This is a genomic window from Mucilaginibacter agri (assembly GCF_009928685.1).
In the GTDB taxonomy this organism is placed as follows: domain Bacteria; phylum Bacteroidota; class Bacteroidia; order Sphingobacteriales; family Sphingobacteriaceae; genus Mucilaginibacter; species Mucilaginibacter agri.
This window is the reverse complement of sequence record NZ_WWEO01000031.1, coordinates 1-42627: the sequence shown is the minus strand read 5'-3', so window position 1 is coordinate 42627 and position 42627 is coordinate 1. Positions and strand designations below refer to the sequence as shown.

35 protein-coding genes and 1 tRNA gene are annotated in these 42627 nt (G+C 42.5%); 28 read left to right on the top strand and 8 right to left on the bottom strand.

The window, feature by feature from the left end; genetic code table 11:
• Window positions 1–204: 204 nt before the first annotated feature.
• Entirely contained in the window at window positions 205–1227 is a 1023-nt protein-coding gene (holA, locus tag GSY63_RS01085) for a DNA polymerase III subunit delta (protein WP_166583969.1), read from the bottom strand.
• A gap of 53 nt (window positions 1228–1280) precedes the next feature.
• Between holA and GSY63_RS01080 the strand changes: the two genes are divergently transcribed.
• The gene (locus tag GSY63_RS01080) at window positions 1281–1760 is read left to right on the top strand and encodes a type I restriction enzyme HsdR N-terminal domain-containing protein (protein WP_166583968.1); all 480 of its coding nucleotides are present in this window, start codon (window positions 1281–1283) and stop codon (window positions 1758–1760) included.
• Here the strand turns inward: GSY63_RS01080 and GSY63_RS01075 are convergent.
• Entirely contained in the window at window positions 1743–3566 is a 1824-nt protein-coding gene (locus GSY63_RS01075) for an ATP-binding protein (RefSeq protein ID WP_166583967.1), read from the bottom strand. The genes GSY63_RS01080 and GSY63_RS01075 overlap by 18 nt on opposite strands.
• Window positions 3567–3663: 97 nt before the next feature.
• Window positions 3664–6297, bottom strand: coding sequence for a valine--tRNA ligase (locus GSY63_RS01070; RefSeq protein ID WP_166583966.1), 2634 nt, complete (start codon window positions 6295–6297; stop codon window positions 3664–3666).
• Between the two features lie 213 nt (window positions 6298–6510).
• On the opposite strand from GSY63_RS01070, the gene GSY63_RS01065 reads away from it, so the two are divergent.
• Together GSY63_RS01065 and GSY63_RS01060 are read left to right on the top strand one after the other, a co-directional pair.
• On the top strand, window positions 6511–8568 hold the full coding sequence (locus GSY63_RS01065; RefSeq protein ID WP_166583965.1) for a M13 family metallopeptidase: 2058 nt from the start codon (window positions 6511–6513) through the stop codon (window positions 8566–8568).
• A 237-nt stretch (window positions 8569–8805) separates the two neighbouring features.
• Window positions 8806–10863 carry a M13 family metallopeptidase gene (locus GSY63_RS01060; protein ID WP_166583964.1) on the top strand — a complete coding sequence of 686 codons (2058 nt, stop codon included), beginning with the start codon at window positions 8806–8808 and terminating at the stop codon, window positions 10861–10863.
• A 54-nt stretch (window positions 10864–10917) separates the two neighbouring features.
• On the opposite strand, the gene GSY63_RS01055 is transcribed toward GSY63_RS01060, so the two are convergent.
• Window positions 10918–11649 (bottom strand): neutral zinc metallopeptidase, encoded by a 732-nt coding sequence (locus GSY63_RS01055; protein WP_166583963.1) that lies wholly within the window; start codon window positions 11647–11649, stop codon window positions 10918–10920.
• Between the two features lie 271 nt (window positions 11650–11920).
• Here GSY63_RS01055 and GSY63_RS01050 point away from each other — a divergent pair, with 271 nt between their 5' ends.
• The 7 genes from GSY63_RS01050 to GSY63_RS01020 all read left to right on the top strand — a co-directional run bounded on the left by GSY63_RS01050 (window position 11921) and on the right by GSY63_RS01020 (window position 18636).
• On the top strand, window positions 11921–13264 hold the full coding sequence (locus tag GSY63_RS01050) for a rhodanese-like domain-containing protein (protein WP_166583962.1): 1344 nt from the start codon (window positions 11921–11923) through the stop codon (window positions 13262–13264).
• 73 nt (window positions 13265–13337) lie between these two features.
• Entirely contained in the window at window positions 13338–14030 is a 693-nt protein-coding gene (gene mnmD / locus GSY63_RS01045; protein ID WP_243749119.1) for a tRNA (5-methylaminomethyl-2-thiouridine)(34)-methyltransferase MnmD, read from the top strand.
• 99 nt (window positions 14031–14129) lie between these two features.
• A complete protein-coding gene (mazG, locus tag GSY63_RS01040) occupies window positions 14130–14936 on the top strand; it encodes a nucleoside triphosphate pyrophosphohydrolase (RefSeq protein WP_166583961.1) in 807 nt (268 codons plus the stop codon).
• Between the two features lie 102 nt (window positions 14937–15038).
• Entirely contained in the window at window positions 15039–15440 is a 402-nt protein-coding gene (locus GSY63_RS01035) for a hypothetical protein (RefSeq protein WP_166583960.1), read from the top strand.
• A 212-nt stretch (window positions 15441–15652) separates the two neighbouring features.
• The gene (locus GSY63_RS01030; protein WP_166583959.1) at window positions 15653–16207 is read left to right on the top strand and encodes an RNA polymerase sigma factor; all 555 of its coding nucleotides are present in this window, start codon (window positions 15653–15655) and stop codon (window positions 16205–16207) included.
• A complete protein-coding gene (locus tag GSY63_RS01025) occupies window positions 16200–17804 on the top strand; it encodes an outer membrane beta-barrel protein (protein ID WP_166583958.1) in 1605 nt (534 codons plus the stop codon). Before GSY63_RS01030 ends, GSY63_RS01025 begins: the two co-directional genes overlap by 8 nt.
• 25 nt (window positions 17805–17829) lie before the next feature.
• Window positions 17830–18636: an outer membrane beta-barrel protein gene (locus GSY63_RS01020; RefSeq protein WP_166583957.1), complete on the top strand. Its 807-nt coding sequence runs from the start codon at window positions 17830–17832 to the stop codon at window positions 18634–18636.
• Window positions 18637–18639: 3 nt separating this feature from the next.
• Here the strand turns inward: GSY63_RS01020 and GSY63_RS01015 are convergent, their stop codons facing one another.
• Complete coding sequence (locus GSY63_RS01015; protein ID WP_166583956.1) at window positions 18640–19860, bottom strand: ABC transporter permease; 1221 nt, start codon at window positions 19858–19860, stop codon at window positions 18640–18642.
• Window positions 19861–19946: 86 nt separating this feature from the next.
• Here GSY63_RS01015 and GSY63_RS01010 point away from each other — a divergent pair, with 86 nt between their 5' ends.
• The 3 genes from GSY63_RS01010 (at window position 19947) to GSY63_RS01000 (ending at window position 23220) form a co-directional block, all read left to right on the top strand.
• Entirely contained in the window at window positions 19947–21194 is a 1248-nt protein-coding gene (locus GSY63_RS01010; protein ID WP_166583955.1) for an exo-beta-N-acetylmuramidase NamZ family protein, read from the top strand.
• A 156-nt stretch (window positions 21195–21350) separates the two neighbouring features.
• Complete coding sequence (gene fmt / locus GSY63_RS01005) at window positions 21351–22271, top strand: methionyl-tRNA formyltransferase (RefSeq protein WP_166583954.1); 921 nt, start codon at window positions 21351–21353, stop codon at window positions 22269–22271.
• A gap of 157 nt (window positions 22272–22428) precedes the next feature.
• The gene (locus tag GSY63_RS01000; RefSeq protein WP_166583953.1) at window positions 22429–23220 is read left to right on the top strand and encodes a DUF3050 domain-containing protein; all 792 of its coding nucleotides are present in this window, start codon (window positions 22429–22431) and stop codon (window positions 23218–23220) included.
• Between the two features lie 7 nt (window positions 23221–23227).
• On the opposite strand, the gene GSY63_RS00995 is transcribed toward GSY63_RS01000, so the two are convergent.
• Window positions 23228–24010: a M15 family metallopeptidase gene (locus GSY63_RS00995; RefSeq protein ID WP_166583952.1), complete on the bottom strand. Its 783-nt coding sequence runs from the start codon at window positions 24008–24010 to the stop codon at window positions 23228–23230.
• Between the two features lie 353 nt (window positions 24011–24363).
• Here GSY63_RS00995 and GSY63_RS00990 point away from each other — a divergent pair, with 353 nt between their 5' ends.
• From GSY63_RS00990 to GSY63_RS00975, 4 genes are all read left to right on the top strand, one after another.
• Entirely contained in the window at window positions 24364–24672 is a 309-nt protein-coding gene (locus GSY63_RS00990) for a hypothetical protein (protein WP_166583951.1), read from the top strand.
• A gap of 180 nt (window positions 24673–24852) precedes the next feature.
• The gene (locus GSY63_RS00985; protein ID WP_166583950.1) at window positions 24853–26079 is read left to right on the top strand and encodes a BamA/TamA family outer membrane protein; all 1227 of its coding nucleotides are present in this window, start codon (window positions 24853–24855) and stop codon (window positions 26077–26079) included.
• A 58-nt stretch (window positions 26080–26137) separates the two neighbouring features.
• A complete protein-coding gene (locus tag GSY63_RS00980) occupies window positions 26138–26572 on the top strand; it encodes a PPC domain-containing DNA-binding protein (protein WP_166583949.1) in 435 nt (144 codons plus the stop codon).
• A 220-nt stretch (window positions 26573–26792) separates the two neighbouring features.
• Window positions 26793–27155, top strand: coding sequence for a response regulator (locus GSY63_RS00975; protein WP_166583948.1), 363 nt, complete (start codon window positions 26793–26795; stop codon window positions 27153–27155).
• Between the two features lie 76 nt (window positions 27156–27231).
• On the opposite strand, the gene GSY63_RS00970 is transcribed toward GSY63_RS00975, so the two are convergent.
• A complete protein-coding gene (locus GSY63_RS00970) occupies window positions 27232–28452 on the bottom strand; it encodes a glycoside hydrolase family 5 protein (RefSeq protein ID WP_166583947.1) in 1221 nt (406 codons plus the stop codon).
• A gap of 223 nt (window positions 28453–28675) precedes the next feature.
• On the opposite strand from GSY63_RS00970, the gene GSY63_RS00965 reads away from it, so the two are divergent.
• Window positions 28676–29050, top strand: a complete 375-nt coding sequence (locus GSY63_RS00965; RefSeq protein WP_166583946.1) for a response regulator transcription factor — start codon at window positions 28676–28678, stop codon at window positions 29048–29050.
• Here GSY63_RS00965 and GSY63_RS00960 read toward each other — a convergent pair.
• Window positions 29047–30036 (bottom strand): hypothetical protein, encoded by a 990-nt coding sequence (locus GSY63_RS00960; RefSeq protein WP_166583945.1) that lies wholly within the window; start codon window positions 30034–30036, stop codon window positions 29047–29049. The two genes, GSY63_RS00965 and GSY63_RS00960, sit on opposite strands and share 4 nt — an antisense overlap.
• A 328-nt stretch (window positions 30037–30364) precedes the next feature.
• On the opposite strand from GSY63_RS00960, the gene GSY63_RS00955 reads away from it, so the two are divergent.
• The 10 genes from GSY63_RS00955 to GSY63_RS00910 all read left to right on the top strand — a co-directional run bounded on the left by GSY63_RS00955 (window position 30365) and on the right by GSY63_RS00910 (window position 42626).
• Entirely contained in the window at window positions 30365–33454 is a 3090-nt protein-coding gene (locus GSY63_RS00955; RefSeq protein WP_166583944.1) for a tetratricopeptide repeat protein, read from the top strand.
• 21 nt (window positions 33455–33475) lie between these two features.
• The gene (locus tag GSY63_RS00950) at window positions 33476–35329 is read left to right on the top strand and encodes a TonB-dependent receptor (RefSeq protein WP_166583943.1); all 1854 of its coding nucleotides are present in this window, start codon (window positions 33476–33478) and stop codon (window positions 35327–35329) included.
• Between the two features lie 34 nt (window positions 35330–35363).
• Entirely contained in the window at window positions 35364–36569 is a 1206-nt protein-coding gene (locus GSY63_RS00945) for a hypothetical protein (RefSeq protein ID WP_166583942.1), read from the top strand.
• An 8-nt stretch (window positions 36570–36577) separates the two neighbouring features.
• The gene (locus GSY63_RS00940) at window positions 36578–37288 is read left to right on the top strand and encodes a MotA/TolQ/ExbB proton channel family protein (RefSeq protein ID WP_394367167.1); all 711 of its coding nucleotides are present in this window, start codon (window positions 36578–36580) and stop codon (window positions 37286–37288) included.
• Window positions 37285–37683, top strand: coding sequence for an ExbD/TolR family protein (locus GSY63_RS00935; RefSeq protein ID WP_166583940.1), 399 nt, complete (start codon window positions 37285–37287; stop codon window positions 37681–37683). Before GSY63_RS00940 ends, GSY63_RS00935 begins: the two co-directional genes overlap by 4 nt.
• 7 nt (window positions 37684–37690) lie before the next feature.
• On the top strand, window positions 37691–38506 hold the full coding sequence (locus tag GSY63_RS00930; RefSeq protein ID WP_166583939.1) for an energy transducer TonB family protein: 816 nt from the start codon (window positions 37691–37693) through the stop codon (window positions 38504–38506).
• A gap of 246 nt (window positions 38507–38752) precedes the next feature.
• Complete coding sequence (locus GSY63_RS00925) at window positions 38753–39163, top strand: hypothetical protein (protein WP_166583938.1); 411 nt, start codon at window positions 38753–38755, stop codon at window positions 39161–39163.
• A 49-nt stretch (window positions 39164–39212) separates the two neighbouring features.
• A complete protein-coding gene (locus tag GSY63_RS00920; protein ID WP_166583937.1) occupies window positions 39213–40523 on the top strand; it encodes a bifunctional folylpolyglutamate synthase/dihydrofolate synthase in 1311 nt (436 codons plus the stop codon).
• Window positions 40524–40676: 153 nt separating this feature from the next.
• Window positions 40677–42413, top strand: a complete 1737-nt coding sequence (locus GSY63_RS00915; protein ID WP_166583936.1) for a phospho-sugar mutase — start codon at window positions 40677–40679, stop codon at window positions 42411–42413.
• Between the two features lie 139 nt (window positions 42414–42552).
• Window positions 42553–42626, top strand: a tRNA-Asp gene (locus GSY63_RS00910).
• Window position 42627: the final 1 nt, after the last annotated feature.

Here is a 42627-nt window from a genome sequence, read left to right as displayed (position 1 = left end):
GTTGATTAGGTTGATTAGGTTGATTAGGTTGATTAGGTTGATTAGGTTGATTAGGTTGATTAGGTTGATTAGGTTGATTAGGTTGATTAGGTTGATTAGGTTGATTAGGTTGATTAGGTTGGAACTCACTTCTCCGCGCCTAGTTTCTGTTATTTCTCAACAATTTAACTCAATAAACTATTCACTCAATGAACTACTCACCAATTAATGTAATATCTTAAACAGCATTTCTTTCATCAGCTCACCGTGGGATGCGGCGGAGTCAACACCTTTACTCTTAAGGTCGTACTCGCGTAGCAGGCTTATAATATACATTGTTTTGCTGTAATCGTAGCTGCGCACAGCCATCTCATAATCTTTTACAAAGTATGGGTTTACACCAATTTCTTTAGCTATGCTTTGCTGCGATTTATCTTTTAAATAATGGATCTGCAGTATTTTGCTGAAATAGCTGTACAGATTAGCCATTAACACTACGATAGGATTGGCTTTAGGGTTAGCTTCAAAATAATTGATAATCTGATTGGCCTTTACTACATCCCTTTTTGCCAGTGCGGTTTGCAATTCAAACACATTATACTCTTTGCTGATCCCGATGTTATCGTGAATAGATTTGAGGGTGATCTCCTGTCCTTCGGCAATATTGAGCATTAACTTATCAAGCTCGTTGGCTATTTTGCTCAGATCATTACCCAGGTATTCGGCCAGCATCGCCGACGCCTGCCCGCTTACTTTATAATTTTTGGCCGCTACATAACTCTCTATCCAACCCGGTATCTTGTTATCATATAACGATGCCGATTCAAATATCAACCCGTTTTTTTCAATGGCTTTGTAGGTTTTCTTACGTTTATCAAACTTGCCATATTTGTAGCAAAAAACCAGGATGGTGCTAGGCAACGGACTATCCAGATAGCTTAGCAAGGGATTGATGCTTTTCTTATCGTCGTCATCCTTTCCCCATTTCAAATCCTGCGCTTCCTTAACCATTACAACCTGGTAATCGGCCATCATCGGGTAACGCTTGGCGGCATTAAGCACGGCCATAATATCGGTGTCCTTACCGTATAAAACAGTTTGATTAAAGCCTTTCTCCGCATCGGGCAGTACCTGGCGTTCTATATAGTTACTGACTTCGTCAATAAAGTAAGGTTCCTCGCCATGTAGCAGGTATACGGGTTTAAATTTACGGGCCTTAAGGTCTTTTATAATTTCGGGAGCAGTCATACCAATACGGTGCAAATTACAAATAATGTAGCAGGAATTGGTAATTTAGCACCGTGAGTTTATTGCAGCCGCTTAATTTGCCTCCCTACCCTTTTCGTATTACCGATGATAAGGGGCAACTATTTGTTTTTGACGAGATTCGCAAAAAGCAGATTGTGCTTACACCCGAAGAGTGGGTACGACAGCACTTTGTGCAATACCTTGTTAAACAAAAAGGCTATCCCCGTTCACTAATCAAACTCGAAGGCGGCCTCAAGTTGCACGGTATGCAGAAACGTTCGGATATAGTGGTGCACAATTCGGTGGGAGAAAAAATTATGCTGATTGAATGCAAAGCGCCTTATGTGCCTGTAGATCAAAAAGTATTTGATCAGGCGGCGCGTTACAATATGGTACACAGAGTACCTTTACTGGTGGTAAGCAACGGCTTGGTACACCATTGCAGCAAAATAGATTTCGAAAAAAACAGCTATACTTTTTTGAACGACCTGCCTGACTATAAGCAGCTTAAATCATTAAACGAGGGTAAGTAACCCTTCCATTTTTGCCCGTAGCTCATCTGGTTTAAATGGCTTGGAAACATAATCGTTCATGCCAGAATTAAATACCTGCTCTCTGATATCCGCCAGCGCAGACGCCGTTAAAGCAATTATCGGCAAACTTGCCTTCTTTGTGTCGGGCATTTTCCTGATCTCCATAGAAGCCTCAAAACCGCTCATTATCGGCATCTGTAAATCCATTAAAACAATATCGAAGTTGCCATATTGCACAAGTTCAACCGCACGTGCGCCGTTTTCTGCAAAGGTTGGCGTTATGTCCCACTTGGATAAAAGCTTCTTCATTAACATCACGTTCACCGGGTTGTCTTCAGCAATCAGCACTTTAGTATCACTAAAGTTGGCCGTCACAGGCTGATTAGCACGCACTACCGGGATATTTTCAATTGCTTTTGATTTTACCGTTTCCAATTCATCTGTAGGCACAGGTAGTTCCATATTAAATGAAAACTCCGATCCGGCGCCAAGCTTACTTTCAACATACATATTAACGCCTTGCAGCTCAAGCAAGCGTTTAACAATAGCCAAGCCTAAGCCAGTACCACCATACTCACGAGTAGTTGTGCTCGACTCTTGCGCAAAGGCTTCGAAAATACTTTGCAGATTTTCTTTACGGATGCCTATCCCTGTATCCTTAATGGAGAAGCTAATCGTAACGCGATCGTGGCGATCTTCGATGCACGTAACATTAACCCATATATTACCCTGCTCGGTAAACTTAATTGCGTTGCTAACAAGATTAAAAATAACCTGTGTAATACGCGTTGGATCGCCAATTACGTTGCGGTATTTTAACTGCTCATCTACATGTAAATGAAAATCCAGACCTTTTTCACTGGCCTTAATTTGTTGCCCGCCGCAAATATTGTGCATCAACTCGTCGAGGTTAAAACGGATGTTTTCGAACACAATTTTGCCCGACTCAATCTTATTAAAATCGAGCACATCGTTTACAATGGCTAGCAGATTATTAGCCGAAAATTTAAGGATATCGATATTCTCTTTCTGATCATGACGAGGGTTGCCCATCATTAACAGGTTGGTCATCCCGATAACCGCATTTAAAGGTGTGCGGATCTCGTGCGACATGGTGGAAAGAAACTCAGACTTAGCCTGCGACGATTTTTCTGCGCGTTGTCTGGCAATCTCAAGCTCCTCATTAAGCTTCGTTTGACCTTTTGCAGTTTGCTTTAGCTGCTTAATAGTCTTCAGAAACGCAGTATAAAAGTGGCTATGAATAAATATGATGAGGATGAAATTTGTCAGTACGGTAATAATTCCAACGGAACCATCCAGTCGCTCGGGTTTAAAACTTACCATATAGTTACTATGGTAATCAAGCACCATAAAAGCAATCACCGGTATAATGTTTACCAGCGAATAAAACATCCCGAAGCTTTGTCCGAGCATGTAAAAACTAAGCAACACTATAATAATAATAAGCTGCACAGTTGCCAGGTTCACACTCTGAATTACAACGTAAACGTCGGTGAGATTAATGAGTGTTATGAGGATTAGCAGAACGTGCGAAATACGTCGCCAGTCGGGCTTCCAGGTGAGATACTTAAACAGGCCGATAATACCTATGTTGATAGCTGCCGCTACGTAAATAAACATAGTACTTGCCTGGGCATACACCATTAACATAATAGATGTATAGGCCACAAAAGCCAGGCATAATCCATAGTATAACAAGCGTATACGCGCCTGATCTAGAATGGAGTGCTCCTTATTTATTATCTTATTTAAAGAAAAATTAAAAAAACTAACCGTACCGGGCATAAATTGGATGTACCGTGATATAAATATATCGTTAAAAAAATGTGTTAACGTTTCGTTACCGAAAAATTAACACATCATACATCCGGATACTATGCAATTAACCTGCCAAAGCAGCCAGGCTATCTTGAATTAATTTTAGTTTAGCCTCCGCATCAGCTTTCTTTTTCTGCTCATTTTCAATAATGTCCGGCTTGGCATTCTGCATAAAACGCTCGTTGCTCAATTTGGCGTCTACCGACTTTAAGAAGCCTTTCAGATATTCCATTTCTTTTTGCAAGCGGGCATTTTCAGCCACCGGATCTACGTTTTCAGCCAATGGAATATAGAATTCATCGGTAAGAACCATAAAGCTCGCAGCACCCTGTATTTGCTCGGTTACAAAGCTAATTTTACTAACGTTGCCCAATTTGGTCACCATAGGTAAATAAGCATTGTAATTGATAGTAGAATTAGCTTTAACTGCCAGTTCGAGGCTTTCTTTAGGAGAAATTTGTTTACTGTTACGAATGTTGCGAACCCCAGAGATAATTTGTTTAACAGATTCTATCTCCGAAATTAACTGTGGATTTATTTGCCCAACTGTAGGCATTTTCGCCACAATGCAGCAATCAGACTCTGTTCGTTCCCCAAATATTTCGTCGTGCCATAACTCTTCGGTTATGAATGGCATAAACGGATGAAGCAACTTTAATACGTCTTCAAAAAAGCTGATTGTAGCTTTGTATGTGGCGCTATCAATTGGATGTTGATAGGCTGGTTTGATCATTTCGAGATACCAGGCGCAAAAATCGTCCCATACTAACTTATAAGTAGCCATCAGAGCCTCAGAAAGACGGTATTGATTAAAGTTTTCCTCAATATCTTTCAATGCTTCATTAAATCGGCTGGCAAACCAATCGATCGCTACCTGATTAGTGTTTTCGAGTTTATCATCAACCTCCCAGCCTTTAAGCAAACGGAAGGCGTTTAATACTTTATTGGCAAAATTACGGCCCTGCTCACAATAGCTATCATCAAACATCAGGTCATTACCTGCAGGCGACGAAAGGAGGATACCAACACGCACACCATCAGCACTATATTTCTCGATTAGCTCCAGCGGATCTGGCGAATTACCTAATGATTTAGACATTTTGCGGCCCAACTTATCCCTTACGATACCGGTTAGGTAAACGTTGGTAAACGGCTTTTGCCCACGGAATTCGTGCCCGGCCATAATCATACGCGCTACCCAAAAGAATAAGATTTCAGGGGCGGTTACAAGATCGTTGGTTGGGTAGTAATAGTTAATATCCGCACCGTCGGGATTTTTAAAGCCATCAAAAACAGAAATTGGCCACAACCATGACGAGAACCAGGTATCAACAACGTCTTCTTCCTGACGAAGGTCGGCAGTTGTGAGGTTCGCGTTGTCGGTTGTCAGTAGCTTTGCTTCCTCTAAGGCTTCTTCGGCAGTTTTGGCTACGACAAATTTCCCGTTAGGCAAGTACCAGGCTGGGATGCGTTGGCCCCACCACAATTGGCGGCTAATACACCAGTCCTGAACGTTCTCCATCCAGTGACGGTAAGTATTTACAAATTTCTCAGGAATCAGCTTTACATCGCCGTTCAAAACGTCTTCCAATGCTGGCTTAGCCATCTGATCCATTTTGCAGAACCATTGCATAGAAAGGCGCGGCTCAATCACGGCGTTGGTACGTTCTGAGAAACCAACCTGCGATTTATATTCTTCAACTTTAGCCAGTACACCTGCTTCTTCTAATAGGGTGGCAATCTTTTTACGGGCAGCAAAACGATCTTCACCTACTAATATTTGAGCAAGATCATTTAAAGAACCGTCGTCATTTAAAATATCGATAACCTCAAGATGATGCTTTTGGCCCAGCTCATAGTCATTCAGATCGTGTGCAGGCGTTACTTTTAAGCAACCTGTACCAAAATCCATCGTAACGTACTCATCCGTTTTAATCGGAATTTCGCGGTTAACTAAAGGGATATATACACTCTTGCCATGTAGGTGAGTATAGCGTTCGTCGTTAGGATTAACAAACACCGCAGCATCGGCCATAATGGTCTCAGGACGGGTTGTTGCTATGGTAACCTGCGCATCTTCGCCAACAACCGGATAGTTGATATAGTATAATTTCTGATTAACTTCTTTACGGATAACCTCTTCGTCAGAAACCGCAGTTTTACCTTGCGGATCCCAGTTAACCATGCGTACACCACGGTAGATCCAGCCCTTTTTATATAGATGGATAAAGGTATCGATAACGGCATCGCTCAGGTCGTCTTCCATGGTAAAACGGGTACGATCCCAATCGCACGATGCGCCAAGTTTCTTTAATTGTTCTAAGATGATACCGCCGTATTTCTCTTTCCAAACCCAGGCATGCTTCAAAAACTCGTCGCGGGTAAGATCCTTTTTGTTGATGCCTTGCTCTTTTAATAAGGCAACAACTTTAGCTTCGGTAGCAATACTGGCATGGTCGGTACCGGGTACCCAGCAGGCATTTTTACCTTGCATACGGGCACGGCGGATCAGCACATCCTGTATAGTATTATTAAGCATGTGGCCCATATGCAAAACCCCGGTAACATTGGGTGGTGGTATAACAATGGTGTACGGTTCGCGCTCATCGGGCACCGACCTGAAAAAACCATTTGTTAGCCAGTAATTATACCACTTTGCTTCCGCTTCTTTGGGCTCGTAGGACTTAGAAATACTCATAGTTTGCAAAAATAAGGTTTTTGATTTAAATGAGTAAGTTGTTGTTGAGTTATTAAGCTACTGAGTTATTAGGTGCAGAGCGTAACAACACAAACATCAACTAACCAATAACTTAATAACCCAATAAACTGCCGCTGCCCTCCCCCACTAAATTGTTACTTGGATACATGCAGGTGCAATCGCTAATTTCAAACTTTCATATTAAACTAAACGATGAACTCAAAACTTACCCATTTAATGCTTGCAGGTGCGTTGTGCTTTACTGCCAACGCTTATGCCTCGGGCCCAACCGGCGATGGTGCCAAAGCACCAACTCCGCCTAAGAAATATATTGATCCGGCCAATATGGATCCTTCTGTTAAACCGGGTGATAACTTTTACGAATACGCAAACGGTACCTGGGTTAAAAAAAACGAGATACCCTTGAAAGAAACCCGTTGGGGCAGCTTTAATATTCTGCGTAACGAAAACACTCAAAAAGTATTAACCATTCTTAACGACGCTAACAAAGCCGGCCAGCCTAAAGGCAGCGTTAAACAACGTGTGGGCGACCTGTATGCCAGTGGTATGGATAGCGTAACTATCGAAAAACGCGGCTTCGATCCAATTAAAGCTGATCTTCAACGTATTGCAAAGATAAGCGACTTGGCAGGCGTAATTAACGAAATGGCCTACCAGCGTACAGCCGGCGAAGGCAGCCCATTGTTTGGCTTTGGCGTTTCGCAAGATCCTAAACATGTTAAGCAATACGTAATAAGCCTAAGCCAGGGCGGCACTAGCCTACCCGACCGCGATTATTACTTAAAAAGCGACGCCCGTTCTGTAAAGGTTCAAAATGCTTTTAAACAGTATATCGCGACCTTATTTACCCTAACCGGTACCAGCCAGGATGCAGCGACGAAAAACGCGACCACCATTTTTGATCTCGAAAGCAAATTAGCCAAAGCGCAACTAAGCCGCACGGCTATGCGCGACCCTAACAAAACTTATAACAAGTTTTTAGTGGCTGATTTCAGCAAAACAACTCCTCACTTAAACTGGAGCGATATTTTGACTAAGTTGAAAGCAGGCGGCCAAGACACTATTTTGGTTCGTCAGCCAGATTTCTTTAAAACTGCCGACGAGCTTTTAGCGGCTACACCGGTTGAAGACTGGAAAGTATACCTGAGCTGGGAGATTTTGCGCGGTTCTGCAAACTCGTTAAGCTCACCGTTTGTAAAAGCAAGTTTTGCATACAGCAGTGTATTAAGCGGCCAGCAAGTGCAAACTCCACGTAACGAGCGTATGTCTGCATTAATTGATGGCAGCATCGGCGAGTTATTGGGCCAGCTTTATGTAGAGAAATACTTTACCCCTGCCGCCAAAGCTTACATGGTTGGTTTGGTGAATAACCTTAAAGTTACCTTAGGCGATCGTATTAAACGTTTAGACTGGATGACCGCCGAAACTAAAGCACGTGCACTTAAAAAGCTGGATGCTTTTGGTGTTAAAATCGGCTACCCGGATAAATGGCAGACCTACCCTGGCTTAATTATCGAGCGTAACGACTATGCCGGTAACCTGCGCCGCATTTCTACCTGGAGATATAACGAAATGGTAGGCCACATTGGCAAGCCTGTCGAAAAACGCTTCGGTATGACGCCTCCTACCGTAAACGCTTCTTACAGCCCAACCACTAACGAGATCACTTTCCCGGCTGGTATCTTACAATATCCGTTCTTTGATTTTGGTGCTGATGACGCTGTTAACTACGGTGGTATAGGTGCTGTTATCGGTCACGAAATGACCCACGGTTTTGATGATCAAGGTCGTCAGTACGATGCTGACGGTACCCTGCGCGACTGGTGGCAAAAAGACGATGCAGATAAATTTAAACTGCGTGCCGACATGGTGGTTGATCAATACAACCAGTTTACCGTATTAGATACCATCCATGTAAATGGTCGTTTAACCTTGGGCGAAAACTTAGCCGATTTAGGTGGCCTAAACGTTGCTTACGAAGCCTTCAAGAAAACTAAACAAGGCCAAAGCGGACCAAAAATCGATGGTTTTACGCCAGATCAGCGTTTTTTCCTATCTTGGGCTCAAGTTTGGAGAAGTAACCAAAGGCCAGAGTCGGCATCGTCACGTATTCTGACAGATCCGCACTCGCCAGAGCAATATAGAACCAACGCTCCGATTTCAAATATCGATGCATGGTACAAAGCATTTAACGTACAACCGGGCGACAAAATGTATAAGAAACCCGAAGACCGCATTAAGATCTGGTAAACAGTCTTAATTTTTTAAATCCCAGAGCCCCGGTATGCCGGGGCTTTTTTTGTGACACAAGATTATTACAAAGCGGTATCTCATTCGTTACTAAAACATTACGCCACTTTACTCCAATCGCGAGTCAATATTTCAACAATAAAGTTTTAGTTATCAGTAACACAGGCGCATATTTAGGGTCTATGTGGTTTGAGTATTTAGTTGATAAATAACTAAATTTCGGACCTTAATTAATTTATGAAATCAAAATTTACGCATCTAATGCTTGCAGGGGCACTATGCTTTACTGCTAACACATTTGCCGGCACCGGCGACCACGCCAAAAAAGCCCCGGCTCCAAAGAAATTTATTGATCCGGCCAATATGGATCCGGCTGTTAAACCAGGCGACGACTTTTTTGAATATGCTAATGGCGGCTGGCTAAAAACCAACACCATCCCGGCTAAAGAAACCAGCTGGGGAAGCTTTTTAATGCTTCGCGATGGTAACAAACAAAAGTTGCTTGGCATAATAGAAGAAGCCAGCAAAACTGCTAATCAGCCTAAAGGAAGTATCAAACAACGCGTTGGTGATCTATATGCGAGCGCTATGGATACCGTAACTATCGAAAAACGTGGTTTCGATCCAATCAAAGCAGATCTTCAACGTATCGATGCCATTTCTGATTTGAATGGTGTTATCAACGAGATCGTTTACCAACGTGCCAACGCTATTGGTAGCCCGCTATTTAGCTTTGGTGTTCGTCAGGATTCAAAGAATGTAACTAAATACGTTGTTGGTTTAGGCCAGGGCGGTACCAGCTTACCAGATCGTGATTATTATTTAAAATCAGATCCACGTACTAAACGCATCCAGGATGCCTACAAACAATACATTACAGATCTGTTTACCTTAACAGGTACTTCTGCTGATGGAGCAACAAAAAATGCGGCTACCATTTTCGGAATGGAAAGCAAACTGGCCGAAGCTCAGATGAGCCGCGTTGCCATGCGCGATCCAAACAAAACCTATAACAAGTTAACCGTTGCAGATCTTACCAAAACTACCCCGCACTTAAACTGGGCACAAATACTGCCTAAGTTAAAAGTAGCCGGTCAGGACACTGTGCTAGTTTCTTCGCCTTCATTCCTGGTATCAGCAGATCAATTATTGGCTGCTACCCCGGTTGAAGACTGGAAAACTTATTTAAAATGGAGCATCCTTAAAGGTTCTGCAGGTTCATTAAGCTCTCCGTTTGTTAATGCGCAGTTTAAATACAGCAGCGTATTAAGCGGCCAGAAAGTACAAACCCCGCGTAACGAGCGTATGACCTCGTTAGTTGATGGTTCTTTGGGCGAATTATTAGGTCAGCTTTATGTTGAGAAATACTTTACCCCTGCTGCCAAAGCTTACATGGTAGGCCTGGTTAATAACCTTAAAGTTACTTTGGGTGAGCGTATCCAACGTTTAGACTGGATGACTCCGGAAACTAAAGCGCGCGCACTTAAAAAACTGAACGCCTTTACCGTTAAAATTGGGTACACCGATAAATGGGAAACCTACACCGGTTTAGACATCGAACGTAACGATTACTTTGGTAACATCCGTCGCGTTAGTGCGTGGAGCTATGCCGATATGGTAGGCCGTTTAGGCAAACCGGTTGACAAAACAGAATGGGGTATGACGCCGCCAACCGTTAACGCTTATTATAACCCGGTAAATAACGAGATCGTATTCCCTGCAGGTATTCTGCAATTCCCTTTCTTCGATTTTGCTGCTGACGATGCGATCAACTACGGTGGTATCGGTGCAGTTATCGGCCACGAAATGACCCACGGATTTGATGATCAGGGTCGCCAATATGACGCTGATGGTACCCTGCGCGACTGGTGGAAAAAAGACGATGCAGATAAATTTAAAACCCGTGCAGATATGGTGGTAAACCAATTTAACGGCTTTGTTGCTGTTGACACGATGCACGTAAACGGCCGCCTTACTTTGGGAGAAAACCTTGCCGACCTTGGCGGTATCAATGTTGCTTATGAGGCATTTAAGAAAACCAAAGAAGGTAAATCAAATACTAAAATAGACGGCTTTACGCCAGACCAACGCTTCTTCCTGTCGTTTGCACAGGTTTGGAGAGGCTTGCAACGTCCTGAAGCTACTGCTCAGCAAGTACAAACTGACCCGCACTCACCGGGAAGGTTCCGTACCAATGGCCCTATTACCAATGTTGATGCTTGGTATAAAGCATTTAACGTACAACCAGGCGATAAAATGTACAAAAAGCCTGAAGATAGAATTAAGATCTGGTAAGCGCTTATTAGATTCTTAGCTCCGGAGCCCCCGCTTTGTCGGGGGCTTTTTTATTTAGTTACCCGCTATTTTATCGGCGTCGTCAAAGTCGGGCAAATTCAAATACTTGCGGGCGGCAGCACTGGCATCAATCCCTACTACTACACAACCAACGGCCAACTGTTCTTTATACCAATCGAAACCGGCTTTAAATGCTGCTGTGCGTTGCATCGGTGTGCCATGTCGGGCGGGGTCGCCAACGGCGGTGTAATCGCCTATTCGTACCACCCAGCGAAGGTTGTTGCTAACATCTGCAAAGGTTTGTTTAGAGCGGTAAGCCATAAAGCACCCCGACAAAAAGTCGGCGTATAACTCGCTATACATCCCAGAAGGAGGTGTAGCTTTTAAGGTAATATCTAAAATATGGGCTATCTCATGCGCCAAAACAATGGGGATAATATTGAAATTGCCAGAATAGCTGTACATGTTTTGGAGATAATTACAGCCTATTGCAACTGTTCCATCGGTGCCGCTTAGCTCGTCTATCCGGGATACGCAAATATTTGGTTTATCATAAACGGAATCTTCAAACATTATCACGCCGACATTCACCCCCAAAAATTTGCCTACCGACTCTGCATTTTTTTTTATGCAATAATCCATCTGTGGATTACGCGTACTTTCAACAACGGGTAAAACACGGCCTAAGGCTATGGCATCTTGCGAGGTGCAGCCCATAAAGTTTTGGGCCAGGCTTTCAACCGAAGCCAGCAAGCTAATAACGATTATAAAAAAAAGCGACTTCACGTATTAGAATTATTTAGTAGCTCGATATTATAATTGGAGATCAAAGCTAATCCAACACCTAGCAAAGGCTATCCTAAGAGCTCGAAATAGATGCCTTATCGAGAAATTTCGTGCAGTACAATTAACAGATGCTTATATCGCTTAATTTAAAAGCAAATGTTGATACACTATTTCGCAGAGATGCTTTCCCAACATCTTATCTCTGTTAATCCGCAGGCAACTTTATTTGTGGCTATATGGGCAATTCTATTAATCCATTATCTTTGCCGCAATGTTAATTCATCAGTTTTACGATAAAGGCCTTGCACATGCATCATACGCTGTAATCAGCGCTGGCAAAATGATAGTTATCGATCCTGCGCGCAACCCGCAGCAGTATTACGATATGGCAGCCCAACACAATGCAGACATTGTTGGGGTGATTGAAACTCACCCACACGCCGATTTTGTGAGCTCGCATCTGGAGATGCATCTACAAACCGGCGCTGTTATTTATGTAAGTAAATTGGTTGGTGCGTCTTATCCTCATGATACATTTGATGATGGCGACCTGATAGAACTGGGTGATATTAAACTTAAAGCAATTAATACTCCGGGCCATTCGCCCGATTCTATCTGTATTTTGGTAGAAGACGAGAGCGGAAAGTCAACCGCAATATTTACCGGCGATACACTTTTTGCAGGCGATGTGGGCAGGCCCGACCTGCGTGAAAACGCCGGTAATATAACCGCAAAAAAAGAAGAGCTGGCTCGCCAGATGTACCACTCAACCCGCGAAAAACTGATGCCGTTGCCCCACCATGTGGTGGTCTATCCGGCCCACGGCCCAGGGTCGTTATGCGGTAAAAGTATGAGCCCCGATCTGCAAAGTACCATAGGTAAAGAATTGCGTGAAAACTATGCATTGCAGTTGATGAATGAGTTACAGTTTGTAGAACTGTTAACCGCCGATCAACCTTTTATGCCACGCTATTTTGGTTACGATGTGGAGCTGAACAAACAAGGTGCCCCTGCTTTTGCCACAGGCATTTCGTCGGTACCTAAACTGCCCCACAATACCAAACTGGAAGCTGGCGTAACGATAGTTGATGTTAGACCCGGTCTGGATTTTAAGAAAGGCCATGTAAAGGGCTCTATAAATATACAGGAAGGTGGCAAATTTGAAACCTGGTTAGGAGCAATCCTTAACCCCGATGAACCGTTTTACCTCATAGCGGGCGACGACCAAAGCCTCGACACCGTTATTGCTAAAGCTGCCAAAATTGGCTATGAGAAAAATATTAAGGGCGCATTATTACGTCCCGACCACGCTACTTATCACTCCTCAATCTTAGATCAGGAAGATTTTGATGCAAACCCTGAGAAGTATACCATTGTTGATGTACGCAACTGGACTGAAATTAACCAATCGAAATTTTTTGATACTTCGCTAAGCATACCGTTGCCTGAAGTACGCGAAGAGTTATCAAACATCCCAACAGACAAACCCATTGTGGTGCACTGCGCGGCAGGTTACCGTTCGGCTGCGGCCAGCAGTATTATTGCTGCTCAAATTACCAACGTACCGGTTTACGATTTGAGCGACGCCATTGTCGAATACGCTTTATCTAAATAGAAACAAGACAGTAAAGTTTGGCCTATAAATCATCGTTAATAGTTCATAGCCGAACCCGAATACAATTATTACCATGAACTATGAACCATCAGCTATGAACCTAAGCATCGTAACCACAGCCGACGGCTCTAAAACTATTTACAACCCCGAGGTTGGCGAGCACTATCACTCTCGCCATGGGGCATTGCAAGAGAGCAGGCATGTGTTTTTGGCGGCAGGTTTACAGCATTATTTTGAGGGTACGGCAGCAACTGAGGTCAGCATTCTAGAAGTTGGTTTAGGCACAGGGTTGAACTTTCTGCTTACTGCAGACTATTGCAACAATAATAAAATCAAACTGAACTATACAGGCATTGAAGCCTACCCACTTACAGAAGAGATGATTAGCCAAACAGGCTATGAACAATACGTACCTATCGACATTTGGAAAAGCTTTTTGAAGAACTACACGGAATCGATCAACAATACGGTTGAACTTAACTCCTATGTACAATTAAGAACGGATAACACCCAATTACTCAATTTTACCAGCGAAGAACTTTTTGACGTGGTCTATTTTGATGCTTTCGCAGCGGTCCATCAGCCAGAAATGTGGGACGAGGCAGCAATTGGTCATACCATTAGGTTTCTGAAACCGGGCGGCGTTTTTGTAACGTACGCCATAACAGGTAACCTCAAACGCATGCTCAAGGCCTTAGGCCTAAAGGTTGAAAAGGCACCCGGAGCACCCGGTAAGCGCGAAATGCTACGTGCAGTTTTAAGTTAGTGAGTTTTGAATTATTGAATAAAAAAACTGTTAACCACATACAACTCACTAATTCACTACCTCAAAACTAATAAGTACTTTTACCTCAAAAAAGCGAATATGGCCCTTACTCCTCCTGATGCTTCTAACACTCCGGCCGGATCTTTCGAACGGTTGTTGACCATTATGAACGATCTCCGGGCAAATTGCCCATGGGATATGAAACAAACCATGGAAAGCCTTAGGCACCTCACTATTGAGGAAACCTACGAGCTATCGGACGCTATTTTGGGCAACGATATGGAGGAGATACGTAAGGAACTGGGTGATATTATGCTTCACCTGGTGTTTTACGCAAAAATAGGGTCGGAAACTAATGATTTCGACATTACGGATGTACTGAACGGCATTTGTGATAAACTGATCCACCGCCATCCCCACATTTATGGCGATACCGCTGTTAACGATGAGCAGGATGTAAAACGCAATTGGGAACAAATTAAGCTGAAAGAAAAAGGCAATAAATCTGTTTTAGGCGGTGTGCCGGCTTCGTTACCTGCGCTTGTAAAAGCATCGCGCATACAAGAGAAAGCACGCGGTATTGGCTTTGACTGGGAAAACAAAGACCAGGTTTGGGAAAAGGTTGAAGAAGAGATCCAGGAGTTTAAAGATGAATTTAATGTACCCGAAGGCCAGGAGATAGATGCGGAACGCGCCGAAGGCGAATTTGGTGATCTGCTTTTCTCGTTAATCAATTACGCGCGGTTTGTAAATATCAACCCCGAGAATGCATTGGAGAAAACCAACCGTAAATTCATTAAACGATTTCAATACCTCGAGACTAAAGCCAAAGAAAACAATCGCCAGCTACATGATATGACCCTGGCCGAAATGGATGTTTACTGGAACGAGGCAAAAAAACTTTAAAAAATATTTACGCCATTGTAGCGTTTGCATTTAAAGCAACGTAATTGATGTAAAGAATAAAGTTTTATGCGTAAATTAATCTACTTACTACCTTTTGTAATTATGGCCTTAAGCAGCTGCTTAAAAAGCAATGACGATAATGCCGCCAGTCAACTAACCGTACCATCAGGCACTTTCGGGGGCCAATTTTACGTAGTTCACAGAAAAAGTTCTACTACTTTTGATACTACCAACAGAACCAACCTCATCTTGACTATCAGCAAAGCCGATGGTTATAAAATTACCGGCGATACATCTGTTAACCATGCAGGCAGCTACGGTGATTTCTCGATGAATTATTCTCAGATTCAGTTCCTGGACCAAACCATGCCGAAATCTGGAACGCTGACTAAAGCACATCTGTCTGGTATCTATAACTATACCTATGATGGTACTAAATTTTTCATGTACAACACCACCGGCGATACCGTGTCTGTGCAATACAACTTTAAAAGAACTAACTAAAAAGTTTTAACTCCTTTAATTATAAAAGCCCGTGCTGCCTTGCAGCATGGGCTTTATTATAACGTGGCAATCATTTGATAAACCGCCGATAAGTTTGCGAGAGCAATAAATTATTTTTGCAGCAAAAAATTACAATCACTGTAGCACTCAATACTTTTGATACGTAATACTTTAACAAACAGGTAATCATCAGCAGGGCCCAATAAGAATTGATGCAAAATAGTCGTGGCATTGCTGAGGATGAATTAATCAGCCAATGTAAAAAAGGCAGCCTTAAATACCAGGAATTGCTCTACAAGCAGTTCTATGGCTATGCTATGGGTATAAGTTTGCGCTATAGTTACAATCGCGACGACGCTTTGGAGGCTGTAAATGATGCCTTTATAAAAGTTTTTAACGCTATAGGAAATTACGATACCAATAAGGTATTCAAAGCATGGCTCAGAACTATTGTAGTTAATACAGCCATAGATCGCAGGAGGAAGGATATGAAACACCAACTTAACCTCGAACTGGACGACAATATTCAACTGCATAGTAACCATAACGCTGCAGGGCGGCTAAATGCAGAGGATATTATAAAAATGTTAGAGGCCCTCCCACCGATACAGCGGACCATTTTTAACATGTATGAGATTGACGGCTATAACCATGATGAAATAGCCGAGACGCTCGACATACCGCCCAGTTCGTCGAGGGTTTATCTGAGCAGGGCAAAAGAGAAATTGAGGAATATTATTAACGCAGAAGCGCATAAGCATGAGTGACAATCTGGATAACGACCTGAAAAACCGCATCCGGGAAGTGTTTGACAACTACGAGGATGATACTGCAGATGCGGGATGGGAACTGCTGCGCCAAAGATTTCCGGCCGAGGAGAAAAAACGACGGGTTATCGCCTGGTGGTGGTATTCTGCCGCTGCGGTGTTGTTAGTTTGCTTCGGTACGTGGTTCTTTTACCCACAAACTACGCAGCAAGTAGCAATTCAGCCTAAGAAAACAAAACAAGTAGTTAACGATAGCGCGACAAATAACCGCGAACAAGTAGCAGCCAGCAAACCAACGATAAAAGAAGGTGCGCCTTCGGTTGAAAGTACTCAGGCCGTAAGTCAACAACAGCTAGCGGCTGCGTCGACACAACAAACTACAAGCCTAAATCCGCAGTATCAAGATAAGTCGCAAGGTGCTGGTATGGGTAATTCTGAAAATCTGGTAGTTGGTACAGCTACAGCTAAGATGCCTGCAGCTAACACCCCCCATATTGCCCCCACTCAGCAAGGAAACGCTGATGCCCACGAATCAATAGTAGTTTTTGGTAAGAATAACTCGGGCTTAGCCAAAGTAACAAACCAGCCTGCTGTAAACAATGTAATTGTTGGAGAGGTTTCAACTATGCCAAAATTTGATGCAAATGCACAAAACACAGCTAAGATTAAATCACAGGCGACAGGGATAGCTACGGACAGTGCTACGAGCGCTGTTGTTGCAAAAACCAACAACTCCCCGCAGGTTGCATCGGTTGTAGTTCAAAATCCGTCGGGCCAGCAAAAAGGCGATCCGGTTTTAAAGATGATAGCAGCCGATGATGCCCGCAGGCAAGCTATTGCAAAAAATGCTACTAAAAAGAGTGAAGCCGTTAAAAGTGATAAAGCAATGCTTTTGAGTGTATATGCCGGCACCTATTTTAACTATGCAAAAGGCAGCGAAAGCCAGGTTAATGTAGGCGCGGGCTTTACATCAGACTTTAAGCTGAGCAGCAAGTTTAAGCTGTCTACCGGTTTGGCTATCGCTCAAAACAAACTGAATTACAATAACGATAGCTACGTGCCGGGTAAAATTTATGCTAGTGCGATTGCTAATTCTACAGCGTCGAATGCTAACATGGTAAGTGCCTCTTTTGCTTACGATGGCTTGTCTTCACTCGCGGTAAATACGCCGACTGTTAAAAATTATAATGCCAATTTGGTGGGGCTGGATATTCCGCTTAACCTCAAATATCAATTTAATCCGGAGAAGAACGATACTTATATATTGGCCGGTATCAGTTCCGGAACGTATATTAATGAAACTTACCGGTCTACCCTTTCTTACAGCAATTATTACAGAAATGCCAATTCTCTTGCAGGCGTTGCTAACACCAGCCAAACGCAGGAATCAACCAATACACAACACTTCGGCACATTTGACTTCGCCAAAACGCTTAACCTGTCGTTCGGTATTGGCTATCCGGTTGGCAAAAGCAACCGGTTGATAGTTGAACCATTTTTGAAATACCCGCTCAACGGCCTCGGTTCGCAGGATATACGCTTTGGGGCCAGCGGTGTAAACCTCAAACTCAGTTTCTCCGGATCGAAAAAGAAATAAAGAAATTAACCTAAACCTTACCACAATGAAAACCTTAACTATATTATCTCACCGCATTCTCTTCTTATTGTTCTACATCGCTATGTTTACCTGCACAGCGGTAGCCCAAAAGCTCGAACTTTCGGCCAATGTAAACTCGGGCCTTTTCAACTACGTGGGTTCGAGTGCCAGTAATTCGGGATATTATTATGGTTTGTACAACAATCAGTTTACGCTACCTAACCCATACGGCACTAAACTTACCGCGAGTTATGGATTAAATGTTCAGGGGCAAATGATTTACAAAAATGGCTTTATTATGGGGCTCCAGACTGGCTATGATTTTCTGAATAGCAAGCAAGATCTTAGCTACCCGATTTATATTGATTATCTCGCTACTGCTTCTACATTAATAGCTGCTTCGTACCGCACTGGTTACGGCTCTGCAAAAGTTAACACTCAGTTTATTAACCTCAATCCTTATTTCGGTTACCGCATAGGCCGCAAAAGTGTTACCGTCGATATTACAGGCGGAGCTGATTTCGGATTTCAAACTGCCAACCGCCAATCTGTAACTATTTATAGCACTGCCGCCGGCCAGCCAGAAAATCATTATAGCAGACATGTTGATGATAAAATAACTGATATCCGTTTAAAGGGAGGTGTAGCAATCGGTTATAAGAAATTCAGTCTTAATCTAAGCTATGCCCACGGACTTACCAATTACATCAAAAATGAAGATTATTACGCAGTACCTGTGCTATACACAACAGCCGGCGATACCTACAGTCCCCAAAAGATGCATGCCTATAGCCAGTTAATCCGCTTTGGTTTAGGGTACCGCTTTTACTAAAATTTATTTAAATCTAATTGCTTTAACCGGCGAAATACGGCTTACCAGCATTGATGGTACAATAAGCACCAATAAACAGATTAGCAACGTACCGCCGTTGAGCAGCAATACATCAGTAATGTTAAGGCTTATGGGTACAAACCTCATGTAGTAAGATGCCTGGTCGAGTTTTAAGAAATGGGTTGAGGATTGAAACCAGGCAAAACCTAAACCTAAAGCATTGCCCAGCAACAAACCTAAACCAATTAGATAGCAAGCATTGTACAAAAATATGCGCTGAATGGCCCAGTTAGTAGCACCAAAGGCCTTGAGCATCCCAATCATAGATGTACGTTCTAAGATCATAATCAGCAGAGCCGAAATCATGTTGATAACCGCAACGGCCAACATCAGCACCAACATAACCTGCGCATTTACGTCAAGCAACTGCAACCACTCAAATATGGTTGGATAAGTTTCGTTAATGGTATAAGAGCGCAGCTTTGGCGGCAGTATATCGTTTAACGCGGTAGAAGCAGGATCTAACAGTTCGAAATCTTTTACCCGTATTTCAAACCCACCCACGTCGTCGGCATTCCAGTTGTTTAGCCTGCGAATAAGCGATAGATCACCTATCACATAGGTTTTGTCAACCTCATCAACCCCCGTATTAAAAATGCCTTTGATGGTAAATTTGCGAAACCGTAAAGGCTCCTGCACAAAATACATAATAATATCATCGCCAACTTTTAGCTTTACCCTATCAGCTATGTAGCGCGATATCAGGATCTGCTTAGTCGCTTTAACCGAATCAGTAAAATCAATTACATTGCCTTGTTCCAGCACGCTCTTCATAAAGTGCCAGTCGTAGGTTTTGTCAACGCCCTTCAATACCACGCCTTCTATTTCGTCATTAGCCTTAATGATGCCTGGTTTACTGGCAAAGGGCATTACTCGGGCTATATTAAAACTTTGTTGGGCATGCCCCAAAAATTCGCGATCGTTACTAAAAGGAGAGTTTTCGTACGAATTGTTGTTATCAAACTTAATTACTTGAATATCGCCGGAGAAACCACGTATACGCTCTTTAATCTCCTGTTTAAAGCCTTTTACAATGGCCACAGAAAGGATCATTACACTTAAGCCAAGCATTATACCAATAATGGCAATACGCACAATCAACTTTGAGAAAGTGCGTTTTGATTTAAAAGAAATACGGCCGGCTATGAATGATGAAAAACTCAAGTCAGTTTTATTTTTTTGTACTTTCGCAAATATGCGCTTTTGCAGTTAAATGCAGCAACAAAGCAATTGTTTTACTTACATAACCTATGAATAAAATTTGCAGCTTTCTAATTGTGCTCGGCTTGTTAGGCACCACCGTCTCGGCCCAGCATAAAAAACACAAACACAGTAGTGGCAGCAGTCACAAATCATCGCATAAACACACGTCGGCGGCGATAAGCGGCAACCCTATTCCGGGTGCAGATCAAACCGACGAATACCTTGGTTACCTGAAAGGGAAAAACATTGGCATGGTAGTTAACCAAACATCGGTTATTGGCAAAAACCTAACCCCAAGTCCGGATAGTTTATTAAAATTAGGTGTAAGTGTTAAAAAGGTTTTCGGCCCCGAGCATGGTTTCCGTGGTAACAGTAGCAATGGCGCGAAGGTTAATGACGAGGTTGACAGCCAAACCGGCCTACCCGTGATTTCACTTTATGGCAAACACTACAAACCTACGGTTGATGATCTGAAAGGTATTGACTTGATGATATTTGATATTCAGGATGTAGGCACTCGCTTCTACACCTATATATCCACCCTGCACTACGTAATGGAGGCCTGCGCCGAACAAAACGTTGAACTGATGATCCTCGATCGCCCGAATCCAAATGGTTACCTGGTAGATGGGCCGATACTTGATACTGCATTCCGCTCGTTTGTGGGCATGCACCCTATCCCCGTCTCGCATGGCATGACCATTGGCGAATATGCCCAGATGATCAATGGCGAGGGTTGGTTAAAGAACCACATTCAGTGTAAACTAAAAATTATTAAAATAGCGAGCTATACGCACAAAATGGCGTATAAACTACCGGTATTCCCTTCACCAAACTTAAATACGCAGCAATCTATTTTGCTTTACCCAAGTATTTGCTTTTTCGAGGGCACAACTTTGAGCCTGGGCCGTGGTACTGAATTTCCTTTTACTATGATTGGTCACCCAGGTTTTAAGGGCACTTACAAATTTACATTCACCCCGGTCAGCATCCCCGGAAAAAGCGATAACCCGCCACTCAAAGACCGCCTTTGCTACGGCATCGACCTTCGTAATTATGATACCGACCAACTAAAAAGATCAGGTAAACTGAACCTGAGCTGGCTGATTACCATGTATAAAAACTACCCGGATCAAACCCATTTCTTTAATGCGTATTTCACCAAATTGGCCGGGACTGATACTTTGCGCAAGCAGATTGAACAAGGTTTAACAGAAAAAGAAATCAGACAGAGTTGGGAGCCGGCTTTAAGTGATTTTAAAGCAAAAAGAGAGAAATATTTGTTGTACGAATAAAATTTCTACAAATCGTCATTGCGAGCGGCAGCGAAGCAATCCCAAACTACACAGAGCGGATTTCTTAATCGGGGATTGCTTCGTACCTCGCAATGACGGCTTGATTTATTGTCACAATGACTATTGAGTAAGACCAATGACTAATCATCAAACGAAATGAGAATAATATTTATGGGCACCCCTGAGTTTGCAGTAGCATCTTTAGATGCGCTGATAGACGCAGGGTGCGATATAGTTGCCGTGATAACAGCACCAGATAAACCGGCTGGCCGCGGACAAAAGCTTAACGAATCGGCAGTGAAAAAATATGCACTTGCTAATAACATTAAGGTGCTGCAGCCCGAGAAATTAAAAGACCCTGATTTTTTGCAGGAACTACAAAACTTAAAAGCCGACCTGCAAGTGGTAGTAGCTTTCCGCATGTTGCCAGAAGTAGTTTGGAATATGCCACCCAAGGGTACCATTAACTTACACGCTTCGTTGTTGCCGCAGTACCGTGGCGCAGCTCCGATTAATTGGGCTGTGATTAATGGTGAAAAAGAAAGTGGTGCAACTACCTTCTTGTTGCAACAACAGATAGATACTGGCAACATTTTGTTTACGGAGAAAGTATCCATTCCCGAAGATTTTACAGCCGGCGACTTACACGATAAACTGATGATTAAAGGCGCTGGCCTATTGGTTAAAACTGTTAAGGCGGTGGAAAGCGATAAATTTAACGCACAGCCACAAGACCATTTACTCGAAGGGATTGAGCTTAAACATGCACCTAAAATATTTAAAGACGACTGCAAGATAGACTGGAATAAACCCGTTGAACAGGTATATAACCTCATTCGCGGTTTAAGTCCCTACCCTACCGCATTTACCGAATTGAATGGTAAAACGTTGAAAATATTTACAGCTACTAAGGAGACTGCGACACCTGATACCGAACCTGGTTCGTTTAGCACGGATAATAAAACCTATCTTAAATTTGCCTGCACCGATGGTTATATCAGCGTAAAAGATCTTCAGTTAGAGGGGAAGAAACGTATGGGTGTTGAGGAGTTTTTAAGAGGCGTCAGATTAACTTAGTCATTGATCATTTACGGAATTGGGGATCAATGCTACTGTTTTAAATTTCATAGCTTTTTATACAATCAATAAATGGCAAATGACTAATTACTAATGACTATTTAATGACGACTGACTAACGCTCAATTATTATTTTCGCGGCAAATATTTGAGCAACATGACACCAGAGCAAAGAATTGAGCAGCTTAAAACAGCAATTATCCCGTTTCGCGAAAAACTGACCAATCACCCGTTGTATCAGCAAATTACTTCGCTGGATGATTTGCATGTTTTTATGCAGCACCACGTTTTTGCCGTTTGGGATTTTATGTCGTTGCTTAAATCCCTGCAAATAGGCCTTACCTGCGTTCAGTTGCCTTGGATACCGGTTGGCAATGCCAACACCCGTTATCTGATTAACGAGATTGTAACCGGCGAAGAAAGTGATGTGGATGAGCATGGCGTTCGTAGCAGCCACTTTGAACTTTACCTGAAAGCCATGGAGCAGGCGGGCGCACATCACAATGCTATTGATAACCTGCTATTTGAAATGGCAAGCGGCAAATTTATTGATGAAGCACTTATCATTGCCGATATCCCGGTTTCTGCACGCAACTTTGTGCAGCATACCTTTGAGGTTATCAATACGAACAAACCACACCTCCAAGCTGCTGTATTCACATTCGGCCGCGAAGACCTGATTCCCGATATGTTTATCAGTCTGGTGAAGGAAATCAGCGAACAATTCCCTGGTAAAGTTGATGCTTTCTTATATTATCTGGAAAGACACATTGAGGTTGATGGCGAACACCATTCGCATCTGGCCTACCAAATGACAGCAGAACTTTGCGGCGATGACGATAGTAAATGGATCGAAGCCGAAGCTTCTGTAATAGCTGCCCTGCAAGCCCGTATTGATCTTTGGGATAGCATTTTTGCTACTGTTAACAAGGAAGCTTTAGCAAGCTAAACCTCTGTCAGAGTAGTTCTGCTATCTCGAAGTGCATCCCGTCTTGCTTGGTAAAATGACCTCCCCAGTAAAATCCATTACTGTTGGCTATTTCTACGAGTTCGCGCACTGAGCCCTTTTGCCCAACTAAAGCCGGTTGTGCTCCAAACGCATTCCATTGGGCATTAATATCAAATGCCGACCCAAATGCATGGTTACTTAATGTTGTCTTGCTACCCCTTACAAACCGTGGGTTATAAGATCCGTCGTAACGTAATATCAGGTGCAATAGGTTTGCGGCCGCCCAATCCGACCATAATTTTATCAATTGATCTTTACCAAGCTTGTGAAATTGAATTTGCGTTTGCCCATTAACACCTTGCAATTGCGGTATAGGCACCATTATAATATTATCATGGGCCCAGCTATTAGTTATTTTAATGTGCTCTGGATCCCCGGCTTGCGGTGATGCAGCGAATGTGAATGTGCCAAAAATAGCTTGCCTGGCGGCATTGTTCACCAGCGGTGGAAAACCTGGTTTAGCTGGGAAATTAGCACCCTCGATACCTGTACGATCGTCGTTTACCCCATTGAAGCCGAGCATCATGGCTGCGCCGTAGGTCTTATTACCCACAACACCGTCAGGATGCAAGCCTTCCTCTGTTTGAAAAGCAACCGTCGCTGCCAAGGTATCGGAACCAAATATCCCGTCAGAAGGCTCGTCGAGCAGATCCCGGCCGATCAGAAAATCTTGCCAGATTTCTACAGCTGGGCCATTGCTGTTTATTTTAATAAGTGGTAGAGCAGGCATATACTTAAGGTTTAAGTGTAGTGAGACAACTTGTGACTTAATATGGTATGAGTTTGCCAAACGTCAGGGATTCGCTGGCTTAAACAACCAAGGGGGATTGCGTTTATAAAATTAACTATAAGTTATTACAAAGCAATACCCGAATATAAATTAATATAATCATAGTGCCCTTAATTTTGGACATTTTTATCACTTATCGCCCCTTCGCGCTTTGATTATTGCAAATGGCGGAAATTAGTCCTAAGATCCACAAAACACCCCCGAAAGCGCCATATCTTGCTCTTACAAAAAGCAATTTCTTTTGCCATGGCCTAAAACTTGCATCATAGTCGCATATAATTATTCAGATACTTATGAAAAAGATAGTTTTTAGCTTAGGGTTAATATTTAGCGTACTCTTGAGCAGTACCAACATACAGGCACAACATAAAAAAATTAGCGATCAGGGTAAGGGCGCTATAATAGGCGGCGCCGGCGGTGCTGTTGCCGGTGGCCTTATTGGCCATAGCGTAGGCGGCGCATTAATTGGTGGCGCTATCGGTGCCGGTGGTGGTTATATTATTGGTAATGAGCACCGTAAAAACGTAGAAAAAAGAAAACGGGCTAATTGGAGGGCGCACCATACGCTTGTACGCAAAGCCAAATACCGCTACCATAATTAACATTTAAAAGCATTACTGCATAAGCCTTTGATCCTTCCTGATTCAAAGGCTTTTTAATATCGCTTCCATGAAGATTCCATTAATTTTTTAAGATCAGAAACAACAATAATATTTTTTTGACACTTGGCTGACTTTTCGTAATAAGTTGCTTAAATTACCATTTCTAACTGCTGGTGCTGAATGAAGAAAATTGTATTGTGGTTCTCTTTAGTGTTATTCCCTTACTTATTGCAAGCGCAAAGCGGCAATTCATTTGGTATGGCGCAAAAAGAGATCGATACAGTTGGACAACAAGACCTTATTGGTGTATTTAAAAACTTCTTTAAAGTTTCGCCTTCTCAACACCTTGACGATGGTGGGCCAAAGAAAACCGTATACTTTTCTTTTCTACCCATATCATCGGCAGTACCCGGTGGCGGCCGAGCTTTAATCACCTCCACTACCGCAGGTTTTTATATGGGCGATCGGGAGAACACTAACATTTCAACCGTCACCTTTACACCCTATTTTAACTTCACTGGCAGGTTTGGGTTGCCGCTACGATCTAACATCTGGTTCAGCAACAATAATTGGTTTATACAGGGCGATACGCGCTTCCTGGTATATCCCCAGTACACATGGGGCTTGGGTGGTGCGACCGCGCAGGACAATAAGATCAATGTTAACTATAAATATATCCGTTTTTATCAAAGCGCACTTAAGCGCATAACGCCCTATTTCTTCGCAGGCTTAGGTTATAATATGGATTATCATGTTGATGTAGATGCCCAGCACGATCAATTTCAAAACCTCAGAGATTTTACCGGTTACAAGTATGGTACAAGCAATGCCAATTCTTTTTCATCGGGCATCACCATGAATTTGCTGTATGATACCCGCAATAATTCACTAAATCCTTTGCCAGGCTGCTATTCTAATCTTGTTTATCGATATAACACACCTATGCTGGGTAGCAATGCCAGCTGGCAATCCTTATATGTCGACGTTCGTAAGTATATCCCTTTTACCCATACCCGACAGCAAAATATGCTGGCCTTATGGAGCTATTATTGGACAACGTTAGACAAAGGCGTTCCTTATCTTGATTTGCCAAGCATTGGATGGGATTTTTACAATCGAAGTGGCAGGGGTATACAGCAAAACCGTTATCGTGGGCAAAGCCTGGCCTACTTCGAGGCCGAATATCGCCGTGATATTTTACCAAGTGGGCTGTTAGGTTTTGTATTGTTTGCCAACAGCACCTCGGTAACTGAGCCCGAAACTCATCAATTTAAATACATCCATCCGGCTGCGGGTGGTGGTTTAAGGCTTAAATTTAACAAGGGTTCTAATACCAACATTGCGCTTGACTATGGCTTTAGCAAGGGCTACTCGGCCTTTATGCTTAACCTCGGCGAAGCATTTTAACGTTACCGCAATCAATTTCCCTGGCAATTGTGTTTACCGTTAAAAAAACACACTTGCTATGAGATGTAAACTGCTTAACAACGGAAATCAGAAAACATGGGCATTAATACTAGATAGTGGCGACAATGTGATGAAATGCATTACGGAGTTCGCCCAGAAAAAGGATTTGAGCACCAGTCAGTTTACAGCTATCGGAGCATTTAGCGAGGCCTTGCTGGCCTTCTTCAATTTCGAAACCAAAGACTACAATCACCTACCGGTTTATGAGCAAACGGAAGTATTAGCCTTCAATGGCAATATTACTTTAACCGAAGACAATGATATACAAATACACGCCCATGCAGTGCTTGGCAAATCGGATGGGAGTACCACAGGAGGGCATGTGTTATCCGCCACCGTACACCCTACGCTCGAAATAATTATAACAGAATCGCCAGTATATCTTAAACGACACCACGACCATGAAACTGGGTTACAGTTATTAAAATTTTAATTAACCTTTGCGTTATATAGCCTTATAAATAGGGTTTAGGCTACGTGTTTGCTACGATGCAACAAACTTATCACAGTATAAATAGTTTATATATTAATTATATAATACATATCTTTACGTTGTAATTGATTATTCCCCCTGATACGATTATACTAGCCGATACGTTACATATTTTCAGCTACGGCATAATCGAAGCCCGGCCCTCATTTAAAATTTAACTATGGCAAAACGTATTTTAATAATTGACGATAACCAGGACATACTGGATATTGTACAAGAAACCCTTGCCTACGAAAATTTTGAAGTAATGGCCAAACCTGATACTGACGATTACCTGTCAACAGTTAAAGAGTTTTTACCAGATCTGGTTATACTTGATTATCGATTAGGCAACATTACAGGAGGCGAAATCTGCAGGCAGATTAAGGCCAATCCTGAGCTTAATGAAATCCCCGTTATTATATTCTCAGCTTATGTCAATAGAAGCGAAGACTTATTTGCTTATGGCTGTGATGCTATTATTGACAAACCGTTTGACCTTGTTGAACTGATAGACAAAGTAAACAACCTGGTTGAGAATTAAATCCAGAATTTATTTTATAAAAAAAAGGAGTTATCAAAACCGATAACTCCTTTTTTGTGCGTTCTTTTTTGGATTGCTACTTTAACCCAAGTGCTTCTGAATAAGCTTTGTTTGGTCGGCTGTTAACAAACTTGCTGTTTTCTATCATTTGATACAGAGCCTTTTTAATAGCACTTCTATCTTCGGGCGCTGCTTTGCGAATTTGCTCAAAGCTCTCGCGTTTCTTTTCAGTGTACTCCACAATAGCGTCATAACCATCCGGTTTGTTAAAGGTCATGAAACTGCTTTCGCTGTCCATCTTTTTGTAGGGCCAAAAATGCCAACCTACGTTGTTTTTTTCCAGCATCTTGCGGAAGGCTTCGTCCCAGTCATTTTTATTTTCGCCGGTTTCACCGCAATAGATAGGCACATTGTACTTGTCTCTAAAATCGAGGTAATCTTGAATCACGTCCTGTGTGCTGGCAGTCCAGTATTTGTGGAAGGTGTACACCAACTTGTTGTCAAACGGTTTACCAAATACCTTAAAATTGCTATCCCATTGCGCGCCACCTAAAAACACCAGGTGATTTTTATCAACGGTGCGTATGCCTTGTACAATTTCTTTATACATAGGCTCCAGATACGGGTTTAGTTCATTTACGTTAAAATAATGCGCAATAGGTTCGTTCAGCACATCGTAACCTAATACGATAGGCTCATCGTGATAGCGGGCGGCAATTTTAGTCCAGATGTCTACTGTTAGCTTACGCGATGCAGCATTATTAAACAAAAACGGATAACCATCACCATCATCAATATTGTCGCCAGTTTGGCCGCCAGGGGCGCAATGCATATCCAGTATTACATACAGATTTTCTTTTTTACACCAGCCTATTAGACGGTCGAGGAGACGGAATCCGCGATTGGCGTCCGTTGTACCCAGGTAAGTTTCATTAGCAAACATCCGGTAGTTAAAGGGCACACGGATAGAATTGCAACCAATGCTTTTTAAATAATGAATATCGCCTGCTGTAATATAATTGTCGAGGTACTTGGTCCAAAAGGCTTTAGTTTCTTCAGGACCAAGCAACTGGTTAAAAGCTTCATTGATCAATTTCGGCGAACTAATGTCTTTAAATTTGAACATGTAGCCCTCCGGAACAAGCCAGTTACCAAGGTTGGTACCTTTGATTAGAAAGGGTTTGTTATTAACATCAATAATCTGTTTGCCTTTTACACTAATAAATTTTTTAGGCTGACTAATAGCAGGAATATAAATTAGCGCCAGTAAAAGAATGAATCCGATAGTTTTTCTCATTGTTAGGTATGGTTGTTTAATTTTTGAATTCGATCGCCAAACATAACAACTTTAAAGACCCATGGTTTAAAATTTCTTCCACAAAAAAGGTGGTACAGTAATTGCTAAGTGTATAATATACATTTAGTTTGTAACCTTGTAGCAAAAAGGCAACTTTTATTTAGCTACTTACGTTGACAGATCTATTTGCCGGATTTGGGATTTTTAAACTCGAGAACTTGAAATGACAAGGATATTAGCGGTTGATGACGATAAAGACATCTTGGAAATTTTACAATTTATTTTAGAAGACTCTGGTTACGAGGTAGACACACTTTCTGACGGCAGATTACTTTTTGATAAGATACAACAAAATGAACCCGATCTTATTTTGCTGGACATTATGTTGGGTACTACAGACGGGAGGGAACTGTGCAAAAACATTAAGCTGCAAGGCAAAACCCAAAAAATCCCTGTTATTATGATATCAGCAAGCCACAACATTGCTGATGTTTTGAAACAAGATTGTGCCCCTGACGACTTCCTGGCTAAACCATTCGACATTCACGTTTTGCTTCAAAAAATACAAAGACAGTTGAGACCTGAGGCTGCTGCCTAACTGTTAATTGAAGACAGTTCTTTATCAATTAATCTATTCCATCTTTCCTGTTCAGAAGTATTAGTTCCGTGTGCGGTTTCATCATCGTACTGCTTTTGCAAGCGTTCTATCTCGCGCAAGGCTTCAAAATACTCTACATTGATGTAACCATCATAATTTAGCACAGGCAGCTTCTCTTTAAGCATTCGCTTTTTAAATCGCTCGCTTCCCAATTTTACAATATCAAAATGTCGTTGCTCATGGTTTAAAGCATAAGATGTTTGGCTACTCGGGTTCACCCAGCTCGCACTTTTAGGTAAATATACCTTCATTGCCAGGTTTACATATATAACCCCCTTATTTATTGAAGTTTGTTCAGCATAACCGAGGCCGGGCATTACTTCTGCGGTGAACCGGCCGTTGCGTGGCCTGTCTTTAAAATCATCCCAGATAAGCGGCCGTTTAGGCGAATAGTAGATGGTATCCGTTTCTGGTTGTTCGATATAATCTGTAAATACCAATTTCACTTCTCTAGCAAGCAAAGGGTTGCCATCTTCTTGCTTATTAATCCAATTGTTAATGTATGCCATCGCATTTTCTATAGCGTTTCGCAAAGCCGGTTCTGCAACATTTGCTTGCGTTGAAGTTCGGATATAGTGCGCCCCACCAGTATAGTTTACCAAATGAACATATATATCTTCTCCGGTTTGGAGGTCAAAGGCAATTGATAGCTCAACCTTGCCATCCACCCTCCCATCGGGCATAGCAACTTCATTAATAAACATCTTTTGCATGCGTGCTACTACCGGCCTCAGCCCATACTTCAGAGGCAAGTTTTTTTTCACATAGCTTTCAACAGCGGTTAATCCTCCTCCTTGCAAAGGCACAGATACGGCTTCGGTTTTAACTGCGTTTGCAGAGACAGGTATTAACCGGCCAATATTTTTTTTATCGATACGCTCGTCTGTCACTGCCGAAATATAAAAGGCATCTGCATTTAATTTCATAGGTGTATTCCGCAGATTTAAAGGATCTTGAACAGATTGCGCAGCTAATTTAAAGGCGTTGAAAAACAACGTACTGATTCCTATTGTTATGGGCAGTGTGAATCTGATTATTATGTTAAAACGCGTACTCATCCCCGACAAATCTTACTATAAACGTATAGTGTATATCAATATTACAAGCGGTAAATGTTCATAGATTTGAGTTTTTTTATGACCCGCTATACCATCATTTTTTTAACTTCGTTATAGAAAGTAATTTTCACACCTTTGTGGAAATATACCTTTGAAATGCATTTATGCTGCTTGCAGCACTGTTATAAGTCAATTTATGATTAAACCCAAATACATTGCTTTACTGGCTCCCGTATGTTTTGCCCTAACAGCCCGTGCCCAGCAAAATCCATCGTTCCAGGTTTACCACACATACCAAACAGCCACCGAACTACTTAAAAATGGCCAGTATGTAGCTGCTGCCGAACAGTTTAGACAGGTGGAAAAAAAAGGGTACAAAACCACCAACCAGTCGCAGTTTGAATCTGAGGTTTCGCTTATTAAAGAGAACTCTCAATATTACGAGGCCCTGTGTGCACTTGAACTAGGTAACGACGACGCCGAAAGCATGTTTCTACGCTTTATTAAAGAGCACCCGGAAAATCCACTTACCAAGTTAGCGTTTTTCCAGATCGGCCGCTCTTATTTTAAACGCGCCAGCTATGCAGATGCACTACGCTGGTTTGATAAAGTAAAAGCGAGCGATCTGAGCGGCAGTCAAAACACAGAATATAAATTTCGTAAAGGCTATGCGTATTTTGTTACCGGCGATACTAAAAACGCACAGCAATTATTTGGTGATGTGCGCAACACCAGATCGCCTTACACCGAGGATGCTACCTATTACTACGCGTATATCGCCTACCTGAACAAGGATTACCATAATGCGCTGGTTAACTTCGAAAAGCTTAAAAACTCTAAGAAATACGAGAACAGCTACCCTTATTATATTACCGCCGTTTACTTTTTAGATAAACGCTATGATGATGTTTTAAAGTACGCCATCCCGATCATCAACAATACCCATCAGCAGCACGAAACCGAAATGCTGCGCATTATTGCTGCTTCTTATTTTGCCAAGGCCGACTACCCTAACACGGTTAAATACTACAACCGTTTCAAATCGCAAGATCAGGGCAAAACGCAAAATACGCAAGACAGCTATCAAATGGGTTATGCTTACTACGAGGTTAAGGACTACCCAAAGGCTTCTGTAGAGCTCGAGAAACTGGTTGATGGCAACGACGTTTACAGCCAGAATGGTAATTATATTTTAGGTGACGTGTTCCTGAAATTAAACAACAAGCAAAGCGCGCGTAACGCCTATTTCGTAGCATCGAAACTTACTTTCGATAAGCAAATGCAGGAAGACGCGCTATTTCAATATGCCAAGCTATCTTACGAACTCGATTTTAATACCCAGGCTTTAGAAGCAACTCGCCTGTATCTTAAAAACTACCCGCGCAGCAAGCGTACCGATGAGGTTAAAGTATTACTTGGTGAAGAATTACTAAACTCACGCAACTACCGCGAAGCCGTTGAGATATTAGAACCAATTGCAAATAATTCGGAGTCGGCTAAAATTGCTTATCAAAAAGTAAGCTATTACCGTGGATTGGAGTTTATTAACGAACGTGCTTTTGAAAACGCGATTGGTATTTTCATCCGCTCGCTAAAGTACCCGATGGACGATAAGATCACCGCGCTTACCACCTATTGGGAAGCAGAGTCGATGTACGAGGTTCGCAAGTATGGCGAGTCGGTTACCAAGTTCGAATCGTTTTTAGATATGCCGGCTGCACGCGAAACCGACGTATACAACTACGCTAACTACGCTTTGGCTTATTCGGCATTTAATGATGAGGCTTATAAAAAAGCAGCAAACTATTTCGAGCGTTTTTTACAAGGCCCGGAAAAGGATCAGAATACCACCAATGATGCTACTGCCCGCTTAGGCGATAGTTATTTCGTAATGAAAAGCTACAGCCAGGCGCTCGAATATTACAACCGTATTATAGCCCAGCAAAGCCCGGGACAGGATTACGCCTTGTTTCAACGCGGTATGATCCAGGGGCTAACCGGCGCCCCGGATGCCAAGATCGCCACGTTGAATGATGTGTTGAGCCGTTTCCCTAATTCGGATTTTGCCGATGACGCCGACTTCGAAATTGCCTACACCAACTTTGTTAAAAACAACGGAGAGGTAGCCAAAACTCAAATGCAGGAGATGATCAAAAAGTATCCGCAGAGTAGCTACGTACCACGGGCATTGATGTCTATCGGCTTAATTGATTACACCGCTAACCGCGATGATGATGCTGTTGTTTCCTTCAAACAGGTTGTACAGCAATATCCGCAAACTGACGAAGGTAAGCAGGCCTTAAAACAGATAGAAAAGATCTATACTGATAAAGGCGACGCGCAAACGTTTATCAGTTACGCCACCACCACGCCTATCGGTAACTATACTACCTCGCAGCAAGAGGATATTATGTTGACGGCCGCCAACAACCTTTATCTGAAAGGCGACTGGCAGGGTACCGTATCGGCTGTTAACGCTTATTACGATAAATTCCCTAAGCCGATTTATGAAAAACAATTGCGGTTTATACGCGCACAGGCCCTGGTTAATTTAAATCGTGGCGATGAGGCTGTTGTAGATTACAATGTGATCCTGAACGACTGGACCAGTCCTTATACTGAGAAATCGTTGATCAGTATGTCCAACTATTACCTCAAACAGAAAAAGTATAACGAGGCAGTGGTGTTCCTGAAAAGGTTGGAAACCAATTCGGAGTACAAAGCCGATTATAACTTCGCCATCAACAATCTCATTTTGTGCTATTCGCAAATGGAGATGGCCGACGACGTGTTGAAATACGTTAAGCTGATCCGCGCGAACGAAAAATCATCAGACGAGGATAAGTTTAAAACAGGCTTGTATGCAGGTAAGGCTTATCTGGATAACGCCGACACAACGGCAGCCGTTAAAGAGTTTAACTATACTGTGGCAAACACTAAAACAATCAGCGCTGCAGAAGCCAAGTATAACCTGGCTTTAATTGAGTACAATAAAGGCAAATACAAGGAGTCGCAAAAAACCTGCTTCGACCTGGTGAACAAAATGCCAAACTATGATTACTGGTTGGCTAAAGCATTCATCTTACTAGCAGATAATTACGTGAAGCTGAAGGATAACTTCCAGGCCAAGGCTACGCTTCAAAGCGTACTCGACAACTATAAAGCAGACGACGATATTATCCCTACTGCAACAGAAAAGCTGCAAAAACTATCGCCGGCTATACCAGAAGCCCAAACAGATACTACAGCCACCAAACCGGCTGCTACCAAAAAGAAAAACAATTAATAAAAGGAAAGAGAACAACTAATGAAATCAAGATATATATTCAGCTTGCTTGTTTTAGGATCAGTTGCTTGCTTTTCCGCTGCTGATGCGCAAACCACGCAAAAGCCCAAAGCTAAAACCACTACCAAGCCGGCTGCTAAAAAACCGGTAACAACGGCTAAGCCCAAAACCACTACTGCGGCAAAAAATCTGGGCGATGTTGCTGCAAAATCTGCTGCGAAGGATACCACTAAGAAAGCTGGTAACAGCAATACACCGACCGACAATAAAGCCACTACGTTATCTGAAGAGATCATCATTACAACCAGCTACAAACCGGTACTGGCTGATGCGGTAAAAATTCGCCGTAACCCAGATCTGGAAGAGAAGATCCCTTTCAAAGCGCCGTTAACTTATACTTCGCTTGATAAACGATTGGAGCAAAATACAGCTATTAAGCAATTAGAAGCCGCCAAGCTTGCCGCAGAACGCGATTCTGTAACCAATAATAGTTTGGTAAAAGTTGGTGTAGGTAACCTCAAAACTACCTTCGCCGAAGCCTATCTAAATAACGGCAAAGATGAGGCCCTACAATTTGGTGCCTGGGCTAAACACTTTGCACAATCTGGCTCTGATGTAGAAAAGCAAAACCAAAGCCGCGAAGAAGTAGGCGTATTTGGCAAATCTATTGGCGCAGATAACACGCTGAGTGGCCGGGTTACCTACAACTATGGCAGCAATTACTTTTATGGTTACGCACCTCAGCCAACGCCTATTACTGCCGACCCTGCCCACCAACATTTCAGCACCATTGGCGCTGAAGGAGAATTGGCCAAAAACTATAAAGATACCGATCGTGTATTCGATTACGCTTTAAAAGCTAAAGGTTATTTGTTTAGCAACGCGTTTAAAGCGCGCGAAAATAATATCGTATTCACAGGTTTCATCAACCAAACCATTAAGCAGTTTTATGCAGGTGTGTCTGGTACTTTAGATCTAGCTTCGCAAAAAGACAATGCCTATAGCATCAATAATAGCATGTTCCGTGCTAACCCCTATTTGAAGTTTCAGGGTGATAACTATAAGATTGATGCGGGTATTAACATCGTAACCGAGTTTGGGTTTAAATCACGGGTATCTATTTTCCCTGCCGCTAAAGCCGAGTTGATGGTTATCCCTTCATACCTTCGCTTATATGTTGAAGCCAAGGGTGATGTAAACAGAACATCGTTAAAAACCCTTTCTGATCAAAATCCATTCATCGGCCAGGACATCAATATTAAAAACAGTGTTGACCAGTTGGATCTTACCGCAGGTATTAAAGGTACTATTGCGCCGGGCTTAGGTTTCAAGGCCGAAGTGTTCCGCTACCAGGTTAAGGACATGGCCTTGTTTGTAAGCAATTTGCTTCCGGATGGTAACAACCAGTTCCAGATCGTTTATGATAATGGCAAATCAAAAGTAAGCGGTTTCCGTGGCGAGTTAGATTATAAAGCATCTGACGATTTTGACCTGTTTGGTAAAGGCGAGTTTAAAGACTATAAAATGAACAGCCAACTCGAAGCCTGGAACATGCCTAAGTTTAATATTACTGCTGGTACGGTTATCCACGCTACGGATAAACTGGATTTTAATGGAGCATTGGTAATACGAGGCGAAACTAAAGACTTACCTTACGCTCAAAGTAACACACTTTCTTTAGCTGATCAGGAGAAAACAACACCATATACAATTAAGTCATTTGCCGATGTTAGCGCTGGCGCCAGTTATAAAATAAACCGCAAAATATCGGTGTTTTTACAGGCAAACAACCTCCTAAATGGTAATAATAAGACATGGTTGTTCTATCGTAATTACGGATTTAATATATTTGGAGGCGTTGGCTTCGGTTTCTGATACGCAGACAACCGGTTAAAAGCCAAACATAGGGATGGATTTATCTAATTACGTAAGCGAATTAATTAAACAGCGGGGCAAGCTAAGTGTGCCCGGGCTGGGCCAATTTGTGCATTTGCGCAAAAGCAGCTATTATGATAAAGAAAGCGGAACCCTTTATCCGCCCTATTACGAAACTACTTTCGACGGCTCTAAAACAGATCCGGAAGATACATCGCTGTTGGCATACATTGCCGAAAAACGGAACATATCACATGCTTCGGCCCGCTTCTTTTTAGATAAATACGTAGATACCATCCGCGAACGCGCCGAGGTAGCAGAGTTTGATTTCGCCGACTTGGGTTCGTTTTATATAGATGAGTTTGGCAAAATAGCCTTCAAAACTACTGAAGCCGAAAACACTTTTAGTTCAACTGTATTTGGTTACCCGCCAATAAGCATCCGGAAACTCATTGATCTTGATCAGCCTGTTAATCCGAAAGAGGTAACTCCAACAGTAGATGCTCCCACCGAACAGGAAAAAGAGCCTGTTATTGACGAAGCGCCTATAGACTTCATCAATTCTAAGCCCGTTGCTCCGGTAGAAATTATACCAGAACCGATACAAGAAGCTAACATTCCGCCGGTAAGTCCCGTATTTGAGCCCCAGGAAAACATTGAGGAAGAGTATCCGGAAGCCAAAAGCAATTTAAAATACTGGATCATAGCTGCAGTGGTGCTTATTTTAGGCGCCGCCGGAATATTTTATTATTATAAATATTACCAACCACACATGGCTAAAGGGGGGCTAACAACTGCGCGCCGGGACTCGGCCCCATCGAATGTGGTAAAAATAGATTCGGATACAACTGCTCAGAAAGATAGTATACCGCCATTGGGTACCGAACCTCCTGCTACTAAGGATTCAGTATCTAAAGTACCTGTACAGCCTACAGTTGATGCTCAAGGCAAACCGGTTACCAATGCTGGCCCAATGGCCGAAATCCCTAAAAATACCTGGCTTATTTTAGGCGGCTCATTCAACAACTATAATAATGCAGTTGCCAATTTAGCAAAGTATAGAGCTCTGGGCTATCCGCAGGCTCGTTTGTTAGATTCTGTCCAAAGAAAAGAATACTTTGCATATAAGATCATCTTCGGTTACCGTTATACCAAGAAAGATGCAGATGCTGCACGTATTGAAATTTTAAAACCAAGAAAACTGAAACCCAAATTTATTTCTGTAGAACCCTATAAGTAAATACAATGATGCTATTAATGCTCCTAACAGATACCGCTACCCATATTGTTGATTCTATTAGCCACACTACCGCGGCCACACCTGCAGCTATTCCGCAGGAAGATCTTCGTTTTGGCGACCTGCTGATAAAAGGTGGTTGGGTAATGATCCCAATCGGTATCCTGGCCGTACTAGGGTTAGTTATTTTCTTCGAACGCTACTTCACTATTCGTAAAGCGTCGAAAGACGAATCGAGCCTGATGAACCAGGTGCGCGATAATATTCAGCATGGCAGGCTCGAATCGGCTATCGCTATTTGCAAAAACAGCAACACGCCACTTGGCCGTATGTTACAAAAAGGCTTATTACGTATCGGTCGCCCTATTAAAGATATCGAAGGCGCTATCGAAAACATCGGTAAGATCGAAGTATCTAAACTGGAAAAAAACATCGGTATTATCGGTATCGTAGCCGGTATTGCGCCCATGTTTGGTTTCTTAGGTACCATCGCTGGTGTAATCAAGATCTTTTATGATATTTCCAAAACAGACAACATCAGTATGGGTGTTATATCGGGTGGTTTATACGTTAAAATGGTAACTTCTGCGGCCGGTTTGTTTGTGGGTATCGTAGCATATATCTGCTACCACATTCTTAACATGATGGTTGACAAAGTAATTTTGAAACTAGAAACCGACGCTATTGAATTTATTGACCTGTTAGAAGAACCAAGCAAATGAATTTAAGGAAAAGAGGTAAACGGGCATCTGCAGAGGTACACACCTCGGCCATGAACGATATCATGTTCTTCCTGCTGCTGTTTTTCTTAATTGCATCAACAGTAACCAACCCGAATGTGATTAAGCTAATGCTGCCCAAATCATCATCAGGCCAGTCGGTATCTAAAAAAACCATTACCGTTTCTGTAACTAAAGATCTGCGGTATTATGTTGATAAGAAAGAAGTCGCTGAGGCTGATCTTTCGAATACGCTGGCAGGCTACAAAAACGTTGCTACCGAATTAACCATTGTATTGTATGTAGACCGTACCGTAGCAATACAAAATGTGGTACAGGTAATGGATACGGCACAAAAATTAAATATAAAACTGGTTTTGGCTACTGAGCCTAAATAGTGGGGAGATGGATTACCGCAACGAAGAAAATAATTATCCCAAAGCATTTTTAGCAACAGGTATTATACTGGCGCTTATTATTGCGATGTGCTATTTTATGGTGTTCAAAATGCCCGTTAAACAAGACGATGGCACCGGCGGTATATTGGTAAACTATGGTACCGTTGACGAAGGTATGGGCAACGATTACATGAGTACCGAAGAGCCATCTAAAGCCGAACACGCCAACAATAGCAAACCGGATAAAGTAACCCCTGCCCCACCAACTGACGCCCCTACACCGGTTGATAATAGCAGCAAGCAGGTGGTTACCCAAAATACAGAAGACGCTCCAGAAGTTAGTAACGATAAAAAACCGAGTGAAACTGTAAAAGCACAACAAGAAGTAACAAAGGCTCCGCCTAAACCGGTAGTGAACCAAAACGCCCTTTACAAAGGCAAAACTAATAACGGCACCGGCGAAGGTGATGGTACCGGCAACACTCCAGGCAACCAGGGCAAACCTGCCGGCAGCACCATGGCCGATAATTATGACGGCACAGGCTCCGGAAATGGCGGAACGGGCATACCGCAACGCAGTTGGACGAACACCCCAGTAAAGCCAGATGGTAAACGGCAGGTAGGCAAAGTTGTGGTTGATTACCGGGTTGACAAAAACGGTAACGTAGTGTATGCCCAGGCGGGCGGTCGGGGCACAACAATAACTGATTCGGATTTGCTGCAAAAGTGTGAAGATGCTGTAAAAAATGCCAAACTAAACGCTCCGGATTCAGCGCCCGACTTGCAACAAGGTAAGGTTACATTTATATTTAAGCTGCAATAAAACATATCCCATTTGTCATTTCGACAAAGAAGGAATCTTCTTCATCGTACACGGTGAACTTTACTATCTAGTAAGATTCTTCACTATCGTTCAGGATGATAAAACATATTTAAACTGCCATTACGAATTATAAGAGATTATCAGGCTGAGCCACTCGAAAGCCTCCCTGTTTACAAAGTTGATCTGCGCAGTTTGGGATTGCTTCGTACCTCGCGATGACGTTACTTTTTAATCGAAATTTATCTTATGACCGAATTTTTCCTAAAAATCGTCTGTCTTGAAAACGAGCGTTATTCCGTTATAGTAGAAGATGATGGTAGAGTCGCTTATGCATACTTACTTGATAAAGAAGAGATAATTGGAGACATTTGGCTTTACAATCAAAGCCCAACTCCATTAGAAACCGAATGGGTATTAGACGAAGAAAATCCATTCCTAAATCCACAGGAATTTATAAAAGAAAACATCCCCCCTCTTATAGAAGGATATGAGAACGACATTAACTTAAATTGGAAACTTTCTTACGACAAAGAATCTTTGGAAGAAGTTGAGGTCATTATCAGAAATAGACTAATTGTTAAATTATTTCCCGGATCATGTCCCGGTTATTCTAATTTTGTAATAAAAGACGGCCCATTAGGCAAGGTGTTAATATAAAGCTACTGCCACTCGCCACTGCTACTGTTGAAGCCACTGCCATTACTATATGAACTACCAGCAAACACTCGACTATCTATACACCCAACTCCCTATGTTTACGCGGGTTGGTACCTCTGCATTTAAGGCCGATCTGACTAACACTTTGGCTCTGTGCGAACTATTGGATAATCCTCAGCATAAATTCAAGAGCATCCACATAGGTGGCACTAATGGTAAGGGCTCAACATCGCATATGTTGGCGGCTGTGTTACAAACTGCGGGATATAAAACCGGCCTATACACTTCGCCGCATTTGCGCGATTTTAGAGAACGTATCCGCATTAATGGTGAAATGATACCCGAACAGGATGTTGTAGATTTTGTAGCTGATTATAAAACGGATTTCGAAAAAATTCAGCCTTCTTTTTTTGAGATGACGGTAGCTTTGGCTTTCGATCACTTCGCCAAAAACAAAGTAGACATTGCCATTATAGAAGTTGGCTTAGGTGGTAGGCTGGATTCTACCAATGTAATTACCCCACTCCTATCCGTTATCACCAACATAGGCTGGGATCACATGAACTTACTTGGTGATACACTGCCACTAATTGCAGGCGAAAAAGCCGGTATTATCAAACCAAATATTCCGGTTATCATCGGCGAATATCAGCCCGTGGTTGCCCCGGTTTTTGAGCAAAAAGCCGAGCAGCATAAAAGCCCCCTAAGCTTTGCATCTGAACGTTGGAATGTGGAAGCAAAAGAAAAGACTGAAAAGTATCTCACTATCGAGGCCACCCCGATAACCGACAGCCGTAAACCGACAACTGAAAGTCAACAGACAACAGAATATCAACTCGATCTTACAGGCAGCTATCAACTTAAAAATGTAAAAACCGTTTTAACGGCCGCCGAGGCACTGAACAAATTAGGTTTCAGCATAAGCAATATGCAATTGCGGAGGGCGCTAAAAAATGTACAGGGCATTACCGGATTACAAGGCCGCTGGCAAACGCTAAGTATCAACCCGTTAACCATTTGCGATACAGGGCATAATCCCGAAGGCATTCGAGAAGTATTGAAAAATATCGCCTCGGTAAACTACACACGCTTGCACTTTGTTATCGGGGTGGTTAATGATAAGGACATTAGCAAAATATTGCAGATGCTGCCGCAGGATGCTACCTATTATTTCTGCCGGCCAGATATCCCTCGCGGTTTAGATGCAGAGCTATTAAAAACGCAGGCGATTGAAGCAGGCTTACATGGCAAGGTTTATTCTTCGGTAGAAGCGGCACTAAGTGCGGCACAAGCTGCCGCTAAAAAAGGAGATCTGGTATTTGTTGGAGGTAGTACTTTTGTAGTCGCGGAGGTAGTTTAGAAACTTCACAGCGATGTGAAGTAGTCCTGTTTTACACATTTTATTAAACTTTAGTACAATATTTTAAACATTATAGATCATCATCTATTATATAAAATACTTTTTATCACCATATTTGAGATACACACTGTAAAACATAAAATAATCACATAAATGCAGACTTTAGATCCTACCATTCTTCAAAAAGTAAACTCATGGCTTCAGGGAAGCTACGATGCCGATGTTAAACAACAAATTCAAAAGTTACTTGATGAAAATGCAGTTACAGAGCTAACGGACTCATTTTACAGGGATCTGGAGTTTGGCACAGGCGGCCTGCGCGGCACTATGGGCCCGGGTTCAAACCGTATCAATAAATACACCATTGGTTCGGCTACTCAAGGCCTTGCCAATTATTTAAAAAAGAAATACCCTAACGAAAAGATTAAAGTTGCCATTGCGCACGATAGCCGTAACAATGCCGACCTTTTTTCTAATATTACTGCCGAAGTATTTTCGGCCAATGGCATCCATGTTTATTTCTTCGAGGCTTTACGCCCTACGCCCGAGCTTTCATTCGCTGTGCGTCAATTAGGATGCAAAAGCGGTGTAATGCTTACGGCATCGCACAACCCGAAAGAATATAATGGTTATAAGGCATACGGTGCCGACGGCGGCCAGTTTGTATTTCCCGAAGATCAAGCCGTGATGGACGAAGTTGCTGCGATTAAAAGCATCGACGAAGTAAAATTTGATCGTGTAGATGAAAACATCGAGGTAATCGGGGCCGATATAGACCAGCTTTACCTGGATAGCATCGTGAAGCTTTCTGTATCGAAAGACGCTATCAAACGTCAAAAAGACCTTAAAATAGTTTACTCTCCAATCCATGGTACTGGTATTACTTTGGTGCCAAAAGCATTGGAGATGTTCGGCTTCGAGAACGTGATTCTGGTAGATGAGCAGACTACGCCTGATGGTAACTTCCCTACAGTGGTTTACCCTAACCCAGAAGAAAAAGAAGCTTTGACCCTTGCTCTTAAAAAAGCGCAGGAGGTTGATGCAGACCTTGTATTAGCTACAGACCCCGATGCCGACCGTGTGGGTATTGCCGTTAAAAACACAGACAACGAATTCATCCTACTAAACGGTAACCAAACCGGAAGTATGTTAATTAACTATCTTTTATCAGCATGGGAAGATGCGGGCAAGCTAACAGGTAAAGAATACATTGTTAAAACCATTGTAACCTCTAACCTGATTGAAGAGATTGCAAAGGCCAAAAACGTAAAGTTTTATAATACCCTTACGGGCTTTAAGTACATAGGTGAACTGATGACCCAACTGGAAGGTAAAGAAACCTTTATTGGCGGTGGTGAAGAGAGCTATGGCTATTTAATTGGCGAGCTGGTTCGCGATAAAGATGCCGTTGTTTCGAGTGCATTTATTTCCGAAATGACCGCTTATTACAAAGACAAAGGAAGCAGCTTGTTCGAAGCTTTGGTTGATACTTATGTCCAATACGGTTTCTTTAAAGAAAAGCTGATCTCGATTACTAAAAAGGGTAAGAGCGGCGCCGAGGATATCAAAGCCATGATGGCGAAGTTCCGATCTAACCCACCTGCTACATTAGGCGGCTCTAAAGTGGTCCAACTTAAAGACTACGAAATGGGTACCGAAACTGACCTAAACACTGGCGCTGTTAGCAAACTGGATTTTCCTAAATCAGACGTATTGCAGTTTATTACCGAAGATGGCAGCATTATATCTGCACGCCCCTCTGGTACAGAACCGAAAATTAAATTCTATTGCAGTGTAAACGGTAAATTGGCCAGCAAAGAAGCCTATAAAGAAACCGATAAACAACTAGATGCCAAGATCGATACCATTATCCAGGATCTAGGTGTTTAACTGATACACAGACCGATACATAAAAACGGCCCCGATAATATTATCGGGGCCGTTTTTATTTTCAAAAAGAAATTCTCTAAATACACTAAAGCATTTTGTTAATTAAATCCAATTCCTATCTTTGCAGTCCCAAACGGGAGGAGTGGTAGTTCAGCTGGTTAGAATACATGCCTGTCACGCATGGGGTCGCGGGTTCGAGTCCCGTCCATTCCGC

Excerpts from the sequence above, each read along its gene's own strand:
- GSY63_RS00965 (WP_166583946.1), top strand. The coding sequence starts at position 28,676 with ATGACAAGGATATTAGCGGTTGATGACGATAAAGACATCTTGGAAATT.
- GSY63_RS00915 (WP_166583936.1), top strand. The coding sequence starts at position 40,677 with ATGCAGACTTTAGATCCTACCATTCTTCAAAAAGTAAACTCATGGCTT.
- holA (WP_166583969.1), bottom strand. The coding sequence starts at position 1,227 with ATGACTGCTCCCGAAATTATAAAAGACCTTAAGGCCCGTAAATTTAAA.
- GSY63_RS00980 (WP_166583949.1), top strand. The coding sequence starts at position 26,138 with ATGAGATGTAAACTGCTTAACAACGGAAATCAGAAAACATGGGCATTA.
- GSY63_RS01025 (WP_166583958.1), top strand. The coding sequence starts at position 16,200 with ATGAGTGACAATCTGGATAACGACCTGAAAAACCGCATCCGGGAAGTG.
- GSY63_RS00985 (WP_166583950.1), top strand. The coding sequence starts at position 24,853 with ATGAAGAAAATTGTATTGTGGTTCTCTTTAGTGTTATTCCCTTACTTA.
- GSY63_RS01030 (WP_166583959.1), top strand. The coding sequence starts at position 15,653 with ATGCAAAATAGTCGTGGCATTGCTGAGGATGAATTAATCAGCCAATGT.
- GSY63_RS01075 (WP_166583967.1), bottom strand. The coding sequence starts at position 3,566 with ATGCCCGGTACGGTTAGTTTTTTTAATTTTTCTTTAAATAAGATAATA.
- mazG (WP_166583961.1), top strand. The coding sequence starts at position 14,130 with ATGGCCCTTACTCCTCCTGATGCTTCTAACACTCCGGCCGGATCTTTC.
- GSY63_RS00950 (WP_166583943.1), top strand. The coding sequence starts at position 33,476 with ATGAAATCAAGATATATATTCAGCTTGCTTGTTTTAGGATCAGTTGCT.
- GSY63_RS00945 (WP_166583942.1), top strand. The coding sequence starts at position 35,364 with ATGGATTTATCTAATTACGTAAGCGAATTAATTAAACAGCGGGGCAAG.
- GSY63_RS01035 (WP_166583960.1), top strand. The coding sequence starts at position 15,039 with ATGGCCTTAAGCAGCTGCTTAAAAAGCAATGACGATAATGCCGCCAGT.
- GSY63_RS01070 (WP_166583966.1), bottom strand. The coding sequence starts at position 6,297 with ATGAGTATTTCTAAGTCCTACGAGCCCAAAGAAGCGGAAGCAAAGTGG.
- GSY63_RS00960 (WP_166583945.1), bottom strand. The coding sequence starts at position 30,036 with ATGAAATTAAATGCAGATGCCTTTTATATTTCGGCAGTGACAGACGAG.
- GSY63_RS01010 (WP_166583955.1), top strand. The coding sequence starts at position 19,947 with ATGAATAAAATTTGCAGCTTTCTAATTGTGCTCGGCTTGTTAGGCACC.
- GSY63_RS00925 (WP_166583938.1), top strand. The coding sequence starts at position 38,753 with ATGACCGAATTTTTCCTAAAAATCGTCTGTCTTGAAAACGAGCGTTAT.
- GSY63_RS00935 (WP_166583940.1), top strand. The coding sequence starts at position 37,285 with ATGAATTTAAGGAAAAGAGGTAAACGGGCATCTGCAGAGGTACACACC.
- GSY63_RS00970 (WP_166583947.1), bottom strand. The coding sequence starts at position 28,452 with ATGAGAAAAACTATCGGATTCATTCTTTTACTGGCGCTAATTTATATT.
- fmt (WP_166583954.1), top strand. The coding sequence starts at position 21,351 with ATGAGAATAATATTTATGGGCACCCCTGAGTTTGCAGTAGCATCTTTA.
- GSY63_RS00940 (WP_394367167.1), top strand. The coding sequence starts at position 36,578 with ATGCTATTAATGCTCCTAACAGATACCGCTACCCATATTGTTGATTCT.
- GSY63_RS00920 (WP_166583937.1), top strand. The coding sequence starts at position 39,213 with ATGAACTACCAGCAAACACTCGACTATCTATACACCCAACTCCCTATG.
- GSY63_RS01050 (WP_166583962.1), top strand. The coding sequence starts at position 11,921 with ATGTTAATTCATCAGTTTTACGATAAAGGCCTTGCACATGCATCATAC.
- GSY63_RS00975 (WP_166583948.1), top strand. The coding sequence starts at position 26,793 with ATGGCAAAACGTATTTTAATAATTGACGATAACCAGGACATACTGGAT.
- GSY63_RS00930 (WP_166583939.1), top strand. The coding sequence starts at position 37,691 with ATGGATTACCGCAACGAAGAAAATAATTATCCCAAAGCATTTTTAGCA.
- GSY63_RS00955 (WP_166583944.1), top strand. The coding sequence starts at position 30,365 with ATGATTAAACCCAAATACATTGCTTTACTGGCTCCCGTATGTTTTGCC.
- GSY63_RS00995 (WP_166583952.1), bottom strand. The coding sequence starts at position 24,010 with ATGCCTGCTCTACCACTTATTAAAATAAACAGCAATGGCCCAGCTGTA.
- GSY63_RS01065 (WP_166583965.1), top strand. The coding sequence starts at position 6,511 with ATGAACTCAAAACTTACCCATTTAATGCTTGCAGGTGCGTTGTGCTTT.
- GSY63_RS01060 (WP_166583964.1), top strand. The coding sequence starts at position 8,806 with ATGAAATCAAAATTTACGCATCTAATGCTTGCAGGGGCACTATGCTTT.
- GSY63_RS00990 (WP_166583951.1), top strand. The coding sequence starts at position 24,364 with ATGAAAAAGATAGTTTTTAGCTTAGGGTTAATATTTAGCGTACTCTTG.
- GSY63_RS01020 (WP_166583957.1), top strand. The coding sequence starts at position 17,830 with ATGAAAACCTTAACTATATTATCTCACCGCATTCTCTTCTTATTGTTC.
- GSY63_RS01000 (WP_166583953.1), top strand. The coding sequence starts at position 22,429 with ATGACACCAGAGCAAAGAATTGAGCAGCTTAAAACAGCAATTATCCCG.
- mnmD (WP_243749119.1), top strand. The coding sequence starts at position 13,338 with ATGAACTATGAACCATCAGCTATGAACCTAAGCATCGTAACCACAGCC.